The 42,358-nt window shown below is 71.5% G+C and carries 39 protein-coding genes; 18 read left to right on the top strand and 21 right to left on the bottom strand.

All coding sequences use genetic code 11. The annotated features are described in order from the left end of the window. Positions 1-64: 64 nt before the first annotated feature. On the bottom strand, positions 65-421 hold the full coding sequence (locus tag Q0L15_RS07120; RefSeq protein WP_296603251.1) for a DUF4267 domain-containing protein: 357 nt from the start codon (positions 419-421) through the stop codon (positions 65-67). Positions 422-474: 53 nt separating this feature from the next. Between Q0L15_RS07120 and Q0L15_RS07115 the strand changes: the two genes are divergently transcribed. Further along, entirely contained in the window at positions 475-1,161 is a 687-nt protein-coding gene (locus Q0L15_RS07115; RefSeq protein WP_296603250.1) for a nitroreductase family protein, read from the top strand. Here Q0L15_RS07115 and Q0L15_RS07110 read toward each other — a convergent pair whose 3' ends face one another. From Q0L15_RS07110 to Q0L15_RS07080, 7 genes are read right to left on the bottom strand one after another with little or no spacing between them, the layout of a single operon-like run. Next, positions 1,162-2,127, bottom strand: a complete 966-nt coding sequence (locus Q0L15_RS07110) for an alpha/beta hydrolase (RefSeq protein WP_296603248.1) — start codon at positions 2,125-2,127, stop codon at positions 1,162-1,164. It abuts the gene before it with no gap. Next, positions 2,124-2,789 (bottom strand): glycerophosphodiester phosphodiesterase, encoded by a 666-nt coding sequence (locus tag Q0L15_RS07105; protein ID WP_296603247.1) that lies wholly within the window; start codon positions 2,787-2,789, stop codon positions 2,124-2,126. Before Q0L15_RS07105 ends, Q0L15_RS07110 begins: the two co-directional genes overlap by 4 nt. A 22-nt stretch (positions 2,790-2,811) precedes the next feature. Then, positions 2,812-3,522: a gamma-glutamyl-gamma-aminobutyrate hydrolase family protein gene (locus tag Q0L15_RS07100; RefSeq protein WP_296603246.1), complete on the bottom strand. Its 711-nt coding sequence runs from the start codon at positions 3,520-3,522 to the stop codon at positions 2,812-2,814. A 2-nt stretch (positions 3,523-3,524) separates the two neighbouring features. Beyond that, positions 3,525-4,304, bottom strand: coding sequence for a 3-oxoacyl-ACP reductase (locus Q0L15_RS07095; protein WP_296603245.1), 780 nt, complete (start codon positions 4,302-4,304; stop codon positions 3,525-3,527). 54 nt (positions 4,305-4,358) lie between these two features. Further along, entirely contained in the window at positions 4,359-5,720 is a 1,362-nt protein-coding gene (locus Q0L15_RS07090) for an aldehyde dehydrogenase family protein (protein WP_296603244.1), read from the bottom strand. Continuing rightward, a complete protein-coding gene (locus Q0L15_RS07085; protein WP_296603242.1) occupies positions 5,721-7,103 on the bottom strand; it encodes a glutamine synthetase family protein in 1,383 nt (460 codons plus the stop codon). Between the two features lie 8 nt (positions 7,104-7,111). Continuing rightward, the gene (locus Q0L15_RS07080) at positions 7,112-7,846 is read right to left on the bottom strand and encodes an FCD domain-containing protein (RefSeq protein WP_296603241.1); all 735 of its coding nucleotides are present in this window, start codon (positions 7,844-7,846) and stop codon (positions 7,112-7,114) included. A 150-nt stretch (positions 7,847-7,996) separates the two neighbouring features. Here Q0L15_RS07080 and Q0L15_RS07075 point away from each other — a divergent pair, with 150 nt between their 5' ends. From Q0L15_RS07075 to Q0L15_RS07065, 3 genes are all read left to right on the top strand, one after another. Next, the gene (locus Q0L15_RS07075) at positions 7,997-9,616 is read left to right on the top strand and encodes an amino acid permease (protein ID WP_296603239.1); all 1,620 of its coding nucleotides are present in this window, start codon (positions 7,997-7,999) and stop codon (positions 9,614-9,616) included. 101 nt (positions 9,617-9,717) lie between these two features. Next, positions 9,718-10,527, top strand: coding sequence for an LPS biosynthesis choline kinase (locus tag Q0L15_RS07070; RefSeq protein WP_296603238.1), 810 nt, complete (start codon positions 9,718-9,720; stop codon positions 10,525-10,527). Continuing rightward, on the top strand, positions 10,520-12,934 hold the full coding sequence (locus Q0L15_RS07065) for an FAD-dependent oxidoreductase (protein ID WP_296603237.1): 2,415 nt from the start codon (positions 10,520-10,522) through the stop codon (positions 12,932-12,934). Before Q0L15_RS07070 ends, Q0L15_RS07065 begins: the two co-directional genes overlap by 8 nt. A 4-nt stretch (positions 12,935-12,938) precedes the next feature. Here Q0L15_RS07065 and Q0L15_RS07060 read toward each other — a convergent pair whose 3' ends face one another. Next, complete coding sequence (locus Q0L15_RS07060; protein WP_296603235.1) at positions 12,939-13,733, bottom strand: chitosanase; 795 nt, start codon at positions 13,731-13,733, stop codon at positions 12,939-12,941. 113 nt (positions 13,734-13,846) lie between these two features. Here Q0L15_RS07060 and Q0L15_RS07055 point away from each other — a divergent pair, with 113 nt between their 5' ends. The 3 genes from Q0L15_RS07055 to Q0L15_RS07045 all read left to right on the top strand — a co-directional run bounded on the left by Q0L15_RS07055 (position 13,847) and on the right by Q0L15_RS07045 (position 16,808). Next, the gene (locus Q0L15_RS07055) at positions 13,847-14,965 is read left to right on the top strand and encodes a PP2C family protein-serine/threonine phosphatase (RefSeq protein WP_296603233.1); all 1,119 of its coding nucleotides are present in this window, start codon (positions 13,847-13,849) and stop codon (positions 14,963-14,965) included. Between the two features lie 194 nt (positions 14,966-15,159). Beyond that, positions 15,160-16,152: a hypothetical protein gene (locus Q0L15_RS07050; protein ID WP_296603231.1), complete on the top strand. Its 993-nt coding sequence runs from the start codon at positions 15,160-15,162 to the stop codon at positions 16,150-16,152. Between the two features lie 35 nt (positions 16,153-16,187). Beyond that, complete coding sequence (locus Q0L15_RS07045; RefSeq protein WP_296603229.1) at positions 16,188-16,808, top strand: class F sortase; 621 nt, start codon at positions 16,188-16,190, stop codon at positions 16,806-16,808. Here the strand turns inward: Q0L15_RS07045 and Q0L15_RS07040 are convergent. Further along, positions 16,786-17,400 carry a hypothetical protein gene (locus Q0L15_RS07040; protein ID WP_296603228.1) on the bottom strand — a complete coding sequence of 205 codons (615 nt, stop codon included), beginning with the start codon at positions 17,398-17,400 and terminating at the stop codon, positions 16,786-16,788. The genes Q0L15_RS07045 and Q0L15_RS07040 overlap by 23 nt on opposite strands. Before the next feature lie 87 nt (positions 17,401-17,487). Here Q0L15_RS07040 and Q0L15_RS07035 point away from each other — a divergent pair, with 87 nt between their 5' ends. Continuing rightward, the gene (locus Q0L15_RS07035; RefSeq protein ID WP_296603227.1) at positions 17,488-18,630 is read left to right on the top strand and encodes an LLM class flavin-dependent oxidoreductase; all 1,143 of its coding nucleotides are present in this window, start codon (positions 17,488-17,490) and stop codon (positions 18,628-18,630) included. Between the two features lie 67 nt (positions 18,631-18,697). After that, the gene (locus Q0L15_RS07030; RefSeq protein ID WP_296603225.1) at positions 18,698-19,294 is read left to right on the top strand and encodes an FMN reductase; all 597 of its coding nucleotides are present in this window, start codon (positions 18,698-18,700) and stop codon (positions 19,292-19,294) included. Positions 19,295-19,298: 4 nt separating this feature from the next. On the opposite strand, the gene Q0L15_RS07025 is transcribed toward Q0L15_RS07030, so the two are convergent. Continuing rightward, positions 19,299-20,543 (bottom strand): hypothetical protein, encoded by a 1,245-nt coding sequence (locus Q0L15_RS07025; protein ID WP_296603223.1) that lies wholly within the window; start codon positions 20,541-20,543, stop codon positions 19,299-19,301. Between the two features lie 39 nt (positions 20,544-20,582). Further along, complete coding sequence (locus tag Q0L15_RS07020) at positions 20,583-21,110, bottom strand: YbhB/YbcL family Raf kinase inhibitor-like protein (protein ID WP_296603222.1); 528 nt, start codon at positions 21,108-21,110, stop codon at positions 20,583-20,585. 116 nt (positions 21,111-21,226) lie between these two features. On the opposite strand from Q0L15_RS07020, the gene cobA reads away from it, so the two are divergent. Together cobA and Q0L15_RS07010 are read left to right on the top strand one after the other, a co-directional pair. Further along, positions 21,227-22,450 (top strand): uroporphyrinogen-III C-methyltransferase, encoded by a 1,224-nt coding sequence (gene cobA, locus Q0L15_RS07015; protein ID WP_296603220.1) that lies wholly within the window; start codon positions 21,227-21,229, stop codon positions 22,448-22,450. Further along, a complete protein-coding gene (locus tag Q0L15_RS07010) occupies positions 22,450-23,253 on the top strand; it encodes an RNA methyltransferase (protein WP_296603217.1) in 804 nt (267 codons plus the stop codon). Before cobA ends, Q0L15_RS07010 begins: the two co-directional genes overlap by 1 nt. A gap of 118 nt (positions 23,254-23,371) precedes the next feature. On the opposite strand, the gene def is transcribed toward Q0L15_RS07010, so the two are convergent. Further along, positions 23,372-23,968 (bottom strand): peptide deformylase, encoded by a 597-nt coding sequence (gene def / locus Q0L15_RS07005; RefSeq protein WP_296603216.1) that lies wholly within the window; start codon positions 23,966-23,968, stop codon positions 23,372-23,374. 80 nt (positions 23,969-24,048) lie between these two features. Between def and Q0L15_RS07000 the strand changes: the two genes are divergently transcribed. Then, complete coding sequence (locus Q0L15_RS07000; protein ID WP_296603214.1) at positions 24,049-25,425, top strand: acyl-CoA dehydrogenase family protein; 1,377 nt, start codon at positions 24,049-24,051, stop codon at positions 25,423-25,425. Then, entirely contained in the window at positions 25,425-26,642 is a 1,218-nt protein-coding gene (locus tag Q0L15_RS06995) for an acyl-CoA dehydrogenase family protein (RefSeq protein WP_296603213.1), read from the top strand. Before Q0L15_RS07000 ends, Q0L15_RS06995 begins: the two co-directional genes overlap by 1 nt. 116 nt (positions 26,643-26,758) lie before the next feature. Here the strand turns inward: Q0L15_RS06995 and Q0L15_RS06990 are convergent, their stop codons facing one another. Beyond that, positions 26,759-27,490: a hypothetical protein gene (locus Q0L15_RS06990; protein ID WP_296603211.1), complete on the bottom strand. Its 732-nt coding sequence runs from the start codon at positions 27,488-27,490 to the stop codon at positions 26,759-26,761. Positions 27,491-27,570: 80 nt separating this feature from the next. On the opposite strand from Q0L15_RS06990, the gene Q0L15_RS06985 reads away from it, so the two are divergent. Continuing rightward, on the top strand, positions 27,571-28,887 hold the full coding sequence (locus Q0L15_RS06985; RefSeq protein WP_296603209.1) for a DUF2252 domain-containing protein: 1,317 nt from the start codon (positions 27,571-27,573) through the stop codon (positions 28,885-28,887). A gap of 208 nt (positions 28,888-29,095) precedes the next feature. Here the strand turns inward: Q0L15_RS06985 and galK are convergent, their stop codons facing one another. After that, positions 29,096-30,280 (bottom strand): galactokinase, encoded by a 1,185-nt coding sequence (galK, locus tag Q0L15_RS06980; protein ID WP_296603208.1) that lies wholly within the window; start codon positions 30,278-30,280, stop codon positions 29,096-29,098. A gap of 42 nt (positions 30,281-30,322) precedes the next feature. Between galK and Q0L15_RS06975 the strand changes: the two genes are divergently transcribed. Continuing rightward, positions 30,323-31,759, top strand: a complete 1,437-nt coding sequence (locus Q0L15_RS06975) for a GuaB1 family IMP dehydrogenase-related protein (protein ID WP_296603207.1) — start codon at positions 30,323-30,325, stop codon at positions 31,757-31,759. A gap of 2 nt (positions 31,760-31,761) precedes the next feature. On the opposite strand, the gene Q0L15_RS06970 is transcribed toward Q0L15_RS06975, so the two are convergent. Both Q0L15_RS06970 and Q0L15_RS06965 read right to left on the bottom strand, forming a co-directional pair. Continuing rightward, positions 31,762-33,492, bottom strand: a complete 1,731-nt coding sequence (locus Q0L15_RS06970; RefSeq protein ID WP_296603206.1) for a BCCT family transporter — start codon at positions 33,490-33,492, stop codon at positions 31,762-31,764. A 46-nt stretch (positions 33,493-33,538) separates the two neighbouring features. After that, the gene (locus tag Q0L15_RS06965) at positions 33,539-34,132 is read right to left on the bottom strand and encodes a LysR family substrate-binding domain-containing protein (RefSeq protein WP_296603204.1); all 594 of its coding nucleotides are present in this window, start codon (positions 34,130-34,132) and stop codon (positions 33,539-33,541) included. 35 nt (positions 34,133-34,167) lie between these two features. Between Q0L15_RS06965 and Q0L15_RS06960 the strand changes: the two genes are divergently transcribed. Then, positions 34,168-34,560, top strand: coding sequence for a GAF domain-containing protein (locus Q0L15_RS06960; RefSeq protein ID WP_296603203.1), 393 nt, complete (start codon positions 34,168-34,170; stop codon positions 34,558-34,560). A gap of 115 nt (positions 34,561-34,675) precedes the next feature. Here Q0L15_RS06960 and Q0L15_RS06955 read toward each other — a convergent pair whose 3' ends face one another. From Q0L15_RS06955 to Q0L15_RS06945, 3 genes are read right to left on the bottom strand one after another with little or no spacing between them, the layout of a single operon-like run. After that, positions 34,676-35,371, bottom strand: coding sequence for an FAD-binding oxidoreductase (locus Q0L15_RS06955; protein ID WP_296603202.1), 696 nt, complete (start codon positions 35,369-35,371; stop codon positions 34,676-34,678). 10 nt (positions 35,372-35,381) lie between these two features. Further along, on the bottom strand, positions 35,382-36,005 hold the full coding sequence (locus Q0L15_RS06950) for a sulfite oxidase-like oxidoreductase (RefSeq protein ID WP_296603200.1): 624 nt from the start codon (positions 36,003-36,005) through the stop codon (positions 35,382-35,384). A 28-nt stretch (positions 36,006-36,033) separates the two neighbouring features. Next, positions 36,034-37,257, bottom strand: a complete 1,224-nt coding sequence (locus Q0L15_RS06945) for a hypothetical protein (protein WP_296603198.1) — start codon at positions 37,255-37,257, stop codon at positions 36,034-36,036. Between the two features lie 104 nt (positions 37,258-37,361). Between Q0L15_RS06945 and fadD1 the strand changes: the two genes are divergently transcribed. After that, on the top strand, positions 37,362-38,960 hold the full coding sequence (gene fadD1, locus Q0L15_RS06940) for a fatty-acid--CoA ligase FadD1 (protein ID WP_296603196.1): 1,599 nt from the start codon (positions 37,362-37,364) through the stop codon (positions 38,958-38,960). A 46-nt stretch (positions 38,961-39,006) separates the two neighbouring features. Next, entirely contained in the window at positions 39,007-40,464 is a 1,458-nt protein-coding gene (locus tag Q0L15_RS06935) for an LCP family protein (protein ID WP_296603194.1), read from the top strand. A 21-nt stretch (positions 40,465-40,485) separates the two neighbouring features. Here the strand turns inward: Q0L15_RS06935 and Q0L15_RS06930 are convergent, their stop codons facing one another. Then, entirely contained in the window at positions 40,486-42,198 is a 1,713-nt protein-coding gene (locus tag Q0L15_RS06930) for a CHAP domain-containing protein (protein WP_296603192.1), read from the bottom strand. Positions 42,199-42,358 lie beyond the last annotated feature (160 nt).

Below are 42,358 nucleotides of genomic sequence, written 5' to 3'. Positions count from 1 at the left end.
GTTTGGTCACCAACGACAGATTCCGGAGCGGAATGATTGCGGTTGGTGACCAAACGACAGAGATTCAGCGGCGGACCAGGCTGGAGACCCCGGACCCGATGGCGCCGAGGGCGGGCCCGATCAGCGTGAAGGCGGTCTTCTTGGAGACGCTGCCCTCCTGCATGGCGAGGTAGCCGGTGGCGGCGTCGGCGGCGTCGACGAGGATGCCGGCCACGACGATGTTGCGCTGGGTCTTGCCCCGGGCCAGCAGCGTGATCAGGCCGAGCGCGATCTCGCGCGAGCCGAACAGCCGGGTCAGGTAGGGGAGCTGGGGGTTGGTCGCCGGGTCGAGCTGGAAGAGCTTGGCCGCGAGGTCGGGGTTGCCGAGCGCCACCGAGCCGACCGCGACCCGGCCGAGAGACAGTCCGATCACTGGGTTCATGGCCGGCAACCTATCGCTCGCTTGGTCGGCCGACGCAGTGGCAGGCTCGAGGTATGGACCTCTACGACGTCATGCGCACCACGCCGGCGGTGCGGGAGTTCACCGACGACCCCTTGCCGGACGAGACGTTGCACCGCATCCTCGACCACGCGCGCTTCGCACCGAGCGGGGGCAACCGGCAGGGCACCCGGATCGTGGTGGTCCGCGAGCAGGAGACCCGGCGCCGGCTGGCCGAGCTCAACGAGCCCGCCGTACGCCGCTACGTCGCCCAGAGCGCCGCCGGCCAGAGCCCGTGGAACCCGATCGAGGCGCCGCGACCGACCGCTGAGGAGATCGCGGCGACCCACGTCCCTGACTCGTTCATCCGCCCGGTCCTGACCGCGGCCGCGGTGCTGGTCGTGTGGGTCGACCTCGGGCTGGTGGCCGCCACCGACCAGGACCTGGACCGGATCGGCCTGGTGGCTGGCGCGTCGGTGTACCCGCTGGTCTGGAACGTGCTGCTCGCCGCCCGCAACGAGGGGTACGGCGGCACGATCACGACGATGGCCGTCGCGCAGGAGCCCGCGGTCCGTCAGCTGCTCGGCGTCCCCGATCGGTTCGCGCTGGCCGCGGTGGTCCCGATCGGCAGGCCGGTGAAGGAGCTCACCAGGCTCCGCCGGCGCCCGGTCGCGGAGCTCGTCAGCCGGGAGCGCTTCGACGGCGAGCCGTTCGTCCCCCTGGGTCAGTCCCCGAGCGTGTAGTCAGGGGAGGTACGCCGAGGCCCAGCGATCCATCGCGTCGTACGCCGCCGCCCGCGGCTCGGGCAGCGAGAGCACGACGTCATGGCGGGCACCCTGGATCGCCACGTAGGTGACGTGGCTGCCCAGCGCGGTGGCCCAGCGCCGGATCTGGGGAACCTCGAGGACGATGTCGTAGCCGTGGACGTCGTCGCCCATCTCCTTGGGCCACCGCGTGCCCGCCGAGGAGAGCACCAGCACGGGGCAGCCGGCCTCGAGACCGGACTGCAGCTCGGCGTGCCCGCGACGGATGGCGCGCAGCCACCCGAAGGTGACCGGGAAGGAGTCCAGCGGCTTCCAGTCGGTGTTGAACATCCACTCGCCGTGGTGGTCGGCGTGCAGGCTGCGGGTGTAGTGCCCTTCGACCGTCCGCGGGATCACCCGCCGCGGCTGGCGCGCACCCACCTGGTGGATGACCTTGGTGCCGATGCCGCGGATCAGCGGGCCGCCCTGCATGTCGAGCCAGGGCGAGTTCAGCACCATGCCCGCGAGTGCGCGGTGACGGCGCTCGTTGGCCCACAGGGCCACGATGAGCCCACCGGTGGAGTGGGCGCTGATCACCAGGTGGTCGTGGCCGTCGCGCTCGACCACCCGTTGGACCGCCGCGTCGATCTCGGGGAAGTGGTGACGCAGGTCCGTGACGTACGTCGGGGTCTGGTGCGGCCGGATCGAACGGCCGTACTTGCGCAGGTCGACGGCGTAGAAGTCGTAGCCCCGGTCGTTCCACCACTCGGCGAAGTCGGTCTGGAAGAAGTAGTCGGAGAACCCGTGGACGTGCAGCACCGCGCGGCCGGTCGGCTGCGCGGTCCGGCGTACGACGAGGGTCGCGACGACCGGGCCCTCCTCGTCGGGCGGCAGGTGGATGGTCTCGGCCAGGTAGGGCTCGCCCAGAACATCGGGCACGAGCTCGTCGAAGGCGCCGCTGGTCATGGCTCCAGTCTGGCAGCGCGGAGCCCGAGGGCGAGCGCAGGCTCGTTGGTCGTGACGAGCCAGGCGCGCCCGGGCCGCATCCAGTGGGCGAGCGAGCGCGGGGTGTCGACGGTCCACACGACGAGGGGGAGGTCGTGGCGCCGGGCGAACCGGCGGACGCGGAGCCGGGCCAGCCAGTGGTGGGCGACCACGACGTTGGCGCGCGCCGAGCGGTACCGGACACCGGGGAAGAGCTCGGAGGTCCGGACCCGGATCGCGTGCCACAGGGAGAATCCCTTCACACCGCGCCCGAGCGACAGCCCGACCTGGAGGTCGTGCCCCTCGCGGTCGGCCCACGCGCGCAGCGCCCGGACCGACTCGTCGTGGCCCGTGGTCACCAGCAGGCGGTCGGTTCCGAGCCGGTCGATCGCCTCCGCGACGATCGGGATCTCACCGCCGCGCAGCTTCAGGTCCAGGTGCGCCCGGGCGCGACCGGCGAGCAGGTCGAGCGCCTGGTCGTAGCGCAGCGTCTCCGGAGGCGGATCGTCCACGAGGTCGTGCAGCAGCACGAGCGAGCCGTCGGCGATGCGCTGCACGTCGAACTCGACGTAGTCGGCTCCGAGCGCGATCGCGTGCTCGATGTCCGCGCGGCGAAGGCAGCGGTGGGCACTGACCAGGGTCATCGGTGCCGAGCGTAGCCAGTGGTCACCGTCGGCGACCACCTGCCGCGGCACGCACCAGGCCCGCGAGGAGGCCGATGTCGGCCGCGGTCTCGGGGTGCCACTGGACGCCGACGACGAACCGGTCGTCGGCGAGCTCGATGGCCTCGAGCGTCCCGTCCTCGGCCCGGGCCGCCGTCACGAAGCCCGGATGCTCGCGCACCGACTGGTGGTGGTGACAGTTCACCGTCACCCGCTCGCCGAGCAGCCCGGAGACACGGGTGCCGGGGACCGTCGAGACCTCGACGGCGCCGAACTCGTCGCCGCCGGGGCTGTGGCCCTCGTGCCCGACCAGTTCGGGGACGTGCTGCTCCAGGCTCCCGCCGGCGTGCACGGCGAGCACCTGCATCCCGCGGCAGACGCCGAGCACCGGCAGGCCGGCGGCGTCGGCGGCGTCCAGCAGGGCCGCCTCCCACGCGTCGCGGTCGGCACGCCACCCGGTCGTGCGCGGGTGCGGGTCGGCGCCGTAGCGCGCCGGCTCGACGTCCGCACCACCGCTGATGATCAACCCGTCGAGACGGGACACGACCGCGTCGGCGGCGCCGACGCCGCCCACGGGTGGCAGCAGCAGCGGTACGCCGCCGGTCTCCTCGACCGCCACGGCGTACTGCGTCGGCAGGAGGTCGGCGCGCTGGTGCCACACGCCCCAGGCCGCGTCCTCGCGGTAGGTCGTGAGCCCGATGACCGGAGCGACCATGCTCAGAGGGGCGTGACGTAGGCGCCGGAGATGCCGCCGTCGACGAGGAACGTGTTGGCGGTCATGAACGAGGAGTCGTCCGAGGCCAGGAACAGCACGGCGGCCGCCATCTCCTCGGGCTCGCCGAACCGGCCCATCGGGACGTGCACGAGCCGGCGGGCGGCCCGCTCCTCGTCCTTGGCGAACAGCTCCTGCAGCAGCGGGGTGTTGACCGGCCCCGGGCACAGCGCGTTGACCCGCACGCCCTGGCGGGCGAACTGGACGCCGAGCTCGCGCGTCATCGACAGCACGCCGCCCTTGGAGGCGGAGTAGGAGATCTGCGAGGTCGCCGCGCCCATCACCGCGACGAACGAGGCGGTGTTGATGATCGAGCCCTTGCCCTGCTCGAGCATGTGGGGGAGCGCGGCCTTGCAGCACAGGTAGACGCTGGTCAGGTTGACCTCCTGCACCTTGCGCCACGCGTCGAGGTCGGTGTCGAGGATGGAGTCGTCCTCGGGGGGGCTGATGCCGGCGTTGTTGAACGCGATGTCGACCGAGCCGTAGGTGCCCTTCGCCGTCTGGAACAGCGCGTCGACCTGCTCCTTGTCCGTGACGTCGACGTGGACGTACGTCGCCACGTCGGTGCCGCCGAGCTCCTCGACGAGCTCGGCACCGCGGGCGTCGTCGATGTCGCCGATGACGACCTTGGCGCCCTCCGCGACGAAGCGACGGACGGTCGCCAGGCCGATGCCCGAGCAGCCGCCGGTGATGACCGCGACCCGGTCCTGGATGCGTCCTGCCATGAGTTGCTGCTGCCTTTCGTCGTGCGGGGTCTCGACAAGCTCGACCACCGATGGTCAGTGGGCGATGAAGACGTTCTTCTCCTCGGTGAACGCCATCGGGGCGTCCGGGCCGAGCTCGCGGCCGAGGCCGGACTGCTTGTAGCCGCCGAACGGCGTCCAGTACCGCACGGACGAGTGCGAGTTCACGCTGAGGTTGCCGGCCTCGACGGCTCGCGCTACCCGCAGCCCACGGCCCAGGTCACTGGTGAAGATCGAGCCGGAGAGCCCGTACTTGGTGTCGTTGGCCTTCGCGACGGCGTCCGCCTCGTCGTCGAAGGGCATCACGGCCACGACCGGGCCGAACACCTCCTCGCGCCAGATGCCCGTCGCCGGGTCGTCGACGGTCACGACCGACGGCGGCACCCAGAACCCGTCGCCACCCGGCGTGGATCCCGCGAAGGCGACCTCGACCTCGTCGAGGTAGCCCGTGACGGTCCGCTTCTGCTGCGCGGAGATGAGCGGGCCCATCTCGCTCGACTCGTCGCTCGGGTCGAGCACCCGGAGACCCTCGACCGCCGTCTGCAGCTTGCCGAGGAACTCGTCGTACGCCGAGCGCTCCACGAGGATCCGAGACCGGGCGCAGCAGTCCTGCCCGGCGTTGTCGAACACGGCGTACGGCGCGCTCGCGGCGGCGGCGTCGATGTCGGCGTCCGCGAACACGATGTTGGAGCTCTTGCCGCCCAGCTCCAGGGTCACCCGCTTCACCTGCTCGGCGCAGCCGGCCATGATGCGCTTGCCGACCTCGGTGGAGCCCGTGAAGCACACCTTGCGCACCAGCGGGTGCGTGACGAACCGCTCGCCGACGACCGAGCCCTTTCCCGGGATGATCGTCAGGACGTGCTCCGGCAGACCTGCCTCCAGCGCGAGCTCGCCGAGCCGGATCGCCGTGAGCGGGGTCAGCTCGGCGGGCTTGAGCACGACGGTGTTGCCGGCAGCGAGGGCGGGTGCGAACCCCCAGCCGGCGATGGGCATCGGGAAGTTCCAGGGGACGATGATGCCGACGACACCGAGCGGCTCGTGGAAGGTCACGTCGACCCCACCGGCCACGGGGATCTGGCGCCCGAAGAGCCGCTCCGGCGCGCCGGCGTAGTAGTTGAGGCAGTCGCGGACGTTGCCGGCCTCCCAGCGGGCGTTGCCCCAGGTGTGCCCGGCGTTGCGGACCTCGAGCTCGGCCAGCTCGTCGACGTGCGCGTCGACGACCGCGGCGAACCGGCGCAGCAGCGTCGCCCGCTCACCCGGCGGCATCGCCCTCCACGCCGGGAACGCGGCCTGGGCGGCCTCGATCGCGGCGTCGGTCTCGGCCACCGAGGCGAGATGGACGTGGGTGACCGGTGCCGCGGTCGCCGGGTTGATGACGGTATAGACGTCGGCGCTCACTTACAGCCTCTCGAATCCTCGACGGAGCTCCCAGTCGGTGACGGTGGCGTGGTACGCCGTGAGCTCCACATCGGCCATGTTGACGTAGTGGTCCACGACCTCGTCGCCCAGGGCGGCCCGCGCCACGGCCGACGCGGCGAAGCGGTCACGAGCCGCCTCCATGGTCCGCGGGACCTGGGGTCGCCCGGACGTGTAGGCGTTGCCCACGAGCTCCTCCTCGAGCGGGAGCTCGTTCTCGATGCCGTGCAGCCCACCGGCCACCATCGCCGCGAGGGCGAGGTAGGGGTTGACGTCGGCGCCGGGGATCCGGTTCTCCATCCGCGCCGACGGTCCGTGGCCGACGAGCCGGACCGCGCAGGTGCGGTTGTCCAGGCCCCAGGCGATCGTCGTCGGTGCGAACGACCCGTCGGCGAAGCGCTTGTAGGAGTTGATGTTCGGCGCGTACAGGAGCGTGAAGTCGGGGATCGTCGCGAGGATGCCGGCCACGAAGTGGTCGTAGAGCGGGGTCCGGGCGCCCGTCTGCTCGTCCCAGAAGACCAGCGAACCGTCGGTGCCGCGCAGCGAGAGGTGGATGTGGCACGAGCTGCCCTCGCGCTGGTCGTACTTGGCCATGAACGTGATCGCCTTGCCCTGCTGGGCGGCGATCTCCTTGGCGGCGGTCTTGTAGACCACGTGGTTGTCGGCGGTCGTGAGCGCGTCGGCGTAGAGGAAGCCGACCTCGTGCTGGCCGAGGTTGCACTCGCCCTTGGCTCCCTCGACGTCCAGGCCGGCGGCGTACATGTGATTGCGCAGCGCTCTGAGCAGTGGCTCGATGCGGCTGGTGCCGAGGATCGAGTAGTCGACGTTGTACTGGTTGGCCGGCGTCAGGTCGCGGTAGCCGTCGAGGTGGGCCTGCTCGTAGGTCGTGTCGAACGCGATGAACTCGAGCTCGGTGCCCGCCAACGCGGTCCATCCGTTCGCCGCGCAGCGGTCGAGCTGTCGGCGCAGGATCCCCCGCGGCGACTGGACGACGGGGGAGTGGTCGGGCCACTCGAGGTCGCACTGGATCATCGCGGTCGCCGGCAGGTGGGTGAGCACCCGGATCGTGCTCTCGTCGAGGCGGAACTCCATGTCGCCGTACCCCTTCTCCCACGAGGAGATGGTGTAGCCGTCGACGGTGTTCATGTCGACGTCCACGGCCAGGAGGTAGTTGCAGCCCTCGGTGCCGTGCTGGGCCACGTGGTCGATGAAGTAGCGGCCGTGCAGGCGCTTGCCCTGCAGGCGGCCCTGCATGTCGGTGATGGCGACCACGACCGTGTCGATCGCACCGCTCTCGATGCGGTCGACGAGCTGGTGCATCGTCAGGTGCCGGTTGTTGCGGAGCCCGCTGTCGGCCTGGGTCACGCTGTCCCCTATCCCACGAGTCCGCGCAGCAGCGCGGCCGTGTCGTCGCAGTGCTCTTCCATGACGCGGCGTGCGCGGTCGGCGTCCTGGGTCAGGATGGCCTTGACGACCGCTGCGTGCTGGCGGTCGGAGTGGTCGATGTTCCTGCCGAGGACCGGGATCGCCAGCAGCATCTCGTGCAGCGTGGCCTGCACCGCGGTGACGGTCTCGACCACACGCGGCGAGTCCGAGAGCGTCGCCACGGTGAGGTGGAAACGGGAGTCGGCCTGGCGGTGAGCAGCCGGCCGGCGGGCGTCGGTGACCGCGGCCAGGGCGGTCTCGAGCTGCTCGCGCGCGGCGTCGTCCAGGTCGGTCCGGGCGGCCAGGTAGGCGGCTCCGGGCTCCACGATCCGCCGGAACTCCAGCGCGTCGAACCAGTCGCGGCGCTGGGCCGCGGTGAGCCGGGCGGCCCTGCGCGCGTTGGGCAGGCGCGGCTTGAGCGTGACGACCGTGCCACCGCCCCGGCCGCGCGTGGTCTCGACCAGCCCGGCCTCGCGCAGCGCTGCCATCGCCTCGCGCAGCGTGGCCCGGGAGACGGCCAGCCGCTCAGCGAGATCCCGTTCGGCCGGCAGGACCGTGCCCAGCGGGTAGACGCCGAGCCGGATCGCGGTCGCGAGCTGCTCGACACACGCCTCGAACGCGTGATGGCCACGCACCGGACGCAGCACCGCCTCCGGGAGCCGGTGGTCGGGGGAGGCGGTCACGGGCTCAACCTTCGGGGCCCGACGCGGACAAGTCAATGACGCAATGGTCTGAGTTCATACCAATTTTACGTACGGGCATTTACACCCCGATCGGCCCGGGTCTAGCGTCCGTTCACATTCGCACGAACCTCCCCCGGAAGGTGTGTCGCAATGCCCGAAGCGCATGAGCAGATCCACGAGCACCACCCGCACCTCACCGCAGACGAGGCGCACCTGGCACGGCTCGGCTACAAGCAGGAGCTCAACCGCTCCTGGTCCGGTTTCTCGAACTTCGCGATCTCGTTCTCGATCATCTCGATCCTCGCCGGCTGCTTCACGAACTTCGGCGCCGGCTTCAACAACGGTGGACCGATCTCGATCTCGTGGTCGTGGCCGATCCTCGGCGTGTTCATCCTGATCATCGGTTTCACGATGTCGGAGCTGGTGTCGGCGTATCCCACCTCCGGTGGCATCTACTGGTGGGCGTCGAAGCTCGGGGGGCCCGCGGCCGGCTTCTTCACAGGCTGGCTCAACCTCATCGGCCTGGTCGCGGTCACCGCCGGTGTCTCGTACGGTTGCGCGACCTTCATCGACCTCACGATCAGCACCTACTCCGACTCCTTCGCGGCGGACTACTCGCTGACGCGGGTGTTCGTCATCTTCATGATCGTGCTCGTGCTGGCCTCCGTGCTGAACATCTTCAGCGGCCACCTGATGGCGATCATGAACAACATCTCGGTGTGGTGGCACGTCGCCGGCGCGCTCGGGATCGTGCTGGTCCTGGTCTTCGTGCCGGACCAGCACCAGAGCTTCAGCTACGTGTTCACCGAGCGCTTCAACAACTCCGGGTACGCCGACGGCAGCACGACCAACCTGATGTTCTGGTTCGCGATCGTGCCGTTCGGCTTCCTGCTCACCCAGTACACGATCACCGGGTTCGACGCCTGCGCGCACCTGTCCGAGGAGACGGCCTCGGCCTCCACCGAGGCCGCGAAGGGCATCTGGCGCTCGATCTTCTACTCGCTGGTCGCGGGCTACATCCTGCTGCTCGCCGTGGTGTTCGCCATCCCGAACACGCCGGACGGCGCACCCGACAACGCCGGGGTCGGCGGTGGCGGCGTCGCCTACATCTTCGTGCAGTCGCTCGGGACCAACTGGGCAACCTTCGTGCTCTTCATCTCGGCGGCGGCGCAGTTCTTCTGCGCGACGGCCTGCATGACCTCGGCCTCCCGCATGACGTTCGCCTTCAGCCGGGACGGCGCGATCCCCGGTTCGAGCATCCTGCAGAAGCTGACCAAGGCGCGGGTGCCGGCGAACGCCGTCGTGTTCGTGGGCATCGCGGCCGCGATCGTCACGGTGCCGGCGCTGATCGAGGTGAACGTCGGGACGCCGGAGGCTCCTCTGGTCATCCCGGTCGCCTTCTACGCCGTCACCTCGATCGCGGTCATCGGCCTCTATCTCGCCTTCGCGATCCCGATCTGGCTGCGCTGGCGCCACGGAAGCAGCTTCGAGGTCGGCTCGTGGAACAACGGGTCGAAGTACAGGTGGATGAACCCGCTGGCGGTCGCCGAGATCGTGATCGTCACGATCTACCTGATGATGCCGTCGCTGCCGGGCGGCAATCCCTTCAGCGAGGCCGACTTCGAGTGGAAGTTCGTGAACTACGCGCCCATCGTCACCCTCGGAACGCTGCTGCTGCTCGCGATCTGGTGGCAGGCGTCGGCGAAGCACTGGTTCACGGGCCCCAAGCACACCATCGACCAGGCCGTGGTCGAGGCCTTCGACAGCTGAGCGTGGGTGCTCCTGCGCTGGACCGCCTCGCTTGTCTGGCGGGGCGGTCCTGGCGTGTCGACGAGCTGCCCGGCGGGTTGACCAACATCAACCTCCACGTCGTGACCGAGGACCGTGGGCCCCGGCTCGACCTGGTCGTGCGGTGGTCGCAGGGAGACCCGGTGGCCCTCGGCATCGACCGGGACGCCGAGGCGGCTCACACGCGCATCGCCGCCTCCGTGGGGGTGGCGGCCGATGTCGTGGAGTACCGGCCCGACCTGGGGCTGCTGGTGATCGAGTTCCTCGCCGGCAAGCCCCTGGTCAACGCCGACTTCGCGGACGCCGACGTCCTCCGGCGCGCCGCGGCCTCCTGCGGGGTCCTGCACGCGGGGCCGGCGTTCGGCACCCGGTTCGACATGTTCGAGCGGCAGGCCGCCTACCTCCGGACGGTGCGCAGGCGGGGCTATCGGATCCCGGCCGGCTACGACGACCACGCCGACGCGTGGTCGGACGTACGCCGCGTGCTGGCGATGGCCGCCCGGCCCCTCGTGCCGTGCAACAACGACCTGCTCGCCGCCAACTTCATCGACGACGGCGCGAAGGTCTGGCTCATCGACTACGAGTACTCCGGCAACAACGACGCTGCGTTCGAGCTCGGCAACACTGCGACGGAGTGCGACTTCGGGCTCGATCAGGTCGAGGCGTACGTCGAGGCCTACTACGGAACGCTGGCGCGCGCCGATCTGGCGCGGGTCCGCCTGCAGATGCTGTGCAGCGCCTACGGCTGGTCGCTGTGGGGGTTCATCCAGGAGGCGGCGAGCCCGATCGAGTTCGACTTCCGCTCCTGGGGGATGGAGCGCTTCGACAAGGCGGCGGCGGTCTTCCGAGGACCCGACCTGCACCAGCTCCTGGAGGACGTCGCCGATGGCTGAGCTCCCGTCCCGTGCACGCGTCGTGATCGTCGGTGGTGGGGTGATCGGCACCTCCGTCGCCTACCACCTCACCCGACTGGGCTGGAGCGACGTGCTGCTCCTGGAGCAGGGCGTCCTCTCGTGCGGGACGACCTGGCACGCGGCCGGACTGGTGGGTCCGCTGCGGGCATCGGAGAGCGGCACCCGCCTCGTGCAGTACTCCGCCGAGCTCTACGCCTCGCTGGAGGCCGAGACCGGCCTGGCCACCGGCTACCGCAACGTCGGCGGTGTCATCGTCGCGCGCACGGAGGAGCGGATGGTCCAGCTGCGCCGCACAGCGGCCAATGCGGCGGCGTACGACATGGACTGCGAGCTGATCTCGCCGGAGCGCGCGGCGGAGCTCTGGCCACCGATGCAGGTCGATGACCTGCTGGGCGCGATCTGGCTCCCGGGGGACGGGAAGGTCAACCCGACCGACCTCACCCAGTCGCTCGCCAAGGGCGCGCGGCTGCGCGGCGCCCACGTCGTCGAGCGGGTCCGGGTCACCGGCTTCACCGTCGAGGCGGCCGCCACGGGTCGGCGGGTGACCGGGGTGGTCACGGACCAGGGCACCGTCGAGGCCGAGGTGGTGGTCAACTGCGCCGGCCAGTGGGCGAAGGCCCTCGGCGACCAGGTCGGCGTGACGATCCCGCTGCACTCCGCGGAGCACTTCTACGTCGTGACCGAGGCGGTCGAGGGCGCCCACCCCGACCTGCCGATCATGCGCGACCCCGACGGCTGGACCTACTTCAAGGAGGAGACGGGAGGCCTGGTCGTCGGTGGTTTCGAACCGGAGGCCAAGCCGTGGCTCTCGCCCGACGACCTGCCGTACCCCTTCGAGTTCCAGCTGCTCGAGGAGGACTGGGAGCACTTCTCGGTGCTGATGGACCAGGCCCTGCTGCGGATCCCGGCGCTGGAGGAGACCGGCATCCGCAAGTTCTACAACGGGCCCGAGTCGTTCACGCCCGACAACCAGTTCCTGCTCGGCGAGGCTCCAGGGCTGGCCGGGTACTACGTGGGGGCGGGGTTCAACTCGGTCGGCATCGCCTCGGCGGGCGGTGCCGGACGTGCCCTCGCGGAATGGATCGTCGCGGGCGAGCCGCAAGAGGACCTGGTCGGCGTCGACGTACGACGGTTCGCGCCGTTTCACGCCGACAACACCTGGCTGCGATCCCGGGTCGCCGAGGTGCTCGGCCTCCACTACGCCGTCCCGTGGCCCAACCGCGAGCTCGAGTCGGGCCGCCCCCAACGCACCTCTCCGCTGCACGAGCGCTTGGCGTCGGCCGGCGCGCTCTTCGGCACCCGGATGGGCTGGGAGCGCCCCAACGTCTTCGGGCCGCCCGGCGCGGCCCTGCAGTACGCCTGGGACGAGCCGTCGTGGCGGCCCTGGTCGGCCGCCGAGCAGCGGGCGACGCGGGGCGACGTCGCGGTGTTCGACCAGACGTCCTTCTCCAAGTACGTCGTGGCGGGGCCGGGTGCCCTGGCCGGCCTGCAGTGGGTGTGCGCCGCCGACGTCGACGTTCCCGTCGGGCGGTGCGTGTACACGCCGTTCCTCAGCGAGCGCGGCACGTACGAGGCCGACCTGACGGTCACCCGCACGGGGGCCGAGGAGTTCCTGCTCGTCTCGAGCTCGGCGACCACCGTGCGCGACCTCGACTGGCTTGCTCGACACGGCGTTCCGGCCGAGGACGTCACCGAGCAGCACGCGGTGATCGGTGTCATGGGGCCACGCTCCCGCGCGTTGCTCGCGAGCCTGTCGTCCGACGACTGGGACGACGCCATCTTCCCGTTCGCCACCGGCCGGCTGGTCACGGTCGCGGGCGTGCCGCTGCGCGCGACTCGGATGACCTACGTCGGCGAGGTCGGCTGGGAGCTGATGGTGCCGGTGGCGGGGGCGCTCGCAGTCCACGACGCGCTGACCCAGGGTGGGGCCACGAACGCGGGGTACTACGCGATCGAGTCGATGCGACTGGAGAAGGGCTACCGCGCCTTCGGCCGCGAGCTGACGCCCGACGTGGGGCCGGTCGAGGCCGGGCTGGTGTTCGCGACCGCGCTCGACGGCGCCAAGGACTTCGTCGGTCGCGCTGCGCTCGAGGCGCACCGCGCGGAGCTACGGGTCGGGGGATCTCGGCGCAGGCTGGTGTGCCTCGTCGTGGCGTCGCCCGCACCGATGCTGTGGGGCGGTGAGCTCCTGCTGCGCGAGGGTCGCCCCGCGGGGCAGGTCACCAGCGCTGCCTGGGGTGAGACCGTCGGCTCCTGGGTCGGCCTGGGCTACGTCCGCCACGACGGGCCGGTCACCGAGGACTGGCTCGCGTCCGGGCGGTTCGAGGTCGACGTGGCCGGTCAGCGGTGCGCCGCGAGGGTCTCGCTACGGGCGCCGCTCGCCTGAGTGATCAGGCGCCGATGTGGAAGCGGTCGCCGTACACGTACCACGTGAGGGGCGGCCGGAGGCCGAGGTTGTGCTCGCGCAGGAAGCGCCGCTGCTCGGTATCGATGCGCGAGGTGTCCTCGTGGGCCGCCTCGGTGCGCATCGCCCGCCTGCGTACGTCGAGGAACGCGTCGAGGAACGCCACCTCGGAGCCGCCTTCGGCCGGGGTGGACGCGTGCCGCATCGCCGCACGGCGGATGCCGCCGAAGCTGAGCCGGTCGTGTCCGGGGCCGTGCATGACCATCGCGTCGTAGTAGACGAACTGTCCGAGGGTGCGCAGGCCGTCGCGCTTCGCCCGCCCGACCGCCGGGTCGAAGTAGCCCCGGTCCCGCTCCTGGTCCTGGGCCCGCTGGAAGGCGGAGGAGCGAGCGGCGCGATGCCAGGCGCGGACGAACGGCCGTCCGAGCCCGGCATGGGAGTCGGTTCCGGTGACCCGTCGCAGCGCGGGCAGGAAGCGCTCCAGCGGGTTTCCGGGGTGGGCGCGCGTGTAGCGCTCGACCAGCTCGAGCATGTCACCGGTGCCGGAGCAGAACCCGATGATGCCGCCCGTGTAGCCGCGGCCGTCGCCGATGTCCTCGAGGTAGGTGTACTGCGCCCGCCAGTCCAGCGTGGAGCTCTCGGCACTGGACACCAGCTGCATGGCGATCTCCTTGCGGCCCGGCCGGTCCAGTCCCGTGGGCGCGGCGGCTCCGGCGGGCTCAGCACCTGGCGAGGCGAGGAGAAGGAGGAAAGAGGCGACGATCGCGGCGAGCCATCGCATCGCTCGAGGCTAGCGGTCACCGCCGTCGGCCGGTCGGTGCCCTTCTCCACAGATCATCGCCGGATCCGGAACGCCGGGCGCGAAACCGCCCGGCGGACGCCTAGGCTCGCGGCGTGGCAGCTGCGGTCGGGGTCTCGGGCGCCGTCGTTCGGGCGGCGCGCTTCGTCAACGACCGTGTCAACGAACGGGTGGCCGCGTGGCGCACCGGCAGTGCCTCGAGCCAGGTCCTGGCGCTCGGGCTGCTCCTGGCGGGCGTCGCAGCCTCGCTCGTGGTCTCGCTGACCGACTACGACCTGATGCCGCTCACGGCGTACGTCGTCTGGCTGCTGTTCGGCATGCTGCTGCTGCGGTTCATGCCGATGCTCGTGCTGACCGGCGTGACTCTCGCCGCCGGGTTCGGTGCGGTGCTCCACGAGGGTCAGATCGCGGGTGCCCGACTCACGGCGGTGGCGACGATGGTCGTCGCCGCGGCGCTGCTGCTCCTGCAGTCCAGCCGCCAGCGCAGCGGCCTGCCCGGGTCGTTGGGGGAGGCGATGCTGGTCGACCTGCGTGACCGGCTCCAAGCGCAGGGCAAGGTGCCGGCCCTCCCGGCCGGCTGGACCTGCCAGTCGGCCATGCTCGCGGCCCACGGCGCCGGCTACGCCGGCGACTTCCTCGTTGCCGACCTCGACGAGGACGAGCGCCACCTGGAGATGATCCTGGTCGACGTGTGCGGCAAGGGCGTCGCGGCAGCGACCCAGGCGCTGCAGTTCGCCGGGGCCCTCGGAGGCCTGATCGGGTGCCTGCCGCCGATCGCCCTCCTCGAGGCGGCCAACGGGTTCTTGCTCCGCCAGTTCTCCGACGAGTCCTTCGCGACCGCGGTCCACGTCCTGGTGGACCTCGAGGACGGTTCGTACTCGATCGTCAGCGCCGGTCATCCTCCGGCGCTGCGGTGGTGTGGCGTCGAGGGGGAGTGGCTCGTCGACAATGCCCGCGGCACGGCTCTCGGCATCACCCGCCGGCCCGATCTGGTGGCGAGCACCGGAGTCCTCGCCCCCGGAGAGGCGCTGCTCTTCTACACCGACGGCGTCGTGGAGTCGCGCACCTCCGATCTCGACGAGGGGATCGCGTGGCTGCGGCGGACCGCGCGCGAGGCGGTGACCGATGGCTACGACGGCGCGGCGCGGCGGATCGTGCGGCGCGTGGCGCGAGGCGACGACGACCGCGCGGTCCTGATCCTGGCCCGGGTGTGACGTAGGACCGGTCTAGACCAGTTGGATAAGAGGTTTCCAACAGGTGTCTCCCCGGCAACCTCCCTGTCAGTCGGGGGACTACTGCCGCAGCTCGCGGCCTGGACAATGGAGCACGTCTCATGGGGAACTCGGTACGCCTGCGCGCTCTTGCGCTCGTCACCGCTGGCATTCTCGGATCCTGGTCGCTGGGGGGCGTGGCTGTTGCCGACCCCAAGCCCGACCACACCGACCACGGCCAGCACCTGGGCCAGACCAAGGACCCGGCGCAGGGCGCCGGCCAGGGCCAGGGCAAGGACAAGAGCAACAAGGACAAGAGCGGCAAGGACAAGAGCCAGAACGGCCAGGGCCAGGACAAGGGCAAGCACACGGGACACGCACACGCGCCCGGCCAGGTCGCGAACCCCGGACACCAGGGCGGCCAGGGTCACGGCCAGGGTCACGGCCAGGGTCACGGACCGAGCCACACGCCCGGCAATCCTCCTGGCAACAACGGGACGGTGAAGATCGCCGGCCCGGGCGATGAGGTCGGGCACCCGAGCAACAACCCGCACCCGGGCTGCACGTTCTTCGTCGAGTGGTTCGGCTTCGACGAGGGCGCGGACGTCGTCTCGACGGTCACCTTCGCCGCTCAGGCGCCGACGTCGGACGTGGTGCTGGGTGGCACCTCGCCGTCCCAGGTCTTCGTGGGTGGGGACCCCGCTGGCGGCGGCACCGATCTCGACGGGCGCCAGGCCTACACCCTGACGTTCCAAGGCGAGCCGCACCCGAAGCAGGGCTACCACGTGAAGCTGACGGTCGCGACGCCGCACTCGCTGGGCAACGACACCAAGTCGAAGGTCTTCTGGGTCGAGCCGTGCGCGGGCGAGACGGCGCCGGAGACCACCGCGCCCGACACCGACGAGGACACCTCCACCGGGGACGCCGGCGTCGGCAGCGGCACCGTCGAGGGTGACGACGCGGCCGGCACGACCGACCAGGGCGTGCTCGGCGAGACCTTCGTCGCGGGCGACCAGGCCGACGAGGCCGCGGTGGCGTCGGACAGCGCCGCCGTACCGACCGCGGTCGACGCGGGTGAGAGCTCCGCGCTGCCCGAGTGGGCGCGCTCGCCGCTCCCGCTGACCCTGATCTCGCTCGTGCTGGTGCTGGCCGGAGCCGCCGTCGTGCTGCGCAACCGGTCGCGTGCCTGATCCGTGCCTGACCCGGTCCTGACGGAGGGATGCAGATGACGTCCACGCGTCGCCACCCGGGATGGGTGGCGGCGGTGGGCGTCGTCCTCATCGCCCTCGGCGTCGCCTTGTGGTGGACCCAGTCCAACCGCACGCAGGCGATGACCGCTGATCCCGCAGGGGCGAGCAATGCCACGCCCGAGACCGGGACGACGGCCGAGGCTGTGCGCGCACCGCGCAAGCCGGGTGCCCCCACCAGGGTGCGCATCCCCAGCCTGGGAGTCGATGCGCCGGTGCTGCCGGTGCGCGCGCCGGACCGCACGCTCATCCCGCCGAGCGACCCGCAACGTCTCGGCTGGTGGGCCGACGGCGCCAAGCCGGGGGCTGCCCGCGGCAGCGCTCTGGTCACCGGTCACACCGTGCACACCGGCGGCGGCGCCCTCGACGACCTCGAGCACGTCGAGCCGGGTGACCTCGTGGTCGTGCGCACTGACCGGGGCACGATCCGCTATGACGTGCAGCGGGTGAAGATCTTCAGCAAGGGCACTATCGCCGACCACGCGACCAAGCTGTTCAGCCAGGACGTCTCGGGCCGGCTGGTGCTGATCACGTGCGAGGACTGGGACGGCGAGCGTTATCTCAGCAACGTCGTCGTCACCGCGACGCCGCGCGCCTAGCCCGCGTCAGGATCCGTCCGACCACGAGCCCGGCGACCAGTGCCCCGAGGGTCCCGAGGGCCTCGTCGCCCAGGGTGTCCTCGTAGGCGGTGTCGAGCTCGGTGCCGTGCCGGATGAACGTGAACCACTCGCCGAGCTCCCAGCCGATGGCGAGGATCGACCCGAGACCTGTCACCAGGACCACGACGGCCCAGATCGGCTCGACCTGACGGCAGGTGAGCAGCCCGATGCCGGTGAGCAGCAGCGCCCAGTTGGCGAAGTGGTTGAGGTCGTCCCACCAGCCGATCGCGTCGTAGAGGTCGAGGCTGTTGCCGGTCACGTCCACCAGGAACGGCAGCATGATCAACGCGAAGGCGCCGTGGGGAGCCGGCTCCGCGCGCGTGCGCCGTCGCTGTGCCGCCCACCAGATCGCCGGGGCGAGGAGCATGAGCAGGGGATAGGCCACCAGGCGCGCTCCGAAGGCCTTGTCGGCGAACCGGTCGATCCCGGGCGCCCACTCGGCCACCGCGAGCTGACCTACGGTGAGCGCCAGCACCACGACAGGGACCCAGGCGGCGACGCGGGGAGCGGCGAGGCCGCGCACGGTGTTCACGGGCAGATGGTCGCAGGAATAGCGCGCGTCCCCGTATCGTTTGATCAGGTGATTGGCGATTCAACTACCTGAGGACAGTGAGCGGACATGCAGATCGGCATCTTCACCGTCGGCGACGTCACGCCGGATCCGACCACGGGTCGGACCCCGACCGAGCACGAGCGCATCAAGGCGACCGTCGAGATCGCGACGAAGGCCGAGGAGATCGGGCTCGACGTGTTCGCGACCGGCGAGCACCACAACCCGCCGTTCATCGCCTCGAACCCGACCGCCACGCTCGCCTACATCGGCGCGAAGACCGAGAACATCATCCTCTCGACCGCGACGACGCTGATCACCACGACCGACCCCGTGCTGATCGCTGAGGACTACGCCAAGATCCAGCACCTCACCGACGGCCGCGTCGACCTGATGATGGGCCGCGGCAACACCGGCCCCGTCTATCCCTGGTTCGGCAAGGACATCCGCCAGGGCATCAACCTGGCGATCGAGAACTACGCGCTGCTGCGCCGGCTCTGGACCGAGGACGTCGTCAACTGGGAGGGCCGGTTCCGCACGCCGCTGCAGGGCTACACCTCGACCCCGCGTCCGCTGGACGGCGTCGCTCCGTTCGTGTGGCACGGCTCGATCCGGAGTCCCGAGATCGCCGAGCAGGCGGCGTACTACGGTGACGGCTTCTTCCACAACCACATCTTCTGGCCGGCCGGCCACACCAAGCAGATGGTCGAGCTCTACCGGCGTCGCTTCGAGCACTACGGCCACGGTCCGGCGGACACCGCGATCGTCGGGCTCGGGGGTCAGTTCTTCATGCGCCCCAACAGCCAGGACGCGGTGAACGAGTTCCGGCCCTACTTCGACAACGCGCCGGTCTACGGCCACGGTCCGTCGCTCGAGGACTTCACCGAGGCGACGCCGCTGACGGTCGGCTCGCCGCAGCAGGTGCTCGAGCGGACGCTGTCGTTCCGCGACTACGTCGGGCACTACCAGCGCCAGCTGTTCCTGGTCGACCACGCGGGCCTGCCGCTGAAGACCGTGCTCGAGCAGCTGGACCTGCTCGGCGAGATCCTTCCCGAGCTGCGCAAGGGCTTCGCGGAGGGTCGGCCCGCCCATATCCCCGACGCCCCCACGCACGCCTCGCTCGTCGCCGCCGCCGGCGGTGCCAAGGACACGACCGTGCACGCCGTCGACGACGTCACCGGCACCACCGACCGCGAGGAGGTCCAGGTATGAGCACCCCACGCAATCGCGGGCTTCCCCCGCTTCGCTCCTCCAGCCCGCGATTCCGAGGGGACCCCGCATGACCCGCATCGCGGTCGTCAGCGCGGGCCTGAGCGTCCCGTCCTCGACCCGGCTGCTCGCCGACCGTCTCGCCGAGGCGGTCGTGCGGGCGGCCCACGAGCCGGTCGAGGTCGACGTGGTCGAGCTCCGGCCGCTCGCGCACCCGCTCGCGGACCACCTGCTCACCGGCTTCCCGACCGGCGAGCTGGCCGAGGCCATCGCGACAGTCCGCCGGGCCGACGCACTCGTCGTCGTCACGCCGGTCTTCTCCGCGAGCTACTCCGGGCTGTTCAAGACATTCTTCGACGTCCTCGAACCAGGGACGCTCGACGGCAAGCCGGTCCTGATCGGGGCGACCGCCGGGACTCCGCGGCACTCGCTGGTGCTCGAGCACGCGCTGCGCCCGCTGTTCACCTATCTGCACGCGACGGTGGCTCCCACGGGGGTCTTCGCCGCCAGCGAGGACTTCGGGGACCGCGGTCTGGACGAGCGCATCGATCGGGCCGCGGGCGAGCTGGTCTCACTGCTGCATGGCGCGCCCGCGCGACGTACCCGCTCGGTGGAGGACGAGTTCGCCGAGCCGACGCCGTTCGAGGAGCTGCTCCGCGGCGCCTGAGGCGCTACGGCAGCTCGCACGAACGGCGGAACTCCCCGCGGCACCAGTCCGTGCCCTCGCGGCCGCGGACCCGGTCGACACCGGACCCGCCGTCGAGGTGGTCGTCGTACGGGCTGCCGACCAGCCGGTCGGCGCCCCTGCCGCCGTAGAGCCGGAGGTCGGTGTTGCGTCGGCAGGCCTGACCGGCGTCGGCCCACGAGATGTCGTCGTCACCGCCCAACCCCCGCACGATGACCGAGCAGCCGTCGACGCTGAGGGTGTCGGCCCTGTGACTGCCACGGAGGCTGACGGTGCGTGCCACGGCGCGGTAGTACTCGTTGTCGATCACCCGGTAGCCCGACAGACGATCGCGGGTCAGGTCGAGGTCGACCGCCTCCGGGTCGTAGACGAGCACGGAGTCGTGGCCCGTCCCGCCGTCGATGCGGTCGCGCGGGGCGTCACCGAGCCGGAGGAGCCAGAGCCAGTCGTCGCCCGAGCCGAGGTCCGCGCTCCGCAGGCCGACCTCGTTGACCTCGACGTGGTCGTCCTGCTCGGTGCCGAGGTAGGTCACGCTGGCGTCCTGCTCGCCGTCGATCGCCGAGACGTGGAAGCCGGTCCAGAAAGCGGCGACCGCTCCGTCGACCCTGACCTGACCGGCCCGGTCGTCGACGACCCTGTCCCGCGGTGTCGAGAACACGAGCCTCACCCGGTTCAGCCCGGGGCCCCCGTGCAGGCTCCCGTCGTTGCGCTCGGACAGGAGATTGAGAACGTCGTTGCCACCCCCGAGGTCGACGTCGTCGTGGTTGACGGGGGTTGCGTCGCCGGTGGTGAGCGTGTCCTTGCCTCGACCGGTGGCGACGTGGTCGATCCCGTCATCGGCGTGCAGCGTCCCGGCCGTGACCTCATCCCGACCGTTGGCGCCCTCGAACGTGTCGGAACCGCGCCCGAGATCCACCCGTACGCCGTTGCGGAGGCTTTTGATGCTCGTCGCGTCGACGACGTCGTCGCCGTCCCCGGCGTCGACGTAGGGCTCGAAGTCGCCCACGACGCAGATGGTGTCGTCCCCGGGGCCGGCGTACGTCTCGCTCGCACCATTGGTCACGATCACGTCGTCGCCATCGGTGCCGTGGACCGCTTCGCCGGAGTGGCCGACGATCGTCGCTGCCTGGCCGCGACAGGTCTCCCCGTCCGCCCTCGCGGGGGCGGGAGCGACGAGGGCGCCGGCCACCAGGGTCAGGGCGGCGAGAAGCAGGGTCCGAGAGGCACGCATGCCCTCGACGGTCTCACGGGCTCAAGCGCACGTACAGCACTAGTGCTGGTAGGTGCCGTGGATGATCGCGCGACCGGCGGTCTTGAACGCCAGGTTGAACGACACCACCGCGGGCGAGGCGTCGGAGTCCACGCCCAGCGTCTCCTCCTGCACCGCGTGCACCACGAAGAAGTAGCGGTGCACCTGGTCGCCCTGCGGCGGTGCGGCGCCGCCGAACGCCTTGGCGCCGCCGTCGTTGCGGCACATGAACGCGTTGCCGGGGAGATCCGCTCCCTCGGCGCCGGCGCCGGCGTCGAGGGCCGTGACGTCGGCCGGGAGGTCGACCAGCACCCAGTGCCAGAACCCGCTGGGCGTCGGCGCGTCGGGGTCGAAGCAGGTGACGGTGTAGCTCTTCGTGCCCTCCGGCGCTCCCGACCACGACAGCTGGGGCGAGGTGTTCCCGAGGTGGGCGACCTGGTCGTCCTTCAGCGGCTGCCCGTCGGTGACGTCCGTGCTGGTCACCGTGAACGACGGGACGGCGGGCAGCAGGTCGTACGGGTTGGGGCTGACGGGTCGGTCGAGGCTCATGACGCTCCTGAGATGAGATGGTGCGTGGATAGCTCAGCGTGAGGCTGTCCCTCAACGTAGTCCGGTGGTTGAACGCTCGCCACGGACGCGGTCCGTGCGGCCGCGATGATGGGTCGATGGACGACTACACGACTTACCCCTCGGGGCTGCGACTGACCGGCCGCCGCGTCGTGGTGGTCGGCGGGGGACACGTCGCCCAGCGGCGGGTGCCACAGCTGATCGCGGCCAGGGCCGACGTCCACGTCGTGAGCCCCGCGGTCACGCCCGCGATCGAGGGCATGGTCGGCTCGGGCGAGGTGACCTGGCACGAGCGTGGCTTCGCCGACGGCGACCTCGACGAGGCGTGGTACGTCGTGGCCGCGACCGACGACCGGGCCGTGAACGAGCAGGTCTCCGCCGCGGCCGAGGCACGCCGGATCTTCTGCGTGCGCTCCGACGACGCGACCCGCGCCACGGCCTGGACGCCCGCCGTCGGGCGGCACGCCGGCGTGACGGTCGCGGTCCTCGGACAGCGGGAGCCGCAGCGCTCCGCGGCGGTCCGCGACGAGATCCTCGAGGGGCTGCGCGAAGGCACGATCGTGGCCCGCCACCAGCGCGACCGGTCACCGGGTGTGGTCCTCGTGGGAGGCGGTCCGGGGGACCCCGAGCTGATGTCGGTGGCCGGCCGCAAGGCGCTGATGGAGGCCGACGTCGTCGTCGCCGACCGGCTCGCTCCGCGCGAGCTGCTCGGGGAGCTGCCGGCCGACGTCGAGCTCATCGACGTGGCCAAGCTGCCCCGGGGACGTTCGGCCCTGCAGGAGGAGATCAATCGCGTCATCGTCGAGCGCGCGCTGGCCGGCAAGCGGGTGGTGCGCTTCAAGGGCGGCGACAACTTCGTCTTCGGGCGCGGTTACGAGGAGGTCATCGCCTGCCGTGAGGCGGGCGTGCCGGTGACGGTCATCCCCGGCCTGAGCAGCCCGATCGCCGTGCCGGCCGTCGCGGGCATCCCCGTCACCCACCGCGGCGTGGCCCACGAGTTCTCGGTCGTCTCGGGCCACCTTCCGCCCGGCCACCCGGAGTCGTTGGTCGACTGGGCGGCGCTGGGTCGCCTCACCGGGACGGTCGTCTTGATGATGGCGGTCGAGAACGCGCCGCTGATCGCCGAGGTGCTCGTCGAGGGCGGCCGGCCCGCCACCACCCCCGTCGCGGTCGTGTGCAACGGCACGATGCCGGGGGAGCGGACCGTCCTCGCCACGCTGGGCACGCTGGCCACCGAGCTCGCGGCGCACGACGTACGCCCACCGGCGATCATCGTGGTCGGCGACGTCGTCGCGGTGGCCCATCCGGCACACTTCGCCTGATGGCCACGCTGCTCGAGATCACCGACCCCGACGACCCGCGTCTCGCCGACTACCGCGACCTGCGCGACGTCGAGCTGCGCAAGCACCTCGAGGCCGAGCACGGGCTCTTCCTGGCAGAGGGGGCCAAGGTGGTGCGCCGCTCGGTGGAGGCGGGCTTCACCCCGCGCTCGTTCCTCATGGCGCCGCGCTGGCTCGAGGGCCTCGACGACGTCCTTTCCCGCACCGACGCACCCTGCTACGTCCTCTCCGAGGCCCTGGCCGAGGAGGTCACCGGCTTCCACGTCCACCGGGGCGCACTTGCCTCGCTCGAGCGCCGGCCACTGCCCTCGGTGTCCTCGGTGCTGGAGGGCGCTCGGTCGGTGCTGGTCCTCGAGGACATCGTCGACCACACGAACGTCGGCGCGATCTTCCGCTCGGGAGCCGCGCTCGGCTTCGACGCCGTGCTGCTCGCGCCCCGGTGCGCCGACCCGCTCTACCGGCGCTCGGTGAAGGTGGCGATGGGGACGGTCTTCTCGGTGCCGTGGACCCGGCTGCCCGACTGGTACGACGCCCTACCGTCGCTGTCGGCCGCCGGCTTCACCACCGTGGCACTCACGTTGGCACCCGACGCCGTCCCGATCGAGGAGGCCGTGGCCGGCCTCGACCGCGTCGCCCTCGTGCTCGGCTCGGAGGGCCACGGCCTCTCGTCGCGGTGGGAGCAGGCCGCCGACCGCCGCGCGATCATCCCGATGCGCGACGGCATCGACTCGCTCAACGTCGCCGCCGCCACCGCCGTGGCCTGCTACGTCACCGCGCGACGGTAGCCCGTTGCCGTTTGGTCACCAACGACATGCCGGGAGCGCTCCCAGATGTCGTTGGTGACCAAACCGCACGCCTCCGGCGGCCCGGCCGTGACGCCGAGGCCGGGCCAGCCCGGGTCGGTCAGGCGGGCCAGTCGGCGGGGTAGTCCTCGGCCAGCCGGTCGTGGGCCTTCTGGAGCTTCTTGCGCAGCTTGGTCGAGAGACGGTCGCCGAACACGGTGCCGAGGGTGTGGTCGGTCTCGTGCTGCAGGCAGCGGGCGAGCATCCCGTCGCCGGCGAACTCGACCGGCTCGCCGTCGAGCCCGGTGCCGGTGACCGAGGCGTGGTCGGGGCGCGCGCACTCCACGAACGCGCCGGGGAAGGAGAGGCAGCCCTCCTCGTCCTCCTCGAGCTGCCGGTCGCGCCCCTCGGGGAGGGCCAGCACGGGGTTGCAGACGACACCGACCGTGTGGCGACCGGAGGCATCGGGGCAGTCGAAGACGAAGACGGCCCGGTCGACGCCGATCTGGCAGGCCGCGAGACCGACGCCGTCGGCGGCGTACATCGTCGCGACCATGTCGGCGACCAGCGTGCGCAGCTCGTCGTCGTACGCCGTCACCGGCTCCTGCGGCCGGTGCATCACGGGTGTGCCCCACCGGGTGATCGGGCGGACGGTGCCACCGCTCGGCAGCGGACCGTACGGCGCGCGGGCTGACTCCTGGTCCGGCGTGGGGGGCATGGGGCCAGGCTATCGAGCGTGTGACCCGACCCACGGCGCGGCCTGTAGCCCGGAGTGTAACTGCGAGTTACATTGTGGCCATGTCCCTGATCCACAGCCTGAGGCCCGGCGGCAAGCACGGGTTGTCCTCGAAGGAGACGCGCGACCCGATCGGGTACGCCGTCGCCGCGCTCAGCCGGCTCGCGCAGAGCGACGTCCTCGACCGGGTCGGCCTGCGCAAGCAGACCGAGAAGGGCGTCTTCACCGTGACCCGGGCCGGGTTCAAGACCGCCACGACCGCGAGTCGCCAGTTCGCCCGCGCCGGGCGCGGCGGCAGCGCCGGCGCGCGCCCGACCAGTGCGCCGCGCACCGGCGTCTTCGACCTCACGCCGACCGAGGACGAGCAGATGCTCGTCGACGTCGTCACCGAGCTCGCCACCGAGGTGCTCCGCCCCGCGGCCGCCGAGGCCGATGAGGCGTGCGCGGCCCCCGCGGAGGTGCTCGCGGCGGGACTGGAGGTCGGCCTGCCGATCCTGGGTCTGCCCGAGGAGCTGGGCGGTATCTCCGAGGAGCGCTCGGCGGTCGCCGGTGCCCTGGTCGCCGAGGCACTCGCGCGCGGCGACATGGGCCTCGCGGTCGCCTCCCTCGCACCCGGATCGGTCGCCACCGCGATCGGCCTCTGGGGCACCGAGGAGCAGCAGCAGACCTACCTGCCGGCGTTCACCGAGCCCTCCGGCGACGCGTCGGTGCCGGCGGCGGCGCTTGCGCTCGGCGAGCCGAGCGTGCTCTTCGACCCGCTGGCCCCGGCGACGACGGCCGTGCGCGACGGTGACCGTCTGGTCCTCAACGGCGTGAAGTCGGCTGTCGTGCGCGGCGCCGAGGCCGAGCTGTTCGTCGTCGGCGCGCAGCTCGACGGTGCGCCGGTGCTGGTGCTCGTCGAGTCGAGCACGCCCGGGCTCGAGGTGGTCGCCGACCCCGGCATGGGCGTGCGGGCGGCTGGCCTGACCCGGCTGGTCCTCACCGACGTCTCGGTCCCGGCCGACGCGGTGCTCGGCGCGACCGACGGCACGACGTACGCCGAGTGCGTGCGCCTCTCCCGCCTGGCCTGGTGTGCGCTCGCCGTGGGCACCGGACAGGCGGTGCTCGACTACGTGACGCCGTACGTCAAGGAGCGCGAGGCGTTCGGTGAGCCGATCGCCCACCGCCAGTCCGTGGCGTTCATGGTCGCCAACATCGCGATCGAGCTGCAGGCGATGCGGCTGCTGACGTGGAAGGCCGCGGCGCGCGCCGCCGCGGGCAAGGAGTTCGCTCGTGAGGTCGGCCTCGCGCGGCGGCTGTGTGCCGAGAAGGGCATGCAGATCGGTCTCGACGGCGTCCAGCTGCTCGGCGGCCACGGGTACGTGAAGGAGCACCCGGTGGAGCGGTGGTACCGCGACCTCCGGGCCGTCGGCGTGATGGAAGGTGCGGTGCTGATCTGATGGCGATCAACCTGGACGATCCCAAGAAGTTCCGGCCTCTCGTGGGCCAGGCCCACCAGGTCGCGATGAACATGCTGCGGCCGATCTCGCGGAAGTACGACAAGGGGGAGCACGAGTACCCCAAGGAGCTCGACATGCTGGCCGCGATGATCGACGGGCTCTCCGAGTCCGGTGCGGCCGAGGGTGCCGGTGCGGCCGGCGTCCGCCGTGAGGAGTCCCCGACGGATGCCGGCACGGTGAAGAACGGCTCCAACCTGGCCTCGGTGATGTCGATCGCCGAGATGTGCTGGGGCGACGTCGGCCTGCTGCTGTCGATGCCGCGTCAGGGCCTCGGCAACTCCGCGATCGCGTCGGTGGCCAACGAGGAGCAGCTCGCCCGCTTCGACGGCGTCTGGGCGGCGATGGCGATCACCGAGCCCGGCACCGGGTCGGACTCGGCGAACATCAAGACGACCGCCGTGCTCGACGGCGACGAGTACGTCCTCAACGGCGAGAAGATCTTCGTCACCTCCGGGGAGCGTGCCGACGCCGTCGTGGTGTGGGCGACGCTCGACCGCGAGCTCGGGCGGGCGGCGATCAAGTCGTTCGTGGTGCCCAAGGGCACGCCCGGCATGCGGGTGGAGCGGCTCGAGCACAAGCTCGGCATCAAGGCCTCCGACACCGCGACCATCATCTTCGACGACTGCCGGGTGCCGAAGGAGAACCTGCTGGGCTCGCCGGAGATCGACACCAAGCAGGGCTTCGCCGGCGCGATGGCGACCTTCGACAACACTCGACCGCTCGTGGCCTCGATGGCCGTGGGGTGCGCCAAGGCCGCCCTCGACCTCACTCGCGAGCTGCTCGAGCAGGCCGGCGTCGTGGTCGACTACGACCGTCCGGCGTTGACGCAGTCGGCGGCCGCCGCGAAGTTCCTCCAGCTCGAGGCCGACTGGGAGGCCGCGCACCTGTTGATGCTGCAGGCGGCGTGGATGGCCGACAACCGTCAGCCGAACTCGCTCGAGGCCTCGATGGCCAAGGCGAAGGCGGGCCGGGCGGGCACCGACATCACGCTGTCGTGCGTCGAGCTGGCCGGCACCCTCGGGTTCAGCGAGTCCGAGCTGCTGGAGAAGTGGGCGCGCGACTCCAAGATCCTCGACATCTTCGAGGGCACCCAGCAGATCCAGCAGCTGATCGTGGCCCGCCGGGTGCTCGGCCTGACGAGCGGCGAGCTGAAGTAGGCGTGCTGGCGTAGCGCACGTCGGCAGCACAGCGTCGGCAGCACAGCGACAGGGCGCCGTCGTGGTCTTCCGACCCCGACGGCGCCCTTGGTGCTGTGAGCGCGTGGTGGGCCTGCTCAGCCCTGGTCGCCCTCGACCGCCGGCGCGGCCTTCTTGACCGGGAGCTTGGCGCCCGGCGAGCTCGCGGGCGTCTTGGCGGCGGTCTTCTTCGCCGTGGACTTCTTCGCCGTGGACTTCTTCGCAGGAGACTTCGTCGCGGCCGCCTTCACGGCAGGCTGGCGCGCCGTGGCCTTCTTGGCGACGTCGGCCGGGGTCGCGTCGACGTGGGTGGCGTCGGCGGCGGCGTCGATCGACGTCGTCGGCGCGGTGGTCGGCTCGGGCGTCGGCTGCTGGGCGGCCTGCTCCTTCACGAGCTCGGTGGCGACGTCGGTCACCGGAGGCTTGGTCGGGGTGGGCGTGCTCTTCTTCGCCGTGGCCTTCTTGGCGGGGGCCTTGGCGGGGGTCTTGGCGGGGGTCTTGGCGGGGGTCCGCTTCGCCGGTGCGGGCGCGGGAGCCGCGGGCGGCGCGGTGGACGCGGTCGGCTCGCTGGGCGCGTCGGGCACCGCGCGGAGAGGCTCGTCGCTGGGCCGCACCGGCGCGGACGGCGTACCGCCGCGGTTGCCCAGGCGGCTCGTGACGGCGCCGGCCGCGGTCTTGGTGACCTGCCCCGCGACCAGCTTGCCGAGGGAGATCGTGCCCTTGGCCTGCTCGACGGCCCTCTCGGCCGACTCGACGGGATGCGTGATCGCTCCCTTCACAGTGCCGACGACGGATTCCTGGAGCTTGCTGAGCGGGCTTTTCCTGGCCACGGTGGTCCCTTCGATCGATGGAGGTCGGTCGTGCCTTGGTCCCAAGCATGTACCCAGTCCGTCTGGGCATGCTGCGTGGCATGGCCCACTCCCGTGACGACCGCAGCGACCTGATCGTGACGACCCTCGAGGAGGCGTTCGCGCCGCTGATGGAGGCCGACCCCGTCGCGTTCCGGGGAAAGTACCGGCGGATGGCGTCGGACCCGCACGCGTTCTACCGCGGCACCGCCTGCCTGTTCTACGCCGACGTCACGGCGTCGGAGGATCCGTTCGCCGACGAGCGCAGCGGCCGGATCTGGATCCACGGCGACCTGCACGTCGAGAACTTCGGGACCTATCTCAACTCCGACGGTCGGCTGGTCTTCGACGTCAACGATTTCGACGAGGCCTACCTCGGGCGCTTCACCTGGGACCTGCAGCGCTTCGCCGCGTCCCTCGCACTGGTCGGCTGGCAGAAGGCGCTGCCCGAGGACGACGTACGCCGCCTCGTCGGCCGGTACCTGCGCTCCTACCTCGCTCAGGTCGACGCCTACCGGCGCAGCGAGGACGACGACGACTTCGCGCTGCACCTGGACAACACCGAGGGGCCGATCCGCGACGCCCTGGTCGATGCGCGGCTGCGGCGGCGGGCCGACCTGTTGGACCGGCTCACGGTGGTGACCGACGGCACCCGGGGCCTGCGGGAGGACGGCTCGGTGCGCCGGCTCGGACGCCGGGAGCGCTCGAAGGTCGTCGCGGCGTTCGAGCGCTACCTCGACTCGATCCCCGAGGACAAGCGGTTCGACCGGTCGCTGTTCTACGACCTGCGTGACGTCGTCGGGAAGTCCGGCTTCGGCATCGGCAGCGCCGGGCTGCCGGCGTACAACCTGCTCGTCGAGGGCTACAGCCAGGCGCTCGACAACGACGTCGTGCTGTCGATGAAGCAGGCGAACGTCCCGGCGGTGAGCCGGTTCGTGAACTCGGCCGACGTCGAGCGGTACTTCGAGCACGAGGGGCACCGCACGGTCGTCAGCCAGCGGGCGCTGCAGGCCCACACCGACCCGCTGCTCGGATACACCGACCTGGACGGGGTCGGGTACGTCGTGTCCGAGCTCTCGCCCTACGAGGTCGACCTCGACTGGTCCGGGCTCACCGAGCCCGACCAGGTCAAGAGCGTCGTCGACCTCCTCGGCCGGGCGACCGCCAAGATCCACTGCGCCTCCGACGAGGACAGCGACCAGGACCTCGTCGACTTCCAGGTCGAGGAGGCGATCGCCGGTGTGCTCGATGGCCGCCGCAAGGAGCTGATCGCCTGGGTCACCGACTTCGCCCTGTCCTACGCCGACCGGGTCCGCGAGGACCACGCCCTGTTCGTCGCTGCGTTCCGCCAGGGCCGGATCGGGGTGTCCGCCACCTGAGGTCCGCCGGCTCGGGTGGCTCGGGTGGCTCGCCGTTTGGTCACCAACGACATGCGCCGGGGCTCGATCTCTGCCGTTGGTGACCAAACGACATGCATCAGCCGGCCGGTCGCCGAGGCGGGCGGACAGGGCGCGACCGTTGCGGTTTGGTCACCAACGACATGTCCCGGGGCGAAATCTCTGCCGTTGGTGACCAAACGACAGAGATTCAGCCGGAGGAGAGGAGCGAGGCGGCGGCGGCGGGCTCGGCGCGCAGGTGCTGCGGTGCGCCGAAGCCGGCGGCCACGAAGGCCGCGTCGATCGCTCGGACGGCGGCGTCGAGCCGGTCCGTCGGAACGAGGGCGATCGAGGAGCCGCCGAAGCCGCCCCCGGTCATCCGGGCGCCCACCGCGCCGGCCTCGACCGCGGTGGTGACGGCGACGTCGAGCTCGGGGCAGGAGATCTCGAAGTCGTCGCGCATGGAGACGTGTGAGTCGCGGAAGGCCCGTCCGATCGCGGTCCAGTCCCTCGTCTCGAGCGCGTCGACGGTGTCGCGGACCCGGGCGATCTCGGTGACGATGTGGCGCGCCCGGCGCCGGATGCGCTCGTCCTGGAGGCCCTCGACGTCCTCGAGCGTGGCCTGGCGCAACGACGGCACGCCCAGCGTCGCGGCGGCCGCCTCGCAGTCGGCCCGGCGCGCGGCGTACCCACCGTCGACGAGCGCGTGGGAGACCCGGGTGTCCGTGACGAGCAGGGCCAGGTCCGCACGCTCGAGACCCAGCGCCACGTCGGCGGTCTCGACGAGGCCCTCGAAGTCGATCAGCAGCGCCGCGCCCGCCGAGGCCAGCATCGAGACGGTCTGGTCCATCCCGCCGGTCGGAGCGCCGGCGACCTCGGACTCGGCCCGGATGCAGGCCGTGACGAGCTCGTGACGCGTCGCGCGGTCGGGGTCGATGCCCAGGACCCCGCACGCAGCCAGCGCCACGGAGCACTCGAGGGCGGCCGAGCTCGACAGGCCCGCGCCCAGGGGGACGGTGCCGTGGACGAGGATGTCGACCCCCGGGACGTCGTACCCCGCGTCGCGCATCGCCCAGAGCACGCCGGCGACGTACGCCGCCCACCCCTCGACGTCGCCGGGGCCCAACGCGCCGAGCGTGCCGGTCCACGGCTCGGCCTCCTCCAGGCTCCCGATCCGCACCACGTCGTCGGGCCGCGGTGACATCGCCGCGTAGGTCGCGTGCGGCAGGGCGACCGGCAGGACGAGTCCCCGGTTGTAGTCGGTGTGCTCGCCGATCAGGTTCACCCGGCCAGGCGCCCGCGCCACGACGGCGGGTGGTCCGCCGTACGCCTCCGCGAAGGCCGTGCGGGCGGTGTCCGCGAGCTCGCTGGGGTCCCCGGGTTCGACGAAGGCCATGGAGCCACCCTAGGGAGGGGCCTGCGCGTAGGCTCACCCGACGTGCAGTTCCTCGACGCGGTCACCCCGCACCACGACCTGACCTACGACGACGTCTTCATGGTGCCGCGACACTCCGCGGTCGCCAGCAGGTACGACGTCGACCTGGCCACCACCGACGGCACCGGCGCCACGCTGCCGATCGTGGTCGCCAACATGACCGCCATCGCCGGCAAGCGGATGGCGGAGACCGTGGCCCGGCGAGGCGGCCTCACCGTGATCCCGCAGGACATCCCGACGCCCGTCGTCGCCGAGGTCGTGCGGTTCGTGAAGTCGCGCCACCTGGTGTTCGACACCCCCATCGAGCTCACGCCGCACCAGACGGTCGCCGAGGCGCTCGCCCTGATCCCCAAGCGCGCGCACCGCGCGGCGGTCGTGGTCGACGAGGGCCGACCCGTCGGCGTGGTCGCGGAGGCCGACTGCGTCGACGTGGACCGGTTCGCCCAGGTGCGGCACGTGATGCGGGCGCCGGCCGTCCTCCTCGACGAGGCCGCGGACCCGCGGGCTGCCTTCGACGCCCTGGACCGCGAGCACGCACCGCTGGCGGTAGCCGTGGACGCCGGAGGACGGCTGGTCGGTGTCCTGACCCGGACCGGCGCGCTGCGCGCCGCGCTCTACCCGCCGGCGGTCGACCACCAGGGCGGACTCCGGGTCGCCGCGGCGGTCGGGGTGAACGGCGACGTCGCCCAGAAGGCGCGTGACCTGCTCGAGGCCGGCGTCGACTGCCTGGTCGTCGACACCGCGCACGGGCACCAGGACCGGATGCTCGAGGCGCTGCGCGCGATCCGCGCCCTCGATCCCGCCGTGCCGGTCGCCGCGGGCAACGTGGTGTCGGCGGAGGGCACCCGCGCCCTCGTCGAGGCCGGGGCGGACATCGTCAAGGTCGGCGTCGGCCCGGGCGCCATGTGCACCACCCGGATGATGACCGGCGTCGGTCGGCCGCAGTTCTCCGCGGTGCTGGAGTGCGCGCGCACCGCGAGGGACCTCGGGAAGCACGTGTGGGCCGACGGGGGAGTGCGCTACCCGCGCGACGTGGCCCTCGCCGTGGCGGCCGGCGCCTCGGCCGTGATGATCGGCTCGTGGTTCGCCGGCACCCACGAGTCTCCCGGCGACCTGATGCTCGACTCCGACGGCCGCGCCTACAAGGTGTCGTTCGGCATGGCCTCGGCTCGCGCTGTGGCCAGCCGGACGGCCGGAGAGTCGGCGTACGAGCGGGCCCGCAAGGGTCTCTACGAGGAGGGCATCTCCTCCTCGCGGATGTACCTCGACCCCGCCCGCCCCGGCGTGGAGGACCTCGTCGACCAGATCTGCTCCGGGCTGCGCTCGGCCTGCACGTACGCCGGCGCGACGACGCTCACCGAGCTCCACGAGCGCGCCGTCGTCGGTGTGCAGTCGGCCGCCGGCTTCCACGAGGGACGCCCGCTCGCCACGAGCTGGTAGGGCTACTGGGGATCCGCCTGCGGGTCGCGGTCGACCGCGATGACGAAGTCGTCGCCGTGCTCGGTGACGCCCGCGATCACGGCCTGCTCGACCGCCTCTTCGGCGTACCGGCGCCGGACGATGAGCGGGTCGGAGCGCAGGTCTCGAACGAGGGACACCGCCAGACCCACCATGACCAGCACGAAGGGCAGAGCACCGACGATCGTCAGCGTCTGCAGCCCGGTGAGTCCTTCGTCCCCACCCACGAGGAGCATCACGGCGGCAACGGCTCCGGTCGCGACACCCCAGAACACCACGGTCGCCCGTCGCGGGGTCTGCGTCCCCCGCTCCGACAGCGTCCCCATCACGATGGAGGCGGCATCGGCGCCCGAGACGAAGAAGATGGCGACCAGCACCATCACGACCACGCTCGCCACGGTCGCGAGCGGGTAGGACTCCAGCATCGTGAAGAGCTGCTCCTCGACTGCTCCGGCGCCGGCGATGTCGGTGCCGCTGCGCTGCAGGTCGATCGCCGCGCCGCCGAAGATGCAGAACCAGACGAGCGTCACCAGGCTCGGGACGAGCAGCACCCCGCTGACGAACTGACGGATCGTCCGACCGCGCGAGATGCGGGCGATGAACATGCCCACGAACGGTGTCCACGACAGCCACCAGGCCCAGTAGAAGACCGTCCACGACTGGAGCCACTCGCTCGTGTCGGTGCCCTCGGCGCCGGTCCGCGCCGACATCATCGCGAGGTCCTGCACGTAGCTGCCGAGCGCGGTCGGCACCAGGTCGAGGATGAACACCGTCGGGCCGAGGACGAACACGAACAGTGCCAGGGCCAGGGCCAGCACCATGTTGATGTTCGAGAGCCACTGGATGCCCTTGGCCACCCCGGACACCGCAGAGAGCACGAACGCGGCGGTGAGCACCGAGATGATCAGGACCAGCACGGCGTTGCCGACGCTCCCGATCCCGGTCACGATCTGCAGGCCACTGCGGATCTGCAGCGCACCCAGGCCCAAGGAGGCCGCCGACCCGAACAGGGTCGCGAAGATCGCGAGCATGTCGATCACGCGTCCCCAGCCGCCGTGGGCGCGCCGCCCGAGCAGCGGCTCGAAGGCCGCGGAGATGAGCTGGACGCGCCCCTTTCGGTAGACACCGTACGCGATCGCGAGCCCCACCACCGCGTAGATCGCCCACGGGTGCAGCGTCCAATGGAACAGCGTCGTCGCCATCGCGTGCTGGACGGCTGCCGGGTTGCCCTCGGCGCCCGTGCCGGGCGGCGGTGTGACGACGTGGGTGAGCGGCTCGCTCACGCCGTAGAACATCAGCCCGATCCCCATCCCGGCGCTGAACATCATGGCCACCCAGGAGATGGTCCGGAACTCCGGCTCCTCGTCGTCACGGCCCAACGGGATGTTGCCGAAGCGGCTCAGCGCCAGCCAGAGCACGAAGACGACGAACCCGCTGGCGGTGAGGACGAACAGCCACCCGGTGTTGGTCATCGTCCACCCGAGCGCCTCCGAGGACGCCAAGGCCAGCGAGGAGGTGCTCACGAAACCCCAGACCAGGAAGGCGACCGCCGCGGCGGCCGTCACGCCGAACACGACGCGGTCCACACCCGTGCCGTTCGGGCGTCGCTCCTCGACGGCGGTGTCCAGGGCGGGGTGCGGTACGACGTCGGCCGCGGGGGAGCTCAGGGCGTCCGCAGCCCGGTGGGTGGCAGGGGATTGCTGGTCGGTGCTCATCAGTGACCACTACCGCGTGGCGGGTCCGGAGAAACCGTGAGGACGCTCACCCCCGCGAGCTGCGCTCCGTCCGCCCGCGCACGATGCCGATGAAACGCTGCACCCACGGGTCGTCGTTGTCGATGAGCCAGGCCAGGCCGACCTTCGTGGGCTCGAGGTCGCTCACCACGCGGTAGGTCACGTCCCGCCGGTGGTGCAGCCGGGCGATCGACATCGGGACGATCACGACGCCGGTGCCGCCGGCGACCACCTCGACCGCGTCCTTGACGGTCATCACCGGCCACGCGAGCTGCTCGACCTCGGGGGTCCAGCCGGAGGGATGGGGGAGCACCAGCTGCTCCCCGGCGAGGTCGGCGGTCGTGACCTCCTCCGCGAGGGTGAGGACGTTCTCGGTGCTCATCACCGCCACCTGGAGCTCGTCGTACAGCGGGATGCAGTGCAGCCCGTCGCGGTCGATCGGCAGCCGGACGATCGCCATGTCGAGGGTGCCTTCGCGGACGCGGTCCTCCTGCTCCTCCTGGGCCAGCGGGACCAGCTCGAGGGGGTCGCGGGCGAACCGGGTGCGCCAGACGCCGGCCCACTTGTCCGGGGTCGCGCCGGTCACGAACCCCACCCTGAAGTGTCCGAACGCCTCGCTCACGGGCCCACCCTACGGTCGGTCCCTACGATGCCAGGGTGCCGACCTTTCGCGCGCCGATGCAGTCGCGTCTCGACGACGTCGACCGCTGGGCGGCCGTCGAGCGGGCCCTCGTGCTCGGGGTCGTGGGCATGGGCGCCCGCACGGCCGACGAACCGACCGCGGCCCGCCTCGAGCGGTTCCGTGCCGTCCCCGACGGTGCCGAGGTCTGGACCCGGGACGAGGACGGGCTTTTCCACCGTGGTGTGGTGACCGGTCCGCTCCGCTTCGACGCGAGCCCGGCGGCGTACGACGCCGACCTGCAGCAGGTCCGCGACTGCGCCTGGGACCCCGAGCCCCTGCCCGAGCACCGCGTGCCGGCCCCGGTCGCCGCGACGTTCCGGCGTGGCGGGCGCAACTTCCAGCGCATCCGGACGATGGACGTCGGTTGACCTGACGGCTCCGCCCCGCCGGGAATGTGTGTCGTTTGGTCACCAACGGCAGAGATTCCGCCCCGGGGCATGTCGTTGGTGACCAAACCGCACCACCTCCGGGGAGCGGCCAGCGTCAGCCCGACTCGCCGAACTGCTCGACACGGATGGCGTCGGCGCGCATGCCCGACTCCTGGAGCAGCCGGGTGGCGTACGACGCGAACCCGACCGAGCCGCAGATATAGGCCCGCTCCGCCCCGTGGACCAAGGTCTCCATCTCGGCGGGGTACGGCGGGGCCGCGACCCGGTCGCCGAGGTTCTCCCGCGTCAGGGCGAGGAAGGCGCCGTAGCGCTGCAGCTCGGCGGCGTAGGGCAGCTCGGACCAGGTGCGCCCCACGGCCACGACCCGCAGCAGGTCGTGCAGGCCGAGCCGTCGGGCGTACCGGGTCATCGCCACCACCGGCACCACCCCGGAGCCGCCGGCCAGGCACACCGCCGGCACGTCGCCCTCCCACACGAACCAGCCGCCGATGGGTCCGCGCAGCTCGAGCACGTCGCCCACCTCGGCGATGTCGTGGAGGAAGCCCGAGACCTCCCCGCCCGGCAGGCACTCGACCATCAGCTCCAGCAGCGGGTCGTCGGGGTCGGACGCGACGGAGTAGGAGCGCTGGGCGGTGTAGCCGTCGGGCGCCCGCAGCCGCACGACGTAGTGCTGCCCGGGCATGTGGTCGACCCGGTCGTCGACGTGCAGGCGCAGCCGCACCAGCCGGTCGGTCGGGTGGTCGATCTCGATGATCGTCCCGGTCGTCCAGCCGCCGGCGGGAGCCGTCATCGGCCCCTCCTCACGGGTCGCCCTGGTAACGCTGCTCGAGCCAGGGATCGCCGCGGTCGTGGTAGCCGTTCTGCTCCCAGAACCCGGGGCGGTCGTGCTCGAGCAGCTCGAGCCGGGTGATCCACTTCGCGGACTTCCAGAAGTAGAGGTGCGGCACCAGCAGCCGAGCCGGGCCGCCGTGCCCGCGTGGGAGGGGCGAGCCGCCGACCTCCCAGACGACCCAGGCCTTGCCGCCGGTCACGTCCGCGAGCGGGAGGTTGGTCGTGTACCCGGTCGTGGAGTGCGCGAGCACGTACGCCGCCTCGGGCAGCGGCCGCGCGACCTCGAGCAGGGTGTCGACGCTCACCCCGGTGAACGTCATGTCGAACTTCGACCACGTGGTCACGCAGTGGATGTCGCCGACGTACGACGAGCGCGGCAGCGCCTGGAGCTCGCTCCAGGTCCAGCTGTGCGGCTCGGCGACCAGCCCGTCGACGCTCATCCGCCACTGCTCCTCCCACTGCTCCTGGGAGAGGCTGGGCGTGGCCTCGGCGGTCAGCGTGGGCCAGGAGCTGCCGGTGTCGTACTGGCCCGGCGGCAGCCGATCGGGGCGCTCGGGCCGGCGTCGGCCGGTGAAGCCACGGGTGATGGGCACCGATCCAGTATGACGGGTGGTTGAAGCCTCACACGGGCGTGATCGGGAGCGACCTGCGCGGTTCGAACGCGAACGACGAGCCGGTGCTGAAGCGGGTCACCGCCACCTCGTCGGCCTCGGGAGCCGGGTCGCGACGGCGCACGACCCGCGCCGTCCACTCCGCGGCCGTGCCCGAGACCTCGACGTCGAGGTGGGGGTCGACCGCGCGCACCACGGCCTGCAGGGGACGCTCGCGCCCGGGACCGCACAGCGCGATCCACGCGCCGTCCTGGGTCGCGGCCCCCGGGCGCACGCTCACCGCGCTGTCGAGCACCGTCGCGTCGACGTACGCCGCCGGGTTGAGCAGCGGGTGCAGCTCGAGGACCCGCACCGGGTCGTCGAGGTCGAGGGCCCGCGCGATCCGCTCGGCCGCGATCCCGGCGATCCCGACCAGCTGCTTGGTCATGACCTCGAGCGCCTGCGTCCCGTCGACGGCCCGAGCCCGGACGGCGAGCCCGAAGGAGAGGTTCAGCAGGTGCATCTGCAGGCACACCTCGTCGGCGATCCGCACGAGTGCGGAGTGTGAGAACGCTGCGAAGTCGACGTCGCCCACCAGCGGACCGGAGTAGTCGCCAGCGCCCTCGTCCGCGGTGTCGATCGGATCGAGGTCGAGGGTCGCGGCCCGCGTCGCCGCGATCGTGAAGTACGGCGCCAGCGGCTCCACCGGTGGGTGCGACTCGTCGATCGTCACGGTCCACGCACAGTGCGGGTGCCGGTCGGCCGGGGAGCGCGGCGGACGGTGCACGGGCCGTACCTGCGCGCGCGGGTTGGTCGCCACCGCGGTGGCGTCGAAGGTCGGGTCCTCGATGTCGTGACACATCGAGACGACGTACTCCTCGCCCATCGGCTCGACATCCATCAGCGCGCCGCAGTGGTCGAGGTGGAACGTGCCGTGCCAGGGATCGGTGACCTCGTAGCGGAAGTCCATGAACTGCGGGGGAGCGCCGATGTCGAGCTGCAGCCCCTTGAAGATCGTCACGACGTCACTGCCCTCGTAGCCCAGCGCGCGCTGCATGCGACGGGTGTAGACCGGGCTGGCGCCGGCCCACTCCTCGATCGCGATCTGCGCCATCTCCTCGCGGCCCCAGGCCGAGATGCACCACGCCATGCCGGATCGGTCGATGAGCTGTCCGACCAGCAGCAGCTCGGGGACGAGGGTGGCCAACTCCGCGCGCGACAGGGCGGCATACCGGCTCGCGGAGCGGCTGGGCACGGTGCCTCCCGACGCGTCATGGAACTAGAACGTGTTGCAGACTAGTCGATCGTCGCCTAGTTTGACGCGCGTCAGCGAGCGAGGGGCGACCGAGGGGGAACCACGTGGCGGAGACCGTGCAGCAGCTGCTGCGGGAGCGGGCCGAGGACGACCACACCGCCGTCCGGTACGCCGAGCAGAGCTGGACCTGGCGCGAGCACGTGGCCGAGTCCGAGGCCGTGGCGGCCGCGCTCATCGGCGTCGCGGATCGCGGACGGGTCCTGCACGTCGGCACCCTGCTCGGCAACACCCCGGACATGCTGCGCGCGATGGCCGGCGCGGCGCTCGGCGGCTACGTGCTGTGCGGCATCAACACCACGCGCCGGGGGGAGGGACTGCGCGCCGACATCCACCGCGCCGAGTGCCAGCTGCTGGTCACCGACGCCGAGCACCGGCCGCTGCTCGAGGGTCTCGACCTCGACGGCGTCCGGGTCCTCGACACCTCGACCCAGGAGTGGGCCGACCTGGTCGCCGCGGCCGGGCCGCTGACGCCGTACCGCGAGGTGGGCGCGATGGACACGTTCATGATGATCTTCACCTCGGGCACCAGCGGGGATCCCAAGGCCGTCCAGGTCAGCCACCTGATGGTGCTGTTCGCGGGCCTCAACCTGCAGGGCCGCTACGGCCTCGGGGGTGACGACGTCTGCTACGTCTCCATGCCGCTGTTCCACTCCAATGCGGTCGTCGCGGGCTGGAGCCCCGCCGTCTGCGGAGGATCCACGATCGTCCCGGCGCGATTCAGCGCCTCGCGGTTCCTCGACGACGTGCGCCGCTACGGCGTGACGTACATGAACTACGTCGGCAAACCGCTCGCCTACGTCCTCGCCACGCCCGAGCGGCCCGACGACGCGGACAACCCGCTGCGGGTGGCGTTCGGCAACGAGGCCAGCGATCGCGACATCGACGAGTTCAGCCGGCGCTTCGGCTGCGAGGTGTGGGACGGCTTCGGCTCCACCGAGCTCGCGGTGATCATCACCCGCGAGCCCGGCACCCCGCGCGGCTCGATCGGGCGCGGCGCCGACGGCGTCGCGATCTACGACCCCGAGACCGTCACCGAGTGCGAGGTCGCGGTCCTCGACGAGCACGGCGCGCTCACGAACGCCGACCGCGCCGTGGGAGAGCTGGTCAACACCCAGGGCGCGGGCTACTTCAACGGCTACTACAACGACAGCTCCGCGAACGAGGAGCGGCTGCGTCACGGCATGTACTGGTCCGGCGACCTGGCCTACCGCGACGCCGACGGCTGGATCTACCTGGCGGGCCGAACGGCCGACTGGATGCGGGTCGACGGGGAGAACCTCGCCGCCGCACCCATCGAGCGGATCCTCCAGCGGCTCCCCGCGATCAACCGCGTCGCCGTCTACGCCGTGCCCGACGAGAACGTCGGCGACCAGGTGATGGCCGCGGTCGTGCTCCAGGACGGGGCGAGCCTGACACCAGCGGAGCTCGAGACGTTCCTCGCCGCGCAGCCCGACCTGTCGCCCAAGGGCTGGCCGCGCTACGTGCGGATCGCCCCCGACCTGCCGAGCACGGCCACCAACAAGGTGCTCAAGCGCGAGCTCGCGGCGCAGGGCCCGACGCCCGGCGACGGCGTCCTCTGGGTGCGCGCCGAACGCGGTCGCACGTACGACGAGCAGCCTGCGCGCGCTCTGACAGTGCCCTGACATTGCTGCGGTAGCCTCTGCTCGGTTCGGCCGGGAGGGTACGCGCATGTCGACGTCGGTGGAGACGCCCGCGTCTGCGGCACGCCCTCGGCACCGCGCGGCACGGCCCGCGCGGACCTTCCGTCGGGCCCGCACGCTCGCCGGGGCCCTCTGGGTCACGATCATGGGCGCCCTGCTGCCGGGCGCCGGCTACCTGTGGACCCGACGCCGCCTCGGCTACGTCGTGCTCGTGCCGTTCCTCGCCGGCCTGCTGCTGCTCGGGCTCTACGCCCGCGACCTGAACCGGCTCGTGGACTTCGCCTTCGACCCCGCCCGGCTGCGGGTGGCGGCCGTCGTGATCGGGGTCGCGTTCGTGGGCTGGGCCTTCGTCGTGGTGACGACGTACGCGATGGCACGTCCGCGCGGGATGACGCGTCTCGAGGGCGGTCTCGGGGCGTTGGTCGTCTCGCTGCTGTGCATCCTGGTCGCCCTGCCGGCCGTCCAGAGCGTCCGGATCGCGATGACCCAGGCCCACTTCGTCGCGACCGTCTTCGACGACGAGCAGACCGCGACCACTCCCGAGGACGTCACGGAGGCGGACCCGTGGGCCGGTCGGGAGCAGGTCAACGTCCTGCTGCTGGGCGGTGACGGCGGCGTCGGGCGCACCGGTATCCGCACCGACTCGGTGATCCTGCTCAGCATGAACACCCAGAGCGGCAAGGCGGTGATGTTCAGCCTGCCGCGCAACATGATGAACGCGCAGTTCCCCGAGGACAGCCCACTGCACGAGGTGTTCCCCGACGGCTTCCGCGGCGAGGGCGACCCGGGCAACTGGATGCTCAACGCCGTCTACAGCCAGGTGCCGGCGCTCTACCCGCACATCCTCGGCGACTCCGAGAACGAGGGTGCCGACGCGGTGAAGCAGGCGGTGGCGGGCAGCCTGGGTACCCACGTCGACTACTACGTCCTGATCAACCTGCTCGGCTTCCAGCAGCTCGTCGACGCCATCGGCGGCGTGACCGTGAACATCAACGAACCGATCGCGATCAACGGCAACACCGACCTCGGCATCCCACCGACCGGCTACCTCGAGCCGGGTCCCGACCAGCACCTCGACGGCTTCCACGCGCTGTGGTACTCCCGCGGCCGCTGGGGCTCCGACGACTACGAGCGGATGCTGCGCCAGCGCTGCATGGTCAGCGCCATCATCGACGAGGCCGACCCGCTCAACGTGCTGCGCCGCTACCAGGACCTCGCGAAGGCGGGGGAGGAGATCCTGCGCACCGACGTCCCTCGGAAGCTGATGCCGGCCTTCGTCGACCTCGCGCTCAAGGTCAAGGAGAAGAAGATCAAGTCGATGGCCTTCGTGTCCTCGGACAAGTTCTTCTCCGGTGACCCCGACTTCACGTGGATGCAGTCGGTGGTCGACAAGGCCCTCGAGCCTCGCGCACCCTCCGGTCCCCAGGACGACGCCGGCACCCCGGTCAAGACCGAGGACGCCTGCGGCTACCACCCGGAGGGCTGAGCGCCGGGCGAGCCTCGAGGCTCAACGCACGCGGACCGTGCGGGTGACGACGAGCCGGTTGACCGTGTCGCTGCCGGCGTACCGCACGGTCATGGTGCGCTTGCCCGGCGCCAGGTCCTTGATCCGCAGGGTCGCGGTGCCGCCACGCAGGGTGACCTGGTGGGCGACGCCGGCGAACCGGACGACGACAGGCCCGGTCACCTGGTCGACGCCGGTGGCCGTCAGGGAGATCGTCACCTTGACGCGGTGCTTCCCGGGCGTGACGAGGAGGCGCATCCGCGGGTCGGTCTTGACGGTCTCCGAGCGAGGCGTCTCGAGCGTCGTCGTCGTGTAGCCGGGCCGCGACAGGGTGACCCGGGCGGAGATGCGGCTGCCGAGATCGCTGTTCGTGACGGCGTACGACGTCCCGGTCGCGTCCGGCACGGACTGGCCGTCGCGCAGCCACTGGATGCCGACCACGACCTGGCCGTCGCCCGGGGCGAACCGGCCGGGGTCGACCGTCAGCGTCTCGCCGAGCCGCGCAGTGCCCTGGAGGGACGGCGCGGTGTCGACGGCGAACGTGCCCGGTGCGACCGGCAGGCTCGGCGCGGCCGCGGCCGTCACGGGGTTGTAGCCCGTGCGCACCGCCGTGACCTGAGCCGTGATGGTCCGGCCGACGAGCTCGGGGCCGAGAGCCAGCGTGGTCGTGTCTGCACCCGGGATCGCAGCACCGTCGGCGAACCACGCGTAGGTGAGCGTCGACGGGGCGGGGTTCCAGGTGCCGGGGGAGAGCGTGAGGGAGGAGTCGACCTTCGCCTCACCGGTGATCGCCGGCACGGTGAGGTTCTTCAGCTGCCCGGGCTGCACGGGCTCGGTCGGGACGGAGGTCGCCGACGCGGACGGGTAGCCGAGCTGGGTCGCGGTGGCGCGCACGGTCAGCTGCTGGTCGAGCTGTGCCCGGGTCAGCTTGAGGGTCGTGCCCACGGCGCCTGCGACCGGTTCGCCGTCGGCGAGCCACTGGTAGCTCACGTTCACCGCCGTCGGGCGCCACGCGCCGGAGCTGGCGGTGAGCACGGCGCCCACCTTGGGGGTGCCCGAGACGACCGGGACCTCGACGTTGGTCAGCGGCTTGTCGTTGAAGTGCACGAACCCACTGGGCCAGTTGCCGCTGCTGCGGGTCACGACGGCCCAGGAGAAGTCGCCGTTCCAGCTGTCCTGCGAGATCACGATCTCGTCCGCGGAGACCACGCGCTCGACGTAGGCGACGTGGCCCGAGGAGCCGGCAGGCCCGGTGTTGGCCTTCCACCACGCGACCGCGCCGACGCGCGGCGTGCCGTCGGTGATCGAGGACATCGAGGTGCCCCAGTAGGTGGCGTTGCCGCCGCCCGACCACGGCCGCTCGTTCGGCAGCCCGCTCTTGACCATCCGGTACGCCGCGTAGTTGGTGCAGTTGTGACCGGCGTACATGCGCCAGTACATGGTCCGGCTGTTGGTGGCGTAGCCGGCGTTGCCCATGCCGGCGTCGCGGCACGCGTTGTAGCCCATGCAGAGGTACGCGCTGCGCTTGAAGACCGCGGAGGGCTCGCCGTTCGGGTCGGGCGCGCCGAGCATCCCGGCCTTCCCGCCCGTGTCGGTCGAGACCGGAGCAACCGGGGCGGCGGACGCGGGTGCCGGTGCGAACGCCAGCAGCCCCGCGACCACCGCGCCGACGAGTGCGGAGGTCAGGGGCGCGCGCAGGCGAGATCGCGTCGTCACGGGTGGGAGTCTAGGGACAGTTGACGCCTGTTGGGAACAAAGTGACGAAATTGTCAAGGAGACACGCCGATGGCAAAGGTTAAAACTACATCCGTGTAATTCGTGTTCCCGCGACCATCTCCGGCGCACGGACGGCGCACGGACGGCGCACGGACGGCGC

It is taken from the genome of Nocardioides sp. (genome assembly GCF_024509035.1).
In the GTDB taxonomy this organism is placed as follows: Bacteria; Actinomycetota; Actinomycetes; order Propionibacteriales; family Nocardioidaceae; genus Nocardioides.
The sequence above is the reverse complement of the archived record's forward strand: the minus strand, read 5'-3'. Positions and strand labels throughout refer to the sequence as shown.

Excerpts from the sequence above, each read along its gene's own strand:
- Q0L15_RS07120 (WP_296603251.1), bottom strand. The coding sequence starts at position 421 with ATGAACCCAGTGATCGGACTGTCTCTCGGCCGGGTCGCGGTCGGCTCG.
- Q0L15_RS07115 (WP_296603250.1), top strand. The coding sequence starts at position 475 with ATGGACCTCTACGACGTCATGCGCACCACGCCGGCGGTGCGGGAGTTC.
- Q0L15_RS07110 (WP_296603248.1), bottom strand. The coding sequence starts at position 2,127 with ATGACCAGCGGCGCCTTCGACGAGCTCGTGCCCGATGTTCTGGGCGAG.
- Q0L15_RS07105 (WP_296603247.1), bottom strand. The coding sequence starts at position 2,789 with ATGACCCTGGTCAGTGCCCACCGCTGCCTTCGCCGCGCGGACATCGAG.
- Q0L15_RS07100 (WP_296603246.1), bottom strand. The coding sequence starts at position 3,522 with ATGGTCGCTCCGGTCATCGGGCTCACGACCTACCGCGAGGACGCGGCC.
- Q0L15_RS07095 (WP_296603245.1), bottom strand. The coding sequence starts at position 4,304 with ATGGCAGGACGCATCCAGGACCGGGTCGCGGTCATCACCGGCGGCTGC.
- Q0L15_RS07075 (WP_296603239.1), top strand. The coding sequence starts at position 7,997 with ATGCCCGAAGCGCATGAGCAGATCCACGAGCACCACCCGCACCTCACC.
- Q0L15_RS07065 (WP_296603237.1), top strand. The coding sequence starts at position 10,520 with ATGGCTGAGCTCCCGTCCCGTGCACGCGTCGTGATCGTCGGTGGTGGG.
- Q0L15_RS07060 (WP_296603235.1), bottom strand. The coding sequence starts at position 13,733 with ATGCGATGGCTCGCCGCGATCGTCGCCTCTTTCCTCCTTCTCCTCGCC.
- Q0L15_RS07045 (WP_296603229.1), top strand. The coding sequence starts at position 16,188 with ATGACGTCCACGCGTCGCCACCCGGGATGGGTGGCGGCGGTGGGCGTC.
- Q0L15_RS07035 (WP_296603227.1), top strand. The coding sequence starts at position 17,488 with ATGCAGATCGGCATCTTCACCGTCGGCGACGTCACGCCGGATCCGACC.
- Q0L15_RS07030 (WP_296603225.1), top strand. The coding sequence starts at position 18,698 with ATGACCCGCATCGCGGTCGTCAGCGCGGGCCTGAGCGTCCCGTCCTCG.
- Q0L15_RS07025 (WP_296603223.1), bottom strand. The coding sequence starts at position 20,543 with ATGCGTGCCTCTCGGACCCTGCTTCTCGCCGCCCTGACCCTGGTGGCC.
- Q0L15_RS07020 (WP_296603222.1), bottom strand. The coding sequence starts at position 21,110 with ATGAGCCTCGACCGACCCGTCAGCCCCAACCCGTACGACCTGCTGCCC.
- cobA (WP_296603220.1), top strand. The coding sequence starts at position 21,227 with ATGGACGACTACACGACTTACCCCTCGGGGCTGCGACTGACCGGCCGC.
- Q0L15_RS07010 (WP_296603217.1), top strand. The coding sequence starts at position 22,450 with ATGGCCACGCTGCTCGAGATCACCGACCCCGACGACCCGCGTCTCGCC.
- def (WP_296603216.1), bottom strand. The coding sequence starts at position 23,968 with ATGCCCCCCACGCCGGACCAGGAGTCAGCCCGCGCGCCGTACGGTCCG.
- Q0L15_RS07000 (WP_296603214.1), top strand. The coding sequence starts at position 24,049 with ATGTCCCTGATCCACAGCCTGAGGCCCGGCGGCAAGCACGGGTTGTCC.
- Q0L15_RS06995 (WP_296603213.1), top strand. The coding sequence starts at position 25,425 with ATGGCGATCAACCTGGACGATCCCAAGAAGTTCCGGCCTCTCGTGGGC.
- Q0L15_RS06985 (WP_296603209.1), top strand. The coding sequence starts at position 27,571 with ATGGCCCACTCCCGTGACGACCGCAGCGACCTGATCGTGACGACCCTC.
- galK (WP_296603208.1), bottom strand. The coding sequence starts at position 30,280 with ATGGCCTTCGTCGAACCCGGGGACCCCAGCGAGCTCGCGGACACCGCC.
- Q0L15_RS06970 (WP_296603206.1), bottom strand. The coding sequence starts at position 33,492 with ATGAGCACCGACCAGCAATCCCCTGCCACCCACCGGGCTGCGGACGCC.
- Q0L15_RS06955 (WP_296603202.1), bottom strand. The coding sequence starts at position 35,371 with ATGACGGCTCCCGCCGGCGGCTGGACGACCGGGACGATCATCGAGATC.
- Q0L15_RS06935 (WP_296603194.1), top strand. The coding sequence starts at position 39,007 with ATGTCGACGTCGGTGGAGACGCCCGCGTCTGCGGCACGCCCTCGGCAC.